The 42,494-nt window shown below is 39.8% G+C and carries 40 protein-coding genes and 4 pseudogenes; 12 read left to right on the top strand and 32 right to left on the bottom strand.

All coding sequences use genetic code 11. The features are described 5' to 3' along the window. Positions 1 to 296: transposase (locus FGQ53_RS04130; protein WP_138336001.1), on the top strand; the 296-nt coding region annotated here is incomplete at its 5' end. On the opposite strand, the gene FGQ53_RS04125 is transcribed toward FGQ53_RS04130, so the two are convergent. Continuing rightward, positions 259 to 2,247 carry an ABC transporter permease gene (locus FGQ53_RS04125; protein WP_138335999.1) on the bottom strand — a complete coding sequence of 663 codons (1,989 nt, stop codon included), beginning with the start codon at positions 2,245 to 2,247 and terminating at the stop codon, positions 259 to 261. The genes FGQ53_RS04130 and FGQ53_RS04125 overlap by 38 nt on opposite strands. A 1-nt stretch (position 2,248) precedes the next feature. After that, the gene (locus FGQ53_RS04120) at positions 2,249 to 3,007 is read right to left on the bottom strand and encodes an ABC transporter ATP-binding protein (protein WP_138335997.1); all 759 of its coding nucleotides are present in this window, start codon (positions 3,005 to 3,007) and stop codon (positions 2,249 to 2,251) included. A gap of 527 nt (positions 3,008 to 3,534) precedes the next feature. On the opposite strand from FGQ53_RS04120, the gene FGQ53_RS04115 reads away from it, so the two are divergent. Next, positions 3,535 to 4,095: a hypothetical protein gene (locus FGQ53_RS04115; RefSeq protein WP_138335995.1), complete on the top strand. Its 561-nt coding sequence runs from the start codon at positions 3,535 to 3,537 to the stop codon at positions 4,093 to 4,095. Continuing rightward, positions 4,095 to 4,292, top strand: a complete 198-nt coding sequence (locus tag FGQ53_RS04110) for a hypothetical protein (RefSeq protein WP_138335993.1) — start codon at positions 4,095 to 4,097, stop codon at positions 4,290 to 4,292. The genes FGQ53_RS04115 and FGQ53_RS04110 overlap by 1 nt, the downstream gene beginning before the upstream one ends. Positions 4,293 to 4,429: 137 nt before the next feature. Here the strand turns inward: FGQ53_RS04110 and FGQ53_RS04105 are convergent, their stop codons facing one another. The 5 genes and pseudogenes from FGQ53_RS04105 to FGQ53_RS04090 form a co-directional block, all read right to left on the bottom strand. Next, positions 4,430 to 4,702: a PspC domain-containing protein gene (locus FGQ53_RS04105; protein ID WP_001085048.1), complete on the bottom strand. Its 273-nt coding sequence runs from the start codon at positions 4,700 to 4,702 to the stop codon at positions 4,430 to 4,432. Between the two features lie 58 nt (positions 4,703 to 4,760). Next, a complete protein-coding gene (locus FGQ53_RS04100; RefSeq protein WP_138335991.1) occupies positions 4,761 to 5,210 on the bottom strand; it encodes a SprT family protein in 450 nt (149 codons plus the stop codon). Beyond that, positions 5,197 to 7,326 carry a Tex family protein gene (locus FGQ53_RS04095; protein WP_138335989.1) on the bottom strand — a complete coding sequence of 710 codons (2,130 nt, stop codon included), beginning with the start codon at positions 7,324 to 7,326 and terminating at the stop codon, positions 5,197 to 5,199. The genes FGQ53_RS04100 and FGQ53_RS04095 overlap by 14 nt, the downstream gene beginning before the upstream one ends. 75 nt (positions 7,327 to 7,401) lie before the next feature. Continuing rightward, positions 7,402 to 7,554, bottom strand: a pseudogene (locus FGQ53_RS11955) (acetyl transferase); the annotation flags it as partial. Positions 7,555 to 7,771: 217 nt separating this feature from the next. Continuing rightward, on the bottom strand, positions 7,772 to 8,152 hold the full coding sequence (locus tag FGQ53_RS04090; RefSeq protein ID WP_138335987.1) for a hypothetical protein: 381 nt from the start codon (positions 8,150 to 8,152) through the stop codon (positions 7,772 to 7,774). A gap of 155 nt (positions 8,153 to 8,307) precedes the next feature. On the opposite strand from FGQ53_RS04090, the gene FGQ53_RS12130 reads away from it, so the two are divergent. The 5 genes from FGQ53_RS12130 (at position 8,308) to FGQ53_RS04065 (ending at position 11,678) form a co-directional block, all read left to right on the top strand. After that, positions 8,308 to 8,439, top strand: coding sequence for an SPJ_0845 family protein (locus FGQ53_RS12130; protein ID WP_138335985.1), 132 nt, complete (start codon positions 8,308 to 8,310; stop codon positions 8,437 to 8,439). After that, positions 8,440 to 9,345 carry a permease gene (locus FGQ53_RS04080; protein WP_138335983.1) on the top strand — a complete coding sequence of 302 codons (906 nt, stop codon included), beginning with the start codon at positions 8,440 to 8,442 and terminating at the stop codon, positions 9,343 to 9,345. Next, positions 9,342 to 10,157 (top strand): TIGR03943 family putative permease subunit, encoded by an 816-nt coding sequence (locus tag FGQ53_RS04075; protein ID WP_138335981.1) that lies wholly within the window; start codon positions 9,342 to 9,344, stop codon positions 10,155 to 10,157. Before FGQ53_RS04080 ends, FGQ53_RS04075 begins: the two co-directional genes overlap by 4 nt. Positions 10,158 to 10,519: 362 nt before the next feature. Beyond that, complete coding sequence (locus FGQ53_RS04070; protein ID WP_195450363.1) at positions 10,520 to 11,272, top strand: IS110 family transposase; 753 nt, start codon at positions 10,520 to 10,522, stop codon at positions 11,270 to 11,272. Continuing rightward, positions 11,235 to 11,678 carry a transposase gene (locus FGQ53_RS04065; RefSeq protein WP_138335977.1) on the top strand — a complete coding sequence of 148 codons (444 nt, stop codon included), beginning with the start codon at positions 11,235 to 11,237 and terminating at the stop codon, positions 11,676 to 11,678. Before FGQ53_RS04070 ends, FGQ53_RS04065 begins: the two co-directional genes overlap by 38 nt. A 181-nt stretch (positions 11,679 to 11,859) precedes the next feature. Here the strand turns inward: FGQ53_RS04065 and FGQ53_RS04060 are convergent. Next, positions 11,860 to 12,114 (bottom strand): annotated as a pseudogene (locus FGQ53_RS04060) (helix-turn-helix domain-containing protein); the annotation flags it as partial. 103 nt (positions 12,115 to 12,217) lie between these two features. Here FGQ53_RS04060 and FGQ53_RS04055 point away from each other — a divergent pair. After that, a pseudogene (locus FGQ53_RS04055) lies at positions 12,218 to 13,524 on the top strand (ISL3 family transposase). Between the two features lie 130 nt (positions 13,525 to 13,654). Here the strand turns inward: FGQ53_RS04055 and FGQ53_RS04050 are convergent. The 13 genes from FGQ53_RS04050 to mutY form a co-directional block, all read right to left on the bottom strand. Then, the gene (locus tag FGQ53_RS04050) at positions 13,655 to 13,912 is read right to left on the bottom strand and encodes a DUF896 family protein (protein ID WP_000371280.1); all 258 of its coding nucleotides are present in this window, start codon (positions 13,910 to 13,912) and stop codon (positions 13,655 to 13,657) included. 41 nt (positions 13,913 to 13,953) lie between these two features. Continuing rightward, positions 13,954 to 15,990 (bottom strand): glycine--tRNA ligase subunit beta, encoded by a 2,037-nt coding sequence (glyS, locus tag FGQ53_RS04045; RefSeq protein ID WP_138335975.1) that lies wholly within the window; start codon positions 15,988 to 15,990, stop codon positions 13,954 to 13,956. 211 nt (positions 15,991 to 16,201) lie between these two features. Continuing rightward, the gene (gene glyQ, locus FGQ53_RS04040) at positions 16,202 to 17,119 is read right to left on the bottom strand and encodes a glycine--tRNA ligase subunit alpha (RefSeq protein WP_138335973.1); all 918 of its coding nucleotides are present in this window, start codon (positions 17,117 to 17,119) and stop codon (positions 16,202 to 16,204) included. Positions 17,120 to 17,323: 204 nt separating this feature from the next. After that, positions 17,324 to 17,701 carry a GFA family protein gene (locus FGQ53_RS04035; protein WP_138335971.1) on the bottom strand — a complete coding sequence of 126 codons (378 nt, stop codon included), beginning with the start codon at positions 17,699 to 17,701 and terminating at the stop codon, positions 17,324 to 17,326. A gap of 269 nt (positions 17,702 to 17,970) precedes the next feature. Further along, positions 17,971 to 18,813, bottom strand: a complete 843-nt coding sequence (locus FGQ53_RS04030; protein WP_138335969.1) for an aldo/keto reductase — start codon at positions 18,811 to 18,813, stop codon at positions 17,971 to 17,973. A 76-nt stretch (positions 18,814 to 18,889) separates the two neighbouring features. Continuing rightward, the gene (gene pgdA / locus FGQ53_RS04025) at positions 18,890 to 20,281 is read right to left on the bottom strand and encodes a peptidoglycan-N-acetylglucosamine deacetylase PgdA (RefSeq protein ID WP_138335967.1); all 1,392 of its coding nucleotides are present in this window, start codon (positions 20,279 to 20,281) and stop codon (positions 18,890 to 18,892) included. 172 nt (positions 20,282 to 20,453) lie between these two features. After that, on the bottom strand, positions 20,454 to 22,004 hold the full coding sequence (locus FGQ53_RS04020) for a ClC family H(+)/Cl(-) exchange transporter (RefSeq protein ID WP_138335965.1): 1,551 nt from the start codon (positions 22,002 to 22,004) through the stop codon (positions 20,454 to 20,456). Positions 22,005 to 22,020: 16 nt separating this feature from the next. After that, a complete protein-coding gene (locus tag FGQ53_RS04015) occupies positions 22,021 to 22,800 on the bottom strand; it encodes a ribonuclease HII (protein ID WP_138335955.1) in 780 nt (259 codons plus the stop codon). Further along, the gene (gene ylqF / locus FGQ53_RS04010; protein WP_138335953.1) at positions 22,787 to 23,638 is read right to left on the bottom strand and encodes a ribosome biogenesis GTPase YlqF; all 852 of its coding nucleotides are present in this window, start codon (positions 23,636 to 23,638) and stop codon (positions 22,787 to 22,789) included. Before ylqF ends, FGQ53_RS04015 begins: the two co-directional genes overlap by 14 nt. 277 nt (positions 23,639 to 23,915) lie before the next feature. After that, the gene (locus tag FGQ53_RS04000; RefSeq protein ID WP_000004961.1) at positions 23,916 to 24,725 is read right to left on the bottom strand and encodes an MBL fold metallo-hydrolase; all 810 of its coding nucleotides are present in this window, start codon (positions 24,723 to 24,725) and stop codon (positions 23,916 to 23,918) included. A 1-nt stretch (position 24,726) separates the two neighbouring features. Beyond that, complete coding sequence (gene vicK / locus FGQ53_RS03995) at positions 24,727 to 26,076, bottom strand: cell wall metabolism sensor histidine kinase VicK (RefSeq protein ID WP_138335949.1); 1,350 nt, start codon at positions 26,074 to 26,076, stop codon at positions 24,727 to 24,729. Continuing rightward, entirely contained in the window at positions 26,069 to 26,776 is a 708-nt protein-coding gene (gene yycF / locus FGQ53_RS03990) for a response regulator YycF (protein ID WP_138335947.1), read from the bottom strand. Before yycF ends, vicK begins: the two co-directional genes overlap by 8 nt. Positions 26,777 to 26,831: 55 nt before the next feature. Continuing rightward, on the bottom strand, positions 26,832 to 28,007 hold the full coding sequence (gene mutY, locus FGQ53_RS03985; protein ID WP_138335945.1) for an A/G-specific adenine glycosylase: 1,176 nt from the start codon (positions 28,005 to 28,007) through the stop codon (positions 26,832 to 26,834). 96 nt (positions 28,008 to 28,103) lie between these two features. On the opposite strand from mutY, the gene FGQ53_RS11730 reads away from it, so the two are divergent. Next, complete coding sequence (locus FGQ53_RS11730; RefSeq protein ID WP_171019073.1) at positions 28,104 to 28,241, top strand: hypothetical protein; 138 nt, start codon at positions 28,104 to 28,106, stop codon at positions 28,239 to 28,241. A 105-nt stretch (positions 28,242 to 28,346) separates the two neighbouring features. Here FGQ53_RS11730 and FGQ53_RS03980 read toward each other — a convergent pair whose 3' ends face one another. Together FGQ53_RS03980 and FGQ53_RS03975 are read right to left on the bottom strand one after the other, a co-directional pair. Continuing rightward, positions 28,347 to 28,622, bottom strand: coding sequence for an HU family DNA-binding protein (locus FGQ53_RS03980; RefSeq protein WP_001284637.1), 276 nt, complete (start codon positions 28,620 to 28,622; stop codon positions 28,347 to 28,349). Between the two features lie 107 nt (positions 28,623 to 28,729). Further along, entirely contained in the window at positions 28,730 to 29,569 is an 840-nt protein-coding gene (locus FGQ53_RS03975; RefSeq protein WP_138335943.1) for a DegV family protein, read from the bottom strand. 141 nt (positions 29,570 to 29,710) lie between these two features. On the opposite strand from FGQ53_RS03975, the gene FGQ53_RS03970 reads away from it, so the two are divergent. After that, positions 29,711 to 30,559 carry a YitT family protein gene (locus FGQ53_RS03970; protein ID WP_138335941.1) on the top strand — a complete coding sequence of 283 codons (849 nt, stop codon included), beginning with the start codon at positions 29,711 to 29,713 and terminating at the stop codon, positions 30,557 to 30,559. An 86-nt stretch (positions 30,560 to 30,645) separates the two neighbouring features. Here FGQ53_RS03970 and FGQ53_RS03965 read toward each other — a convergent pair whose 3' ends face one another. The 9 genes and pseudogenes from FGQ53_RS03965 to FGQ53_RS03925 all read right to left on the bottom strand — a co-directional run bounded on the left by FGQ53_RS03965 (position 30,646) and on the right by FGQ53_RS03925 (position 41,716). After that, on the bottom strand, positions 30,646 to 31,563 hold the full coding sequence (locus FGQ53_RS03965; RefSeq protein WP_138335939.1) for a bifunctional riboflavin kinase/FAD synthetase: 918 nt from the start codon (positions 31,561 to 31,563) through the stop codon (positions 30,646 to 30,648). 487 nt (positions 31,564 to 32,050) lie between these two features. Further along, positions 32,051 to 33,385, bottom strand: coding sequence for an Nramp family divalent metal transporter (locus FGQ53_RS03960; protein ID WP_138335937.1), 1,335 nt, complete (start codon positions 33,383 to 33,385; stop codon positions 32,051 to 32,053). A gap of 295 nt (positions 33,386 to 33,680) precedes the next feature. Beyond that, positions 33,681 to 33,953: pseudogene (locus tag FGQ53_RS03955) on the bottom strand (transposase); the annotation flags it as partial. 164 nt (positions 33,954 to 34,117) lie between these two features. Continuing rightward, the gene (carB, locus tag FGQ53_RS03950) at positions 34,118 to 37,294 is read right to left on the bottom strand and encodes a carbamoyl-phosphate synthase large subunit (RefSeq protein WP_138335935.1); all 3,177 of its coding nucleotides are present in this window, start codon (positions 37,292 to 37,294) and stop codon (positions 34,118 to 34,120) included. 447 nt (positions 37,295 to 37,741) lie between these two features. Then, positions 37,742 to 38,821, bottom strand: a complete 1,080-nt coding sequence (locus FGQ53_RS03945; protein ID WP_000166853.1) for a carbamoyl phosphate synthase small subunit — start codon at positions 38,819 to 38,821, stop codon at positions 37,742 to 37,744. A gap of 49 nt (positions 38,822 to 38,870) precedes the next feature. After that, positions 38,871 to 39,794, bottom strand: a complete 924-nt coding sequence (locus tag FGQ53_RS03940) for an aspartate carbamoyltransferase catalytic subunit (protein ID WP_138335933.1) — start codon at positions 39,792 to 39,794, stop codon at positions 38,871 to 38,873. An 18-nt stretch (positions 39,795 to 39,812) separates the two neighbouring features. Next, positions 39,813 to 40,334, bottom strand: a complete 522-nt coding sequence (gene pyrR / locus FGQ53_RS03935; RefSeq protein ID WP_033688918.1) for a bifunctional pyr operon transcriptional regulator/uracil phosphoribosyltransferase PyrR — start codon at positions 40,332 to 40,334, stop codon at positions 39,813 to 39,815. 210 nt (positions 40,335 to 40,544) lie between these two features. Beyond that, on the bottom strand, positions 40,545 to 41,174 hold the full coding sequence (nth, locus tag FGQ53_RS03930) for an endonuclease III (protein ID WP_138335931.1): 630 nt from the start codon (positions 41,172 to 41,174) through the stop codon (positions 40,545 to 40,547). Next, positions 41,174 to 41,716 carry a YceD family protein gene (locus tag FGQ53_RS03925; RefSeq protein WP_138335929.1) on the bottom strand — a complete coding sequence of 181 codons (543 nt, stop codon included), beginning with the start codon at positions 41,714 to 41,716 and terminating at the stop codon, positions 41,174 to 41,176. The genes nth and FGQ53_RS03925 overlap by 1 nt, the downstream gene beginning before the upstream one ends. Positions 41,717 to 41,878: 162 nt before the next feature. On the opposite strand from FGQ53_RS03925, the gene FGQ53_RS03920 reads away from it, so the two are divergent. Beyond that, entirely contained in the window at positions 41,879 to 42,208 is a 330-nt protein-coding gene (locus FGQ53_RS03920; protein ID WP_138335928.1) for a helicase BlpT, read from the top strand. Positions 42,209 to 42,494: the final 286 nt, after the last annotated feature.

Below are 42,494 nucleotides of genomic sequence, written 5' to 3'. Positions count from 1 at the left end.
ATGTTGAACCCGTTTTTGGTAGATTGAAGAGTGTTTTTGGCGTGCGAAGAGTGCATGTCAGAGGTAAACAAGCTGTCTCAACAGAAATAGGATTCATCTTTATGAGCATGAATCTCACCAAGTTGGCCAAGAATCTAGCCTCTAAAACATCAACTATTCAAAAACCACACAGTGTTTCTTTCAGCTTGATTATATTCAAGACTGGAATCACTGTGTGGTTTTATTTAGAAGCTAGTTTTTGCCCAACCTCATCTTTTTTTACATTTGTACAATCTTGCGATAACTTCTTGAAGTAACCATGAAAATCAGCACATAGGCGATGAGGAAGATAGCGCAGATAGACAAGGTCACGATTAACATCATAGTCGTATCTATTACACCAATCACTTTTAGAATCAGGCTAAGCATATGGTAGGCAAAGGCGAGATGTATGAAGGCAAAGAGCAAAGGAAGGAAGAAAACAGTTAAAACCTGTTTGTTGATGGTTTGCTTGATTTGCTTTTGATCTAAACCGACTTTCTGCAAGATAATAAAGCGTTCACGGTCTTCATAGCCTTCAGAAATTTGTTTGTAGTAGATGACCAGAACAGTTCCTACCATAAAGATAATGGATAGGAAAATACCGATAAAGAAGACACCACCAAAGAGGGCACTCATCTGAGAACTAGCGTCTGCTAGAGTGCTACCATAAACATAGCTACCTTCCGTGTTTAATTGAGCATTAAATTGATCGAGGTATTTATCATACTCGTCAGCGACCTTGAGTTGTTCTTCTTCGCTGGCATTTACATTTATACCACCGTAAAACTGATTATAGATAGCCGAATCTGGGAATTGATCCAAAAAGGCTTGTAAATTAGGTACAACAAGGTAATTGTAATCAGCAGTCAAAATATTAAACTGATTTGGAACATGGTTTACAATGAAATCATTATTAAATTCTTCTTTGACAGAAAATTGATGATCATTTAGAGTTAGAGCTTTCTGTCCTTTAACTCCCTCATTCTTTGCAAAGAGTCCGACCTCATTTCCTGATAGAGACAGTTTTTGACCAGTCATATTTTCATAATCTTTTTGGTCAAATACCATGAAAACTGTTTTTGGTTGGACACGGTTTTGTCCTTTTTCAAAAATAGTTAACTTGGTTCCTTCTTGATTCGCAACAGCAAAGTAAGTGTAACGAAGCACTTCTTTCTCTTTAATCTTATAACCTTTGTCACTTGCAAACTGGCTCAAGAGTTTGTCCAAGTCATCTTTTTCAACATTTTGCCCTGAAACCCCAAAATCATGAGGATTTAGAACTTTTTTAAAGGATTCTGAGGAATTGAAAATGCTTGTCGCTGCTGACATGGTTACTAAAACCATTGTTGACAAGATAGCGATGGTGGCTAGTCCAACCGCATTTTTCTTCATACGGAAAATCAAGTTGGAAACAGAGATGAGGTTATTAGGTTGGTAATAGTATTTCTTGTTTTTCTTTAAGATTTGTAGGAAAACGGTAATCCCTGCATTGAACAAAAGATAAGTACCAAAGATAACCAACAAAACAGCTAGGAAGAAGGTTGTTAAGGCTGTAAGAGGATCTTTTACCGTAAGGGCAAGATAATAGCCAATCCCTAAACTAATCGAACCAAGAATAGTTTGGAGAGGTAAGAAGCGACCTTTTTTCTCACCGCTAGCTTTCTCACGTGAGAGCTGGAGGGCATTCATACGGGCGATTCGAAGGGCATTCAGGAACATGAGGCCTAGGAAAATCAAACCGAAGACAACAAGTACTGCTATGACAACATTCATCTGAAAGGTAGCGACCAGCTCAACCTTCAATTTCATCAGTTTGAGTAAGAAAGCGAAAATCAACTTGTCAAACAAGGCTCCAATACCGATACCTGCTCCAACAGTTAGAATTCCAAATAGCACCAACTCCTTAAAGGTCATACTAATCAGATGGCGCTTCTCCAAGCCCAACATGCCATAAATCCCCAGTTCCTTGGAACGGTTTTTCATGACAAAACTATTGGCATAGAGGACGATAATGGCTGACGCAAGGGTGACGACAAACATACCAAATCCAAGAGTAGCTTGAATGGTTGTCCCTCCACGTATTTCAGAAATTTTGGGATTGAAGGTTAGAGAGTAAAAGAGATAGGTGACGGTGACTGCCAAGAGAACAGCCAGCGCAAAAGGATAGTAGAGTTTGCAGTTTTTAATCAAGTTCGATACCGCTAACTTATTGGTTAATCGAAACATACTAATTCACCTCGCTTGCCATGACAGTCAAGGTATCAGAGATTTCTTGGAACATCTGACGCTCTGTCTTCTCTCCACGGTAGATTTGATTGTAAAGAATGCCGTCCTTGATAAAGAGCACACGCTTGGCCCTGCTGGCTGCAGCAGTTGAGTGAGTTACCATGAGAATGGTTTGGCCACGCTCATTGATTTCATCAAATACATCAAGTAAGGCTGCAGATGATTTGGAATCAAGAGCTCCTGTCGGTTCGTCTGCAAGAAGAATTTCAGGTTCTGTAATGATAGCGCGTGCTACTGCTACACGCTGTTTTTGCCCACCTGAAATTTCATATGGGTACTTCTCTTGCAATTGGTTGATGCCTAGATTCTCAGCAGTCACCACCAATTTATTCATCATCTCCGTAATGGGTCTTCTTGACAAGACAAGCGGAAGCAAGATATTGTCCTTAACAGACAAGGTATCTAGCAAGTTAAAGTCTTGGAATACGAAGCCCAACTTTTCACGACGGAAGCTAGAAGCTTGTGAATTTTTAATGGTTGCTGTGTCAGTTCCATTCAGGTAAACCTGACCACGTGTTGGTTTATCCAGCATAGCTAGGATATTGAGAAGAGTGGATTTACCAGAACCAGACTCACCCATGATGGCAACATAGTCACCCTTTTCTACGGTAAAGTGAATGTCCTTGAGGGCTTCTACTTGGTTGCCCTGAAAACGAGTTTTATAAATTTTTTGAACGTGTTTTACATCTAAAAGTGTCATGAGAATCTCCTTTCTTAATATCCCATCAAATGAAATGTTGCTTGCATCATAGCGCATCCCAGCTGAACGCGCTCGATTTCTTTGTGGCTTGGTTTTCTTGTTTTCTTATGTAAGATTTGTTTCATGATGTTACTCCTTTGTTCTTTATGAGTCTAGTTTACATCAAAAAAAGACCGCTTGCCATAACCTAACCTTACAAAAGAGACTTTAATCTTACATTTTTGTAAGATTGGGGGAAATGTAAGCAGATTTAATCTAGAGAAGTACACTGTAGCTTCTAAAATATTGTTAGAAATTGGTTTGAATTTCCCAATCAATTATTGAGTTTTTATTTCATTTCACTATGCAATAAATCACTTGACTTTTTACTATAAAAATTATATAATGTAATTATGAAAGGGCTTACTTTAGAAAGGGGAAAAAATCGGAAACTATAATTTGAGTAAGCTTATTTTAACTATCACTTTATTACCAAAATATTTCGACTAAAAATTTATTTTAGCTCTTTTCCAGAAAGTGTGGATATTATGAAAAAAATCTTGATTACTTTTTTTGCTATCCTTTCACTATTTTTCTATTCATCTGTTTTTGCAGATGATACTAATACAATAGTGAGCGAAACTATGACAGCTCAACAACTTGTGAATCAATACGCGACTGATTATGATATCACATTGGAACAAGCATCAGATTTACTTGGTATAAATTTATACGAACGCTCTTCACAGACATATAGAACAATTTCTACTCAAATAACTGTTACAAACTCCTATAAACCATCTATTTCTTTCTACTGCGAAACAAGCGAATATGGAACTTATCATGGTATTATAAGAATATTAAGAACAGAAATAAATAGAAATTATAATGGAATGTCAAAACAGTTTTCTGGTTCATTGTATGTCAATTTAGAACAGGCTGATAGAATATTCTATATAATTAATGGAGATTTCTTTGATAACGGTACTACAACTTTAAGCGGAGGACTGAATATTGGAATAGGAGAAAGCGCTAGCGTAAATTTGGGAGGTTCCTACGTTGATAATCACTATAAATATGTATATCATGAAGGGAGAGTTCATTTTTAATGAAACACAAAGAACATATACTCATCGGACTTCTCTATCTCCTCTCTCCATTCATCGGTCAGCTCTTAGTTGAAAAAACATACTTTATCGGTACAAGAATTACAGCTACTGCTTATGCTATTTGCTGGCTATCAGTTGTTATCAGCATCCATCATTTTTCAAAAAACGTATTGTCTCAGCAAGAAAAATCAGATTAGAAATCTAAGTTCAAAATATTATTTTTAATTTGTATATAAAGCTGGAAAAATCTTATTAAAAGTAAAAAAGCTTTAAATCAAGCAGTTTAGACTATTGATTTAAAGCTTTTTGCTTATTCCAAATCTTCTGTAGAACCTCACCAAAACCAACCTTCATTATCGTCAATTGCTTGGGCTTCTTTGCGTTTGCGTGGTCCTGTTCCGTACATTTCTGCTTCGATTTCTTCCTTAGTCGGCATGACAGAAGCTAGGATGATATAGATAATCACGCCAAGACCAAAGTTTGCGACTGTAAAAATGGCAAACAAGAAACGAACAAGGGTAACATCAAAGTTCCACTTGTCTGACAAACCTGCCAGAACTCCTGAAATCATGCGATTTCGTCTCATTTTATAAAATTTACTATTCATGATATTTCCTCTTTCTACTAGGTTAGACATAGTATATCACGGGTAGGCTCGACTTTCATCAGTCCTCAGGCTGATTTATCAGTAGCAATTTACCTCGACAAACTCCACAGCGATAGCGTTTGGTATCAATCCTACGCTTGCGCTGATAAGTTTGTTGGCAGGATTGGCAACGATAGAGCTTGATTGGCTTGGAGTTGCTATTGGGCAAGGTCGGCACAAAGCGTAATCCATCCACTGCTTTCAAAAGTTCCTTAAAATCCCGATCCTTGTGTTGATAGCCCTTCCCTTGAAAATAGAGGTGATAATGACAGAGTTCATGGCGGACAATTTTCCTAAAAACATCCAAACCCAGTTCCTGATACACCTTGGGGTTGAAATCCAAATGCCCATCCTTAGGGAAAAATCGCCCACCTGTCGAACGTAGACGAGAATTCCACTGGGCTTGATGGATAAAAGGTCTTCCGAAGTCTTCTAGTGAAACCTGATTGACGTAATCAGTCAGTTTCATTTGGAGCAAGGAGCGACAGATTGACTTTTTCCCGTTCAGTATCAATTTTCTTAACCCAAACCGTTACCAAATCTCCGACGGACACCACTTGGCTAGGATGTTTGATAAATTTGCGACTCATATGGGAAATGTGAATCAAACCGTCCTCATGAATTCCGATATCAACAAAAGCACCGAAGTCAACGACATTACGCACTACTCCTTCTAACTTCTGCCCAACCACTAAGTCTTTAATATCTAGTACATCTTGGCGAAGCACAGGTGCATCAAAGGAATCACGGAAATCTCGACCTGGTTTGAGAAGGTCTGAAATGATATCTTTAAGAGTTTCGGGACCAAGGTCTAGCTCTTGCGCCATTTCCTTAACTGAAAGCGACTTGAGTTTGCTTTGGGCCTCTTCATTCAAGTCTTTGATATCCAAGCGTTTGAAAAGTTTCTTGACAGCAGCGTAATTTTCTGGGTGAACCCCTGTATTATCAAGGATATTGCTACTTTCTGGGATACGGAGGAAACCAGCGGCCTGTTCAAAAGCCTTGGCTCCCAGACGAGGAACCTTCTTGATTTGAGCGCGTGAAGTGATTTTTCCTTCTTCCTCACGGTATTTGACAATATTTTCAGAAATGGTTTTATTAAGTCCAGCAACATGGGAAAGGAGGGCTGGGCTGGCTGTATTGATATTGACACCGACTTGGTTGACCACGGTATCCACGACAAAGTCCAGACTTTCAGACAGTTTCTTCTGACTGACATCGTGCTGGTATTGACCGACACCAATTGACTTAGGATCAATTTTGACCAATTCGGCAAGAGGATCTTGCAAACGACGGGCGATAGAGATAGCAGAGCGTTTTTCAACGGTTAATTCTGGAAACTCCTGACGAGCAAGTTCACTAGCAGAATAGACCGAAGCACCACTTTCATTGACGATAACATAGCTGACTTCTGGAAAATCCTTCAGAACTTCTGCCACGAAGGCTTCACTTTCACGACTGGCCGTTCCATTCCCGATGGCAATGATTTCCACGCCGTATTGTCCAATCAAGTCTGACAAATCTTTCTTGGCTTCTTCGATTTGACGAGCAGATGCTGGTTTGACAGGATAGATGACTTGGGTTGTCAACATTTTCCCTGTCGCATCAACGACAGCCAGCTTGGCACCTGTACGAAAGGCGGGGTCAAATCCAAGAACCACGCGCCCTTTCAGCGGAGCAACCAAGAGGAGATTGCGCAAATTGTAAGAAAAGAGTTGAATAGCTCCTTCTTCCGCTTTCTCAGTTAATTCTGTCCGAATGCGACGCTCAATAGCTGGCAAGACTTTTTTCTTAACAGATTGCTGAACAACTTCATCAATATAGGCATTTTTTACCTTGAAACGGGCAGCAAAGAAAGCTAGAATACGGTCCGTCGCATGTTCAAAACCGACCTTCAAGATACCAAGTTTCTCCCCACGATTGAGCGCCAAGGTACGATAGCCTTGCATATTTCCAACTGTTTCAGAAAAATCATAGTAAATCTGAAAAACCTGCTTTTCATCCAGATTTTCATCTTTAACTTGGGAAGTGAGTTTAGAGTGTCTCAGCACCTCCTGATAAGTCATAGCACGCAAATTGACATCTTCCGATAAGGCTTCGACCAAGATATCAACCGCGCCAGCCAAAGCTTCCTTCCCAGTCGCAAATCCTTCACAGATGAACTTTTCAGCTTCTTTCTCTAAGTCAGTTACATTCTGCAAAATCAAGCGAGCAAGTGGGAAGAGTCCGGCTTCACGGGCAATGGTTGCCTTGGTCCGACGCTTTTCCTTGTAAGGAAGATAGAGTTCTTCAACGTCTGCTAATTTTTCGGCAGCTAAGATAGCTTCTTCCAACTCCTTGGTCAACTTGCCTTGTTCTTGAATCTTAGCCAAGACAGCTTCCTTACGGTCGTTGAGATTTGTCAGACTTTTATCCAAGTCGATAATGGCCTTAATTGCAACCTCGTCCAAACTACCAGTCATGTCCTTGCGATAACGCGCGATAAAGGGGATTGTCGCCCCTTCAGCTGTCAAACTTAGAACGGTATCAATTTGCTTTAACGTCACTCCCAAATCCTGGGAGATTTTTTCATATTTTTTATCCATAAATCTATTATACCACAAGCTAAACGTTTCAAATTAGCTCTTACAGTATTTAAAAACAATATGTGGGGAATAGTTTTATATTCTATAGTGCAATAACTTGTACTTAGAGAGCATTGCTTCCTTTTTTAACCACCCCATGACATCAAAAGTATTTAATGGATCTGGCATAATAGCCAGTTCTGGGAGATGTTCCTGACCTGGAATAACACATTGACTTTTTAAATTTTTATCGAAATAAAAAAGGCGAAATAAAAAAACCGCAAGTCTGAGCCTGCGGTGGGTGTAATCTATTTTGAAATTTTAAATAAAAAAGGAGCATTTAAGCCCCTCCTTTGAAATAACGGACACTTGGCTGGTCGGTGTACCCAGCATCTCAGATACCTTTTTCCAGGTGCGGCAGGAACCTTTCTGCCCTCAAATGCCTTTCGTTAATGTTATTCTAACACTATCTACTTTTTTTGTCAAGCTTTCTCAATCTACCAGACTTAATACGACTTTGTAACTTGAAATCTTGCAAGCGATACATGGTCGGAACATAAAAGAAATCGCCACTCTTATGTAACTTGATGGCAACAAGAACATTATCATCAAATCTTTTAACATATTCAAAACTAGCATCTTTCTCTCGTGGATTGACCCCAACGAAATCTGGATTACTTAGTATAAGTTCCAGATCTTCGATATGATGAATCACATCATTATGATGCCGTTTCAACATATGGCTTCTTAAACCTTCTTTGTTAACCTTGATATCACTAGCTTCAAGAACAATATTAAAAATTTCTTTTACTTCGTCGGTCACCTGACTGATCTTTTCATGTTCCATCATTTCCTCCGTTATTCCACAACTATTATATCACAATCATAGTGTATATTAGGATATATCAAGCTCTATTATTCGTTAGATACTCAATTTTAACTTTTCCCTTTTCCTCAAAATAATAGTATAATAGAGGTAGAATTTAGAATCGAGGTATCCCTATGGCTATAAAATTTACAAAACGAGACGACTTGGACAAGATGTTTGAAGAGTTTGCTAAACTCCCTGATTTGAAGCAAGTCACTTTCCCTGATGACAAAGAGAAAAAAGCCAAAGCAGAAAAGAAAAACTAGATGACTGCTTTCCAACAACTCCCATCTAGTGTGCTTCAGACTGGAGCCATTTTTCTCTCCATTATCATTGAAGCTCTCCCCTTCGTGCTGATAGGAAGCATTGTATCAGGGCTGATTGAGGTTTATATCACACCTGACAAAGTTTATCATTTTCTCCCTCGAAATCGATGGGGGAGAATCTTTTTTGGCACCTTCGTTGGGATACTTTTTCCCTCTTGTGAATGTGGAATCGTCCCCATTATTAATCGTTTTCTGGAAAAGAAGGTTCCCAGTTACACGGCTGTTCCCTTTCTTGTGACAGCACCTGTTATCAATCCCATTGTTCTTTTTGCAACCTATTCTGCCTTTGGCAATTCCTTTCACATCGCCCTGTTACGAGCTCTGGGGTCCATCGTTGTGGCTGTAATTCTAGGGATTTTTTTAGGATTTTTCTGGCAAGAACCGATTCAAAAAGAAAATCGTTTTGCCTGTCATGAGCACGATTTTTCGCACTTAAGCCCAGCAAAAAAGGTTTTTCAGGTCTTTGTGCAAGCAATTGATGAATTTTTTGATACGGGACGTTACTTGGTATTTGGCTGTCTCTTTGCCTCTATAATACAGGTCTACGTTCCGACACGTATTTTGACTTCTATCAGTGCGACCCCTCTTTTTGCCATCCTGCTCTTGATGCTTTTGGCCTTTCTTCTTTCACTTTGTAGTGAGGCGGATGCCTTTATCGGCGCTTCTCTTCTCTCGAGTTTCGGTTTGGCACCAGTTCTGGCCTTTCTTATTATTGGCCCAATGCTGGATATTAAAAATATTCTCATGATGAAAAATTACTTGAAAGCACGATTCATCAGTCACTTCATTACGATTGTAACTCTGGTCGTTTTAGTCTATTCTCTCTTGATTGGAGTCATACTATGATTCGATTTTTAGTTTTAGCTGGCTATTTTGAACTGACCATTTATCTCCATCTGTCGGGCAAATTAAACCAGTACATCAACATGCACTATTCCTATCTGGCCTATATTTCCATGGTGCTTTCCTTTATATTGGCAGTCGTTCAATTGTATATCTGGATGAAGCAAGTCAAAACCCACAGTCATCTGAACAGTCGATTGGCCAAGGTGACGAGTCTTGCTCTTCTGACCATTCCACTTGTCGTCGGTTTAACTTTTCCAACTGTTAGCTTGGATTCTCAGACCGTTTCTGCCAAAGGCTATCATTTCCCCCTATCAGAAGGCACGGATCAAGCCATTCAGACAAGTGAAGGGACGACAAGCCAATATTTGAAACCAGATACCAGTTCTTATTTTTCAAAATCAGCTTATGAAAAGGAAATGCGAACTGCGGCGGATAAATACTTGTCCCAAGATAGTATTCAGATCACTAATGAAAACTATATGGAAGTCATGGAGGCTATCTACGACTATCCAGATGAGTTTGAGGGTAAGACAGTCCAGTTCACAGGCTTTGTCTATAACGACCCCAGTCATGCCAATAGTCAATTTCTATTCCGCTTTGGTATTATTCACTGTATCGCAGATTCGGGTGTGTATGGATTGCTGACCAAGGGAAATACCCGACAGTATGAAAATAACACCTGGATTACAGCCAAAGGAAAACTGGTCAATCACTACCATAAAGAACTCAAACAAAATCTCCCAACCTTAGAAATCGACAGCTTTACCAAGGTTGATAAACCAGAAAATCCCTATGTGTATCGAGTGTTTTAAAAAGCAAACCAAGTTCATAAAAAACTCTAAGCAGGCAGAGCCTGCTAACTCATGACAGAAAAAGAAGTTTAGCTTATAATGAAGATGAACAATACCAATCCGTGGTGTTTAATAGGGCTTTTCCTAGCCTGTTAAAAAAACTGGATGAACAAGAGTCATGAGATAACTCGAATATGCCTTGAGCATGAAAATATCTTACTAGTAGCCTCTTGTTCTATTGTTCAAATAGTTAACAGGAGGTTTTTATAGTAGATTGAGTCTAGAATAGTACGTTATGGCTGTTAAAATATTTCTAGAAATTAATTTGACTTTCCTAATCGATTTGTTCACATCTTGTTTCAATCTACTATATAATGGAAGTCATGATTGAAACGTGTTGTGGTATTGATGTCCACCAAAAATCCATTGTTTGTTGTATTCTAGATGGTCCACTAGATACCAATAAGCCAAAGAAAATTCAGAAGAAATTTGGGACAACTACTGTAGCTCTTCACAATGCCTTAGATTGGTTGGTGGAAAACCATGTCATACATGTCTTTTTTGAAAGTACTGGGCAATATTGGCTCCCTCTCTTTAATATCTTTTCAGATTCTAATCTCGTCTTGGTACTTGCCAATCCTCAACATATCAAGAATGTGCCTGGTCGAAAAACAGATATGAAAGATGCCGAATGGATTGCTCAACTCGGACGTTGCGGACTAATTGAACCTTCCTATATTCCAGCACCTGAAGTGGTACAGCTTCGTTTACTGACACGTCGCATGCGTTCTTACAAGCAGCGTCAAACTCAAGTCAAAAATGAAATTCACAATCTCTTACAACGGGCCAATATCAAGCTAACAAGTTATCTTTCTGATATTTTTTCTAAGACAGGGCGATCACTTTTAAAATTATTTATTAACGGAGAAACCATTAATGTAGAATCTGTTATCCCTTGTATCCAAAAGCGAGTGAAAGCAAGTCCAGAAGAACTTGTTGAAGCGATGGAAGGAAAGTTGTCACTAGAAGACCGCTTCCTCTTAGACCAGAGCTTAGAGGAATATCAGATGTATCAGGAACTCATTGAAAAATTGACCGATGAGATTCAACGCTACATCGAAAAGGAGTTTCCCTGAGGAAAATAGGATACTTCAAACCATTCCTGGTGTGAATGAAAACTGTGCTGCCACTATTCTAGCTGAGATTGGACCAACTGTTACAGCTTTTCCATCCGATGCACACTTAGCATCATGGGCTGGACTCTGTCCAGGGTCTTATGAAAGTGCTGGCATTAAAAAATCCTCACACATTACGCAAGGAAATCGCTATATCAAACAGTCTCTGACCATGTCGGGATTAATTGTAGCACATTCTAAGGATCCAGCTTTTTCTTCTTTTTACAATCGAATTTCCCAAAGAGGAAGCAAGATGAAGGCGATTATTGCTTGTGCTCATAAGATTCTCAGAATCATTTATAAACTACTCTCCACCAAGCAGACTTATCAAAAAGAAAAGGCGCTAGGACTGAGGAAACAGTTCTAACGTCCAAACTAAAAAAATTTCAATTACAGTATAGCACAGGAAGTGATTTTTTGCGCTTTTTTACTGTTTTTTTTCAAATAAAAACACCTCAAAAGTTAGATTTTCTGGCTCTATAATATTTGTAGTGGGTAAATACCCTATGGATATTATGGAGCCTATTTTGTTAGACTCCCTGCGAAATCCGACGGATTAAGTTGCTTTCGTGAATGCCAAAATCAGCCGCAATTTGTTCATAAGTACGGTATTCTCGCATGTATTGAAGAGTAGCCATGAGGAGATCTTCTAAGCTTAACTTAGGGGTTCGTCCACCTTTTGCGTGTTTATGTTGATAAGCTGTTTTTAACACAGCTAACATCTCTTCAAAAGTAGTGCGCTGAACACCAGCAAGGCGCTTAAATCGTACATCAGTTAATTGTTTGCTTGCTTCATAATTCATAGAATTATTGTACCATATTTTGTTTCGCAGGAAGTCTGTTGTAGAAAAAAGTCCCATAAGACCTATAATGAAAAGTGACCAAACCATCATTAGAAAGAATCATATGGAACAATTACATTTTATCACAAAATTACTAGACATTAAAGGCCCAAATATCCAAATTATGGATGTCATTAATAGGGATACACACAAGGAAATCATCGCTAAACTGGACTACTACGCTCCATCTTGTCCTGAGTGTGGAAGTCAAATGAAGAAATATGACTTCCAAAAACCGTCGAAAATTCCTTACCTTGAAAAAACTGGTATGCCTACTAGAATTCTCCTTAAAAAGCGACGTTTCAAGTGCTATCAGTGCTCGAAAATGATGGTCGCTGAGACTTCTCTCGTCAAGAAGAATCATCAAAGCCCTCGTATGATCAACCAAAAGATTGCTCAGAAGCTGATTGAGAAGGCTTCTATGACCGACATTGCCCGCCAGCTTGCCATTTCAACTTCAACCGTCATTCGAAAGCTCAATGACTTCCGTTTTAAACATGATATTTCTCGTCTTCCCGAGATTATGTCTTGGGATGAGTATGCCTTCACTAAGGGAAAGATGAGTTTCATTGCGCAAGATTTTGACAATCTCAATATCATCACTGTTCTTGAGGGGAGAACACAAGCTATCATCCAAAATCACTTTCTTAAATATGATAGAGCCGTTCGCTGTCAGGTGAAAATCATTACGATGGATATGTTTAGTCCTTACTATGCCTTAGCTAAACAGCTTCGCTTTCGAAATTCTAGGCTCAGGCTGAAACAGTCTCCCAGACTGTTTCACTCCCATGTGCTAAAATCGTTCTAGATTGTTTTCACATTGTTCAACATCTTAGCCGTGCTATGAGTCGTGTCCGTGTTCAAATCATGAATCAATTCGATCGAAAATCCCATGAATACAAGGCCATCAAACGCTACTGGAAGCTTATACAGCAGGATACTCGTAAACTGAGCGATAAGCGATTTTATCGTCCTACTTTTCGTATGCATCTAACCAACAAAGAGATTCTAGACAAGCTTTTGAGCTATTCAGAAGACTTGAGACACCACTATAATATCTATCAGCTCTTGCTTTTTCACTTTCAGAATAAGGAACCAGACAAATTTTTCGGACTCATTAAGGACAAGCTTAAGCTGGTTCATCCTCTTTTTCAGACTGTCTTTAAAACCTTCCTCAAGGATAAAGAGAAAATCGTCAACGCCCTTCAACTACCCTATTCCAACGCAAAATTGGAAGCCACTAATAATCTCATCAAACTTATCAAGCGCAATGCATTTGGTTTTCGGAACTTTGAAAACTTCAAAAAACGAATTTTTATCGCCCTAAATATCAAAAAAGAAAGGACGAAATTTGTCCTTTCTCGATCTTAGCTTTTCTTCAACCCACTACAGTTGACAAAGAGCTGATTTTCTAGCTCTAACTTTTGAGGTGCAGCTCATTTATGTATGATAGTCTTTTGATTATTATTTCACCTATCTTTGTTAAAAGAAAGAATACTTATTATGAATTTGGATCATCGAGACTACGGCCGTGTAACCCTTTTTCACGTTGTACTTGGCGTAGTTTTTCTGGTGTAACATCGTTTCCTTCTTCGTCCACGATTTTAATTCCTTCAATATGGTGACGAACAGCGCGACGGTACCCTTCGATGTACTCCTCACGTAGTTTGGCTTGTTCCACTTTTTCTTCTGGTGTCAAGCCTTCTGCTTTTTTCTTTTTAGCTAGCTCGTTGATACGAGCAATTTTTTTCGGATCCATTTCTTCTCCTTTGTGATAAGATAAAGTCCGTTTATCAAACTTTATTTAGTGTTAATTTGGTTAAAACGAGCAAGTTTGGATGCTTTTTGAGTTAAATGAGACAAGATAGCCAAACGATTTTGACGGACTGCCTCGTCTTCAGCCATAACCATAGTATTCTCAAAGAATGAATCAATGACTGGGCTAAGAGAAAAGAGTTGGTTCAATTGTTGATTTGCAGTACCTGATAAAACAAGTGACTCTACAGCTTCTGCCAAGGCTTTCTCTTCTTCATTTTCAAAGAGAGCTGGATCAACCGTGTCAGATCCTTCTGCTTTCTCAGCCAAATTGAAAGCACGTGAGAGGGATTCGACAGACGATTTAAAATCTTCTTTCTTGCTTGCTTCTACGAGAGCACTTGCTACTTCCAACATCTCTGCCACAACAAAGTTTGAACCTGCAAGAACTGCTTCCTTGATATCTTTTGGAGTAGAGCCCATCATCTTATCAACACGAGCCTTGATAAAGTCCATAACCTCTGCTTTATTTTCATAAGTCAAGCTGTCAAATGTCAAAGCATAAAGGCTATCAATCAGCTCATCCATAGCAATATGCCAACCAAAGGCATCCAAGATACGAACTACACCTTGGGTCGCACGACGAAGGGCATAAGGGTCATTAGAACCTGATGGAATCAAACCTACTGAGAAGAAACTCAAAATCGTATCCAATTTGTCTGCAATAGCTAGAACTGCGCCAACCTTGCTCTCTGGAAGTTCTCCTTCAGCTGATGTAGGCATGTAGTGTTCACGAATAGCAGCTGCCACCACTGGAGTTTCACCAGCAAGAAGGGCATATTTTTCACCCATAATTCCTTGGAGCTCGTCAAATTCACCAACCATACCTGTCAACAAGTCAAACTTGTAAATGGCTGCTGCACGGGCTAAATCAATCGTTTCATCCGCTGACAAACCAGCTTTTTCTGCCAAGAGAATAGCAATCTGGCCTGTACGAATCATGTGTTCACGAAGGGAACCAATTTTCTCATGGAAAGTCACATTGTTTAATTTTTCAACAAGATCTGAAATGACCAATTTTTGGTCTTCACGCCAGAAGAATTCTCCATCTTCCAAGCGAGCTACCAAGACTTTTTCATTTCCTTTGATGACATTTTCCAAATGCTCTGCGTTTCCGTTACGAACAGAAATAAAGTTTGGCAAAAGTTTACCATCTTGATCACGGACAACAAAGTACCGTTGGTGTTCCTTCATCGAAGTCACCAAAACTTCTTCTGGAACGTCAAGGTATTTGGCATCAAAACTTCCCATAAAGGCAGTTGGGTATTCAACCAAGTTCAAGACTTCATTAAGCAAATCAGCATCAATTTCGATACGTACACTGTATTCAGCTTCGATTGCCTTAATTTGGTCAACAATCATTTGCTCACGTTCACGTGGATCCGCGATTACAAACTGCTTACGAAGGTCTTCTTCATAGCTCAATGCTGACTGAATCTTAGTTTCTTGTCCCAAGAAACGATGGCCACGGCTCACACGCCCTCCCTTAATATCAAGGAAATTCAAATCAAACTCTTCTTCATCTAAAAGAACAGTTAAAGTGTGAACAGGACGAATGTATTCAAAGCTATTTCCAGCCCAGTGCATGCTGACAGGGAAAGTCAATGACTTCAAGACATCTACAACACCAGGAACAATGGCTTCAACTGCTTGACCAACTTCTTCCTTAGTGACATAGACATATTCTTCACCCTTAATTTCACGGAATTCGATATCTTCAACAGTCAATCCTTTTCCACGGACAAATCCTTGAGCTGCTTTTGTGAAGTTTCCATCACTATCCAAGGCAATTTTCTTTGCTGGACCCTTGAAATCTTCTGTCAAATCAGCCTGGTTGTCTGATAAGCCAGTCACACGAACAGCCAAACGACGTGGTGTTGAGAAGGTTTGAATGGCTTCAAAAGACAGGCGATTTTCCTTGAGGAAGGCTGCCATTTTTTCGCCTAGTTGTTTTTCACTTGGTGTGACAACATAGGCTGGTAATTCTTCAAGACCGAGTTCTACTAATAAGTTTTTTGTCATGTTTTTCCTCCGAAAAATATCTTTTTATTTTCCAGTTTGCCTTATGTGATTGGCACGCAAGCAACCAACTTCGTTGTTTCATTGCTAAAATTGGAGCCAAAAGTCTCCAATTTTTCCTAGTATCCTTAGCTTCACTAAGGATACCTTCATCACTGTGGCAACTGATTCAGGGCTCACTCTGTTCGCCCATTTTCGTAATTTGTCACTCTCTTTATTCTGCGTCTTCTGCTAAGAGTTTAGCTCGTGTTGCTTCATCCAAAAGTGGGTAACCTAGGCGTTTGCGTTCTGCGACAAAGGTTTTGGCTACGACACGGGCCAAGTTACGGATACGAGCGATATAGCCTGCGCGCTCTGTTACAGATACGGCACCACGCGCATCCAGCAGATTAAAGGTGTGTGAACATTTGAGAACATAGTCATAGGCAGGGTGAACCAAGCCTTTTTCCAGAGCACGACCAGCTTCTTTTTCAAACTTATCAAAGTTTTCCAGCAACATTTCTTGGTCCGAAATTTCAAATGAATATTTTGAATGCTCGTACTCAGGCTGGTTAAAGATTTCTCCGTATTTTACACCATCAGCCCACTCGATATCATAGACAGAGTCTACTTCTTGAATGTAAGAAGCCAAACGCTCCAAACCATAGGTAACTTCCGCAGTCACAGGGCCAGTTGCCAATCCACCAACTTGTTGGAAATAAGTAAACTGAGTGATTTCCATCCCATCAAGCCAAACTTCCCATCCAAGACCAGCTGAACCAGTTGATGGGTTTTCCCAGTTGTCCTCAACGAAACGAATATCATGTTCCAATGGATTGATACCCAATTTTTCCAAAGACTCGAGGTAAAGCTCTTGAATGTTTGATGGAGAAGGCTTCATAACCACTTGGAATTGGTGGTGTTGGTAAAGGCGGTTAGGGTTTTCCCCGTAACGACCATCAGCAGGACGACGGGATGGCTCTACATAAGCCGCATTCCATGGCTCAGGCCCGATAGCACGAAGGAAAGTGTAAGGACTCATTGTCCCCGCACCTTTTTCATTATCATAAGCCTGCATAAGCATACAACCTTGGTCATTCCAAAATTGTTGCAAAGTCAAAATAATTTCTTGAAATGTTAATTTCTTAGACATTGAATACTCCTTAATAAAAAATAATTTCTTGCGACACGAGTCTGCCTCGTCGATTATACGAGGCAAGACGAGTTAGTACTGCGTCTAGCTCAGCACTAGGGTGCTGAGCGTGGGGCAGTCCGACTGTAAGGAGGTCTCTGCCACTGACGCAGTGAAAAGTCAATTTTTTAGACATTATTTACTCCTTTAATTTATGTTATCTTTTTAGATGGATTTATCAAGCAACCAAGAAAAGGCTGGATCCTGAAAAATATGACGTTTGGGAACAGTTTGTAAATTCTGATCGCATTCATCTATTGTACCTAATTTCAAAGCACAGACTTCTGGTATATTTTCTTGAACAGTGAAAATTTGACTATGACAGTTCTGGCAGTAATAACGCTGTTTTCCTGGAGAAGAACTATAAGTAACAAGCCTTTCTTTTCCATGCAATACTAGCTTTTTACTGCTAACTTTGGCATTAACTGTACAGGCAGACGCAGTTGCTTTCCGACAGAATGAGCAATGGCAAAACACTAATTCAGATAATTCCTCATCTAGAGTGTAGGTTGCTGCTTTACATAAACAAGATCCTTTAAGCATTAAGCTCCTTTCTACTTAGGCATTAGACGAAATTCAAAAAGAACCGAATTCCAACACCCAAGCCTTGCGACTAGGGGCGTTTGAAACGCGGTTCCACCCTAATTTATTACTTCATTGTTTTTGAAAATACTACAGAAAGTGCCAGCTCTTTATTTTGTCCTACTTGGCTCCCACTATCCCAAGCTCGCTTGAAGAACGCCATAAGACTTTCTTTCCTGTTGACTATTATATCAAAAATTAGAACAATGTACAATTCTTTTTATGATTTTCTAGAAATCCATATCATCAACTCTTGGAGCACCAGACTGAACAGCAATCGTTTTTAAGGTTTCACGCTCCTCGTGACTCAGCTCAATTCCGAAACAATCAAGATTAGCCTGAATACGAGATGCTGTAACAGATTTCGGAAGTGGTAAAAATCCTTCTGCCAAGCTCCAAGCCAAGGCTATCTGAGCAACAGATTTTCCGTGATTTGCCGCAATTTCTTGCACTTCCTTGCTATCAAATAGTTCTCCCTGACCAAAAGGTCCCCAGCCTTCCAATAAAATTCCTTTTTCTCTACAGTAATCTACGACTTCCTCTTGATAAACACCTGGCGACAAGCGAACTTGATTGACCGCAGGAACAATAGTTGCAGTTTCAAGCAAGGCATCCAAATGATGGGGAAGAAAATTACTAACACCGATAGCACGGATTTTGCCTTCTTGATAGAGGCCCTCCATCGCTCTCCAGACTTCCGCATTTCGGATTTTCCATTGATCATTTTCTCTGAGCGGTTTTGGATTTGGCCAATGAATCAAATACAAATCCAAATATTCCAAACCCAGCTTCTCTAAAGACTCTTCAAAAGCCTGACGAGCTTGCTCATAGGTGTGATTTGTATTCCAGAGTTTACTGGTTACAAAAATTTCCTCACGCGGAACGCCACTATCTTGAATAGCACGACCAACGCTTTCTTCATTTTTATAGATAGCTGCCGTATCGATATGGCGATAGCCTGCCTTTAAAGCCTCTAGGACAGCTTGGTAGGCAATCTCCCCATTTTCAGCTTTCCAGGTTCCAAATCCTAGAACTGGAATTGGAACGTCATTATTTAAAGTATAAGATTTCATTATTTTTCCTTTCTATGAGAAGAAAATCCAAAGAAACAAATTCTCAATGAAAACTTATCTCTTTAGATTTTTTGAATTATTGGTCACGGTCGAAGTAGATCTGGTGAGTTTTAAGACGAGAATCTAACAAATCTGGTACGGTTACAAAGTCATAACCTTGCCCCTTCAAATAGTCAATAACCTTGGGCAAAGCATTTACTGTCTCAGCATGGATATCATGCATGAGAATAATAGAACCATTCTTGACTTCACGCTGAATTTCTGTCAAAATAGCTGCTTCATTTTTACTCTTCCAGTCCAGACTATCCACATCCCACATAATAAAACTCAAATCGAGGCTATTGCGAATATCGTCTGTAACGGCTCCATAAGGCGGACGCATAAGTTTAGAACTAGAGCCCAGCACCTTAGTTAGTGCATCCTCAGTATCAGTAATTTGTTTTTTAGCGTCATCAAGAGAAAGTTTTGATAGCACTGGATGGCTCCAACTATGGTTTCCAATGACATGGCCATCTGCTTTCATACGTTTCAAAACCTCTTCATTGCCAGAAACGTTTTTTCCCAAAACAAAGAAAGTTGCCTTGATACCATACTTAGAAAGAGTATCTAATGCTTGATTTGTCGTTGTAGGATTTGGTCCATCATCAAAAGTCAAGGCTACTACTTTACGATTTTTCTTTTCATAATAAGCCTTATATAGTTCTGCATCCTTATCTAATAAATATGAGGACTGAATAACGTCAAAGAAACTAGATACCGGCAAGGCAATCTCGTCTAGATTTTCAACCGCCTGACTTGGATAAAGAATAATCTGACTATCCTTATAATCAAAATTCCATGCAGACAAGTCTTGGTCAGAGAATCCTTTAACAGTCTGATCAATCTTTTCTTGTTCTAATTTCTTATCCTGTAAGAAAGAAGTCAGTTCTTTTAACAGCTTCTCTTTAGCCTTACTAGCATCTGAAAATAGTTGATCAAGTGTAAAAGGTTTACCATCTTCTGTCAAATGCACTTTCGCTAGACTAGTTTTTTCAGTCTCTTCAACTTTTGACGAAGTTAAATCATAGACTTGTTTCATCACACTTCGGTTGACAATCCCTTTTAAAGTCGAATCCTGTTTCTCCGTATAATAAAAAACCAGATTTTCCTTGTCTTCCAGATTTTCCTTAATATCATGTGTCATGATTTCTTTTACAGACGAAATCACTTGCTCCCCTTGGAGAGGATAATAGGCAATCACTTCGGCTTGTCCCTTACGAAAATGATCTTTCTGATTTCCCTCACTCAATTGATCATCTTTCTCTTTTTTGAGCGATTCAATCTTTTGCTCAAAACTTTGCTTTGTATAGACTTTATAACCAATAATTGATCCAAGGACACAAATACTTACTGAAAAGATAGCAACTAGGGCTATTAAACTCATTCTTATCTTATCGTGATTCTCACGCTTTGTTCTACTTTTATCCATAAGACCATCATATCAAATTCAAGCTATAATTTCAATGATTTGGGAGGGAATAGTATATTAAAAAAGAGGGGGCTTAAAAAATAACCGATCTCATTTCTGAGAATCGGTTTTCTAGTTTATTTAATTAAGAAATATAATTTATTTTACATAATATAAATTATGCAAAAAGCACCTACAGCAACAAATCCTTGACTTTCCCAATTTCACTTTTTGGAATAACTAGGTGAATCATATCACCGAGATACATTCTGGTTGAACCATTAACTGTTTGGCTTTTGCCATTATGGACTTGGGTTGTAATGAGGATGTTATGTGGTAAGTTGAGCTCGTGTACTTGTTTTCCGGCGATTTTGTCAGATACAGGGATTTCAATGAGTGTGACTTCTCCTTCATCTGTCGCTTCTTCTGGCAACATTTTTTCCAACATAGCCTCATAGACTGGTGCACCCTTGAGCAGATCCATGATGATGTAGGCAACCAAGGTGACTAATCCAAGTGGCATGAGGTTGCGAATATCTCCTACCATCTCAGTTACAAGTATCATAGCAGTTAAGGGAGCCTTGGATATTGCTCCAAAATAGCCACTCATTCCCAGAATGACAAATATAGGGAATTGCTCCTGACTGACAAGTCCAAGATTGACACAAATAACACCAACTAGGGCACCGAGTAAGGAACCAAGCGCCAAAATTGGTAGGAAAATTCCTCCTGGAAGACCACTTCCATAACTAATCATGCTCCAAACAAAGCGAATCAAAAAGTAAGCTAATAGAACTTGGAAACTAAAATCTTGCTCAGTTAAGGAAAGAACCAGCTGATTTCCACCTCCAAGAATCTGGGGTAAGAAGATGCCGACTGGTAGGATGAGAATAAAAGCAAGAATTGGATAATATGCTCTATCTAAACGGATTTTTTGACCAATCCAGTCATAAATTCTACCGACATTGAGTACAGCCTTCTCATAGAGAAAACCAGAAAGTCCAAGAAAAACTCCCATAAGGAGGTAAATCCAATACTGATTTAGAGTCATGAGTGGGATATTGTCTGGCATATCCAGTACGGGTGTTAGGCCAAATATGAGCAGAGAAACAAAGTTTGCTACGAGACTGGCCGCTAGAGTTGAGACCCAGAAAAAGCGCGAAAAATGGTGATAGACTTCTTCTACAACAAAGAGAAGTCCTGCAATCGGTGCATTAAATGCAGCGGCTAATCCTGCTGCAGCTCCACTCGCAATCAAGGATCGTTCCTCTACTGGACTGGATTTAAGCCATTTGGCAATTCCTTTACCACCAACCGCTCCGAGTTGAATGCTTGGTCCTTCACGCCCTAGCATAAGGCCACTAGCAATAGCCAAAATTCCTAGAATATATTTTTTCCAAAGTACGCCCCACCAGTTGAGGGTCATCAGTCCCTTTAATTCGGCTTCGACTTGAGGAATTCCTGAGCCTTTGATATCTTTTTCTGATCGAGTTAATTTCGCACTGAGCCAACAAACTATTAAATAAAATAGACCAATGATAAAAAGATTGCGCACTAGGTGCGCTTGATCTTGATAAAGTCCTTGTATCAGGTGGAAGCCTTTTTCGATTAAGAAACGAAAGGATCCGACGATGAGCCCGACAACGAGCCCGACAATGATTCCTCGTCCAACTTGGGATAATATGGTGCTTGAGGCAAAGGCAAATTCTTTCTTGGAACTGAGTGTTTCTGACTGTTCCTTCATAATCATTCCTTCTAACTTAACTTTCTTTTTTGCCTGAAACCAGTGATTTAACGGGTTCAAAGCTGGTTCGGTGAATTGGGGTAACTCCTAGTTTTGTGAGGCCTTCCAGGTGTTTAGCTGTTCCATATCCTGCATTAGCAGTAAAATCATAGCCAGGGAACTGCTGATCGTATTCCTTCATCAATTCATCACGTGTCACCTTGGCTACTATAGAGGCTGCTGCAATTGAAAGGGAATTAGCATCACCTTTGATGATGGAAGTTTGTGAAATGGGCAAATCCAGTTTCATGGCATCTATCAAAAGGTGCTCAGGTTGAAGACTGAGCTGGGAGATTGCTTCCCGCATGGCTAGTTTGGTTGCTTCATAGATATTGACTTGGTCAATGACCTGATTATCCATGATACCAATGCCGATTGACAGGGCTTGGTTTTGAACGGCTTGGAAAATTTCCAGATGTTTCTTTTTAGGAATTTTCTTACTGTCGTTGAGATTTTTAATCTTACAATTTTTAGGTAAAATAACGGCTGCAGCGACTACAGGTCCAGCCAGAGGACCACGGCCGACCTCATCAACACCTGCTATTAAGGCCAATCCTTGCTTATAAAGTTCTTTTTCATAGGAAAGCATAGATTCCAAGCGCAAATTTTCATCTAATTCAGCTTGGATGGCTTTCTTACGCTTGCTGATTTCCTTTTGAACTCCAGAGCGAGTATCCTTTTCGAGTTCTAAAAAAACAGGGCTTTCTAAATCCTTGACTGTTGCAAGGAGTTCTTTGATTTCTTTAATCGTCGCCATCGAGGTCTTCTAATGTATCTAAGGTATAGTTACCGAGTTTGCCATCACGGACTTCCTTCACGAAGAGACTGTAAAAACGGTCATAGTCGTCTCGGAAACCGAGGGCACGTGTCATATCCATAATAATAACTGGCGCTTCTTCTTCTATCTTCATTTGTTTAAAACGTTCAGCTAGCTTATCTGGATAATGTTTTTTAAAATAATTGAGACCAAAAATGGTCACCTCATCCATAGGAAGCAACTGGTCTTTGATAGCTCCAGTCAAGGCTAGTTTCAGTGCAACAGTTTCATCCTCAAACTTAGGCCAGAGAATCCCCGGTGTATCCAAGATTTCCAGGTCTTTATTGGTTTTGAGCCATTGTTGCCCCTTGGTAACACCTGGTTTATTGCCGACAACGGCAATTTTTTTACCAGCCAAACGGTTCATGAGAGTAGATTTACCAGCGTTTGGAATCCCAATAATCATAGTACGCAAGGTTTCAATCTGAATCCCACGTTCTTTCTGACGAGCAATCTTATCAGCCATGAGCTTTTTGGCTGCATCTGTTACAATTTTTACAGTTACTTGCTCTTTGGAGTTAATAGCCAGAGTCTGGATTCCTTGTGATTCAAAATACTGACGCCATTCTTTGGTTATTGCTGGATCGGCCAAGTCTGCCTTGTTTAAAATCAAGAGTTTTGGTTTGCCACCAACAATCTTGGTCAACATAGGATTTTGACTAGATAGAGGTAAGCGTGCATCCACCAAAATCGTCACAAAATCAACAAATTTTAAATTTTCCTGAACCTGTCGACGCGCTTTAGACATGTGTCCAGGAAACCATTGAATAGTTGCCATTGAGCTTTTTCCCTTTCGTAGCAAGGGTTTAGAGACCCTATTTTATTTTACTATCGTTTGAACATAAAATGAATGATGTTCAAACAGTTCTTGTTTAATTACATAGAAATCTACTTTATATTATATCATGACTTTCTTATTTTGTCCGATGATAGCCCTTTAAGCTCCCTGAATAGAAAAAGAAAGGACGAAATTTATCCTTTCTCGATCTTAGCTGACTTCAACCCACTACAGTTGACAAAGAGCCTTTAATTTTAAAGACTTTTTCCAGCCTCTTTTATATATCTGTCAATGGTGTTGCGGTATCTGGTGAAGTATCATAAACCTTAAAGTCTACTCCAACTCCCAGATCAGCTTGTGCTAGCTGGTTGACCATGGTCATGTGAGCTAGCTCCTTGATATTGTTCTCCTTGGACAAGTGACCAAGATAGATTTTCTTAGTGCGATTTCCTAGCGTCCGAATCATAGCTTCAGCACCATCTTCATTAGAAAGGTGACCGAGATCCGATAGGATTCGTTGTTTGAGCCGCCAAGCGTAAGAACCTGCTCGCAAAATCTCTACATCGTGGTTGGACTCGATAAGATAGCCATCCGCATTTTCGACAATTCCTGCCATACGGTCACTGACATAACCTGTATCTGTCAAAAGGACAAAACTTTTATCATCTTTCATAAAGCGATAGAACTGCGGTGCGACTGCATCATGGCTTACACCAAAACTCTCGATGTCGATATCTCCAAAAGTTTTGGTTTTGCCCATTTCAAAGATATGCTTCTGAGAAGAATCCACCTTGCCAAGATACTTACTATTTTCCATAGCTTGCCAAGTTTTTTCATTGGCATAAAGATCCATACCATACTTGCGAGCCAAAACTCCCACACCGTGGATATGATCTGAATGCTCATGGGTAATCAAGATGGCGTCCAAGTCTTCTGGTTTGCGATTAATTTCAGCAAGTAGGCTAGTAATCTTTTTACCAGACAAGCCTGCATCCACTAAAAGCTTCTTTTTTGGTGTTTCCAGATAAAAGGAATTTCCACTGGAACCCGACGCTAAAATACTGTATTTAAAGCCTGTTTCACTCATTCTAGTCTTCTACTTCATCCTCCCATACTTCTTCTTTCACTGCATCCTTATCATAAGGGAGCACAATTGTGAAAGTTGATCCCTTACCGTATTCACTCTTGGCCCAAATAAAGCCATTATGTTGTTTGATAATTTCTTTGGCAATAGACAGTCCCAGACCTGTCCCACCCTGGGCACGACTTCTAGCACGATCCACACGATAAAAACGGTCAAAGATGCGTGGTAAATCCTGCTTAGGAATACCCAAACCTTGGTCTGAGATGGATAAAATCATCTGATCATCAGTTGTTTTCATGGTCACTGTAATTTTCCCACCATCTGGAGAATACTTAATGGCATTGTTAAGAATATTATCAATCACCTGTGTCATCTTATCTGTATCTATCTCTATCCAGACTGAGGTAATTGGGTAATCTCTCACCAGTTCGTATTTCTTCTCTTCATCCTGCCCTCTTATCTGATCAAAACGGTTGAGGATAAAAGTAATAAAGGCAGTAAAGTTAATCAGTTCCACATCCAGATGACTGGTCGCATTGTCAATCCGAGAGAGATGAAGGAGGTCAGTTACCATGCGCATCATACGATTGGTTTCGTCTAGAGATACCTTAATAAAGTCTGGTGCTACGGTTTCACACAAAGCTCCCTCATCCAAAGCTTCAAGATAAGATTTAACACTGGTTAAGGGTGTCCGTAACTCATGGCTAACATTGGAAACAAAGAGTCTCCGCTCGCGTTCTTCCTTCTCCTGCTCAGTCGTATCATGCAAAACAGCAACCAGACCCGAAATAAAGCCAGACTCTCGACGAATCAAAGCAAAGCGAACACGAAGGCTCAGATACTCACCGTTAGCATCCTGGGAATCAATGATGAGCTCAGGAATTTGGGTAATCAAATCACGAAGTTCATACTCATCTTCAATCTTAAGCAATTCTAGAATACTTTTGTTGAGAACATCTTCTTTCTGAACACCTAACTGTTTCTTAGCCATGTCATTAATCATGGTAATCTTCCCACGACGATTGGTCGCAAGGACTCCATCCGTCATGTAAGAGAGGATACTGTGTAATCTTTTACTCTCTTGTTCCAGATTTTCTTGAGTCAACCGAATTACTTCTGATAAATCATTGAGATTATTGGTAATATTAGTGATTTCAGAGCTTCCCTGCATATCCAATACCTGAGAATAATCTCCTGCAATCAAGTCTTTTACCTTTTGATTGATTTGCTTCAACCGAATATTATCCCGACGATTTTCTAGCAAGATCAAGGTCACGACTAAAATAAAGCCAAGTAGAATGAGGATAAAGATAAAATCACTGGTTAAAACTGTGTCTTTAATTAGTTTAATCATTATTTCTCATATAATAACCAACACCGCGACGTGTTAGGATATACTCCGGACGACTTGGTGTGTCTTCAATCTTCTCACGCAAACGTCTGATAGTTACATCAACTGTTCGAACATCTCCAAAATAATCATAACCCCAGACAGTTTCAAGCAAGTGTTCACGCGTAATCACTTGACCAATATGAGACGCCAAGTGGTACAAAAGCTCAAATTCACGGTGAGTTAAGTCTAGTTCTTCACCGTATTTCTTAGCTACATAAGCATCTGGCACAATCTCCAAGTCCCCAATTTGTAAAGGCTGAGTTTTCTTTTCATCAGACTCCTGATTATCTACAGAAGTCAAATCTGTACGACGGAGAAGAGCTTTGACACGCGCCTGCAACTCACGATTTGAGAAGGGTTTGGTCACATAGTCATCCGCCCCAAGCTCTAAACCAATGACCTTATCAAATTCGCTGTCTTTAGCTGACAGCATGATAATAGGTACACTACTGGTCTTGCGAATAGTCTTAGCAACTTCTAAACCATCAATTTCTGGAAGCATCAAATCCAGAATAATAATATCTGGCTGCTCTGCTTCAAATTGTTCTAGCGCTTCACGGCCATTAAAAGCAGTTACAACCTCGTAACCTTCCTTGGTCATATTAAACTTGATAATATCCAAGATTGGTTTTTCATCATCTACAATTAATATTTTTTTCATTTGTTCACCTTTTTCTCTACTATTATACCAAAAAAATGACAAGAAGACACAATAGCTAGTCTTTGCTCTTGTCTAAGTTGTCTTGTGCATAAGCCTGCCAGATTTTTTGTTGGGGTTTGGCAAGTGGGTAATTCTGGAACTCTTCTGGTGAAAGCCAGCGAACCTCCCTATCTGAAAAATCATGGAAATCAGTCACCTGACCTGCTACAATTTGAACATGCCATTTACGATGGCTAAAGACATGCTTGACAGTCTCAAAATAAACATCAAGCCAATCAACATCTAGGTCATAGTCCTGCTGGAAACTCTCTTCTGGACTGGGTCCAAAATTCACACTTTCTTCTGCAACCTGATGAAAGAGGTCAAACTGCTCCTCTTGCAAAAACTCATCTACTTCTATCAAGGGAAAATGCCAAAATCCAGCTAACAACTTTTCACTTTCATTTTTTTCAAGTAAAAATTGCCCCTGAGCATTTTTCACAACTAGTGCTTTTAGATAAATGGGAACTGGCTTTTTCTTTGGAGCCTTAATTGGATAACGGTCCATGCTTCCATTGTGATATGCCGCACTAAAGTCCTTCACTGGACTCTCTTCTGGCCTAGGATTTACAGGAGCCTCAATATCTGAGCCTAAGTCCATCAAAGCTTGGTTAAAGTCGCCAGGACGATCCGGATCAATCAAGATTTCCATCATCGCCTGAAAAATTTTGCGATTACTTGGAATCCCAATATCATGGTTGACTTCGAACAGACGGGCCAAAACACGCATAACATTACCATCTACAGCTGGCTCAGGCAAGTTAAAAGCAATACTGGAAATCGCTCCTGCAGTGTAAGGGCCAATCCCTTTCAAACTGGAAATTCCTTCATAGGTATTTGGAAATTGACCACCAAAGTCAGTCATAATCTGCTGGGCTGCAGCCTGCATATTGCGTACTCGAGAATAATAACCCAAACCTTCCCAAGCCTTCAATAAACGCTCTTCAGGAGCCGTTGCCAAACTTTCCACTGTTGGAAACCAATCCAAGAATCGTTCATAATATGGAATAACTGTATCCACTCTGGTCTGCTGGAGCATGATTTCAGATACCCAGATATGATAAGGATTTTTACTTCTACGCCAGGGTAAATCTCGTTTATTTTCATCATACCAAACGAGAAGTTTCTCACGGAAAGAAATGATCTTCTCCTCAGGCCACATGACGATACCGTATTCTTTCAAATCTAACATATCTCTAGTATAACACAGAAGATTTCACCTGTCTTTGTATCTGATTTATAATATTTTCAATAGATAGTATATAACTTTTCTATCTACTTATACTCAATGAAAATCAAAGAGCAAACTAGGAAGCTAGCCGCAGCTGTACTTGAGTACGGCAAGGTGAAGCTAACGTGGTTTAAAAAGATTTTAGAAGAGTATAAAAACTCAGCACTATTAGAAAATAACGAAAATGCTGGTTGACATCATCCTAAAACAAGTGAAAAAAAATAGTGTTTGCCCCAAAGCAACAAAAAAGCCTATCACACAAGCTCAAATGCTTGATATGATAGGCTTTTCAAAGGCTGATTATTTAACAGCGTCTTTAAGAGCTTTACCAGCTTTGAATGCTGGAACTTTAGAAGCTGCAATTGTGATTTCTTTACCAGTTTGTGGGTTGCGACCTTTACGTGCAGCACGCTCACGAACTTCAAAGTTACCAAAACCGATCAATTGAACTTTTTCACCAGCTGCAAGGTAATCAGCTACTGCTGCGAATACAGCTTCAACTGCTGCTGCTGAGTCTTTCTTAGTCAATTCTGTAGCTTCTGCTACTTTAGCGATCAAATCTTGTTTGTTTGCCATGTTAATGATTCCTCCAAATTAATTTCTAATTAACAAATATAATCATATCCTAAAATCCCTTATAGGTCAAGTTAAAAACGCTGTTTATTCGCATTTTCTTTATTTTTTTAGGAATGGTAACGTACCAAAATAGCCCACGCATTCTCGCCTGTATGAGTCTGAATAATAGAACCGGTTTCTAAAACAGAAATTGGTTTTTCAACATAGACTTGTAAACTTTCTTTCATTTCTCTCGCCAAGTCATCACTACCTGAATATGAAATTCCAATCTCTGCTACAGCACGTTCAGAGAGCGATATTATCAACTCATCCAACCATTTTTTAAAGGTTTTAGCACCGCGACCTTTAACCATTGGCTGCAATTCATGGTCTTTCATTTGCATGACAACACGGATATTGAGAAGTGAGCTCAACAATCCAGTTACACGGCCAATTCGTCCACCTTTTACTAGATTTTCTAGAGTAGAAACACCAATATAGAGCTCCGTATGTTTTTTTACATCTTCTACATGAGCTAAAATCGTCTCCATATCTTTGCCTTCTTGTGCTAATTTCGCAGCCTCAACAACTTGGAATTTCAAGGCTTGGTCAGTGAAGGAGCTATCAATAACTGTCACGTCGGCAGTAGATAGACTGGCACCTTGGCGCGCTGCTTCTACAGTACCAGAAAGAGCATGGGACATATGAATAGCAAGAATCTGGCTACCATCCTTGCATAGGTCTTCAAAAACTTCAGCGAAGACACCTACAGGCGGTTGACTTGTCTTAGGAAGGTTCTTACTTGCTTGCATCAACTGAAGAAATTTACCTTCTTCTTTCAAATCAGCATCAGAATAAACAACATTATCAATCATTACAGATAATGGAACAATTGTAATATCTAATTGTTTTACGAGTTCTGGTTCAATAGTAACAGATGAATCGGTTACAATCTTAATTTTTGTCATAGTATCAATCTTTCTATTTTAGGATTCAGATTGTTTTTCTCACTTCTAATTATATCAAAAAAAGATTAAAAATCCTAATGGAGTCAATCAAATTTTCCGTAAAAATTTGATATAATCAACTTATAAGAAAAGAGGTGTCCTATGATTAAAAAAATTTACCCCATTTTTACCATTTTACTAGGTGCTGCTATTTATGCTTTTGGACTGACTTATTTTGTAGTTCCCCATCATCTCTTTGAAGGAGGGGCGACAGGTATTACCCTCATCACCTTTTATCTTTTTAAAATCCCTGTTTCACTCATGAACCTGCTGATTAATATTCCCCTTTTCATCCTAGCTTGGAAAATATTTGGAGCAAAATCTCTCTATTCTAGTTTGCTTGGAACCTTAGCTTTGTCCGCCTGGTTGGCTTTTTTTGAGCGTGTTCCCCTTCATATTGATCTTCAAGGTGATTTACTAATCACAGCTCTTATAGCGGGAATTCTATTGGGAATTGGCCTCGGAATTATCTTTAATGCTGGAGGTACAACTGGCGGAACTGATATTCTAGCTCGTATTCTCAATAAATACACTCATATATCCATGGGGAAACTGCTCTTTATCTTAGATTTTTGTATTCTCATGCTTATTCTCCTAATCTTTAAGGACTTGAGATTGGTTTCCTACACGCTCTTATTTGATTTTATCGTTTCTCGTGTCATCGATTTGATTGGCGAAGGCGGCTACGCAGGTAAAGGATTTATGATTATCACAAAACGTCCCGACCAACTTGCTAAAGCGATTAATGATGACCTTGGGAGAGGAGTTACTTTCATCTCAGGTCAAGGCTACTATAGTCAAAAAGATTTGAAGATTATCTACTGTATTGTCGGAAGAAATGAGATTGTGAAAATGAAGGAAATGATTCATCGAATCGATCCTCAAGCTTTTATAACTATTACAGAAGCTCATGAAATCCTCGGAGAAGGCTTCACCTTTGAAAAAGAATAAAAGAGGTAGTGTAGTGACCTCAAAAGTTAGACTAATTCATCTACCTTTTGGGTTACAAACAACCTCTTTTTTAATTATCCAAACTCTTAAGACCAATTCCGAGCTACTTCTTCATCTGCCTTTAACTGATCCACTAATTGCTCAACTGAGTCAAATTTGGTCATGTCTCGAATGCGGTCAAGCCAATAAACCATGACGGTTTCCCCATAAATATCTTGATTAAAATCAAAAATATTGACTTCAAAACGGGCTTCTTCTCCATCAAAGGTCACATTTTTCCCAACACTAGCCATAGCACGATACTTCTGTCTTTGAATCTCAACATCAACGACATAAACGCCATCTGCTGGCATATAAGTACGATCTAAAAGCACCAAATTAGCTGTTGGATAACCAATCGTACGACCACGAGCATTGCCATGAACCACCATACCTCTTGATGGAAGCGGTGCCCCCAAAAGTTCTCCTGCTTCTTTCACATTTCCATCTAAAATAGCTTGACGGATACGAGTTGAACTAATCTTTCCTTTCTCATCTTCTACAGGTGGAACGATAATGACTTCTCCATCAAAGTAATCCTTTAAGTCTTCTGCCGTTTTTTGGTCAGAACCAAATGTATAATCAAAACCTGCAACAATAATTTTAGCATTCATAGCCTTGATATAAGTTGCAAAAAATTCTTCTGCCGTAAGACTAGCGAATTGACTACTAAAATCAAGGAGATATAATTCTTCTACACCTTCTCGTTTTAATTTTCTTTCACGTTCAGCAGGATTCAAAATATGTAAAAACAAATCAGGATTATAAGGCTCTAAAGCGATTTTTGGAGATTCATTAAAGGTCATAACGACGATAGGCAATAAATCCTTTCTCGCAGCCTTATTGGCAACACGAAATAATTCTTGATGCCCCTTGTGTATACCATCAAAATAGCCGAGAACAACGACTGAATCAGATGGTGTGCCAATATCTTTTTGGTTTTTTATAGGAATAGTAATAATCATAAAATAATTATATCATAGTGATAGCTATTTCTGGAACAGAAAATCTGAAATGTCGTTTTTTTAACCTGAAGTGTACCATTTTTACAAAAGGAAGTATCCTGCAACAAAAATGAGTGATTGACATTCTAAATTTTTCCCAATTTAGAATCATTTTTGAGGAAAAATTAATAGTTATAGTGAAATAAAATCTGAACAAATGAATTATGAAATTAAAATTAATTTCTAACATTTTTTAGAAATCAAAGCGTGTTATTCCAACTTCAATCCACTATAAACGAGGCTGGGAAAAAGTCTTTAAAATCAAAAAACGCATAATATCAGGTATTGAAAACTTGATACTATGCGTTTTATTGTAGGAAGATTTATTTCATTTATTACTGAGAGTTTTTTCCCCAACCTCTTTTTTTACTTCCTTTCATGAACCAACCACTACTACTTTCTCTTTATCAAGCTTCAAGCTAATACTTAAGACCTAATTTGAACAAGTTTAAAAAATATCAAAAAGAAGTTTGATATTGAGAATGGTCAAGATGATTGAAACTGCGTAACCTAGGATTGTGTTCCACTTGGCATTGGTGAATTCTCCCATCAGTGACTTCTTAGAGGTCAGATAAATCAAGGGGAAAATTGAAAACGGAAGAGCGATTGAAAGAAAGACCTGCGAATAGACCAATAACTGATCCAAGGTTTTTTCTTGATGTCCAAATAAGACGGCAACTATAATCACAGGGAGCAAGGCAAAAATCCGTGTACCGATACGGATAAGCCACTGAGGCAATCTTAGATGTAAGAAACCTTCCATGACAATCTGTCCTGTCAAAGTGCCTGTAATGGTCGAATTTTGACCACTTGCTAAGAGGGCTAGAGCAAATAAAGTTGACAGAGTTGAGCTGGCTATCACTCCTGCTATTGTCGAATCCTGTAAAGCATTGTACATTTGGGAGAATGCCGAAATTTCAGATGCATGACCAAAAAAGAGAGAAGCACCTAAAATAAGAAGCAAGGAATTGACAATAAAGGCTAAGGACAACTGAAGATTTGAATCCCAGGTCATAAAGCGCACTGCTTTTCGGACGTCCTTCTTATCTTTGTGATTGATTTTCCTTGTTTGCGATAGGGATGAATGAAGATAGAGGTTATGGGGCATGACTGTCGCTCCTACAATCCCTAAAGCCAAGGTCAATTGACTCTCATGTCCCGGCAGGGGACTTTCAAATAAAGTCGAAGTCGGTAAATAACCACCAAAGATTCCCTGAACACTTGGATTGGATAAAGCAACCAGATAAGAAAAAATACCTAATATAGTTAAGATAAGAGTCGTAACAATAGCTTCAATCTTCTTGAATCCAAACTTCATCAACAAAAGCAAAAGAAATACATCTAAAACGGTTAAGAGGATAGCGACCATAATCGGTATTTTAAACAAAAGATTTAAGGCAATCGCTGACCCTAAAACTTCAGCCAAGTCTGTCGCCATTAAAGCTAATTCTAAAATCACCCACAGACTATAGCGAAGCCATTTGGGAGCATGATGTGCAGTTGCCTGTGCTAGGTCCATCTTAGTTACGATACCGAGCTTTCCAGCCATCTGTTGTAGCTGCATGGCAATGATGGAGGAAATCAAAATAACAAATAAGAGACTATACTTGTAAGAAGCGCCACCAACTACACTGGTAATCCAGTTCCCAGGATCCATATAACCAACTGCTACAAGAGCGCCAGGTCCTAAAAATGCTTTTAGATTTTTCCAAAAATGATTGTTATTTGGAGTCTCAATAGATTGATTGATCTCAGAAAGAGAGACTTTTTTATAAGAAGACATAGGAATTTTACACTTTCTAATCTGTATTTACTTTTTTTAATGGATTTTTTGAAAAAATGATGAAAATAGTTTTCTATTCCTAATCCATTCTTATTATATCACATTTTAGAATGATTCTCAAGGAAAGCATGATAGTTGAAATAAGCAACACCAATCATGACCACCCGTCTAACGGGTGGTTTGAACCAGGGCTATAAGCCTAAATTACCAGCCAGCGCCTAAAGACGCTGGCTTTCACGTTGTTCAAGCCTTATTGCTCTTGACTCGTCACTTGCCTCTTAAAGAGGCTTTAGTATTACTTACCACTATCCCTAAAGGGATCCTCATATTCTTTTACACTCAATTTATCTAGTGCTATATCATGCTTTACTCGTTTTCAAATTTTCATACTCGTGAAGAAATCATCCACTGGATAATTTCTTTAATCTTGAATATACTTCTTAATTGTGGCTTCATTAAGCCCTACTGTGCTTACATAATAAGCTTCCGCCCAGAAATGCTGATTCCCAAACTTGTACTTGAGGTTGGCGTGTTTGTCAAACATCATGAGTGCACTTTTACCTTTTATAGTAGATTGAATCTACAATAGTACGCCATGGTTGCTAAAATATTTCTATACATTAATTTGACTTTCCTAATCAATTTGTTCACATCTTATTTCAATCTACTATAATATTGTAAAAGCCAGCGTTTTCTGACGCTGGCTTTAAAACTGTGAAAATTCTTTCTCAACTAGATCGCTTCTGTGACAAAACTACGGCTTTCTAGCACCTTGAGCATGGCATCTGCCGTGTCTAGGGCTGTAAAGAGTGGTACACCGTGTTCAATGGCTGAACGACGGATTTGCTCACCATCTTCGTCAGCAGTTCGTTTGGTTCCGACAGTATTGATGATCGCTTGGATTTTTCCCTTACGGACATAGCTTGGGATATCCTGTTCATCGTCACCAATCTTACCAACAGGTTGAGCTTCGAGTCCATGACTGGCAAAGAAGGTTGCTGTCCCTTCTGTCGCGAGGATTCCATAGCCAATATTTTGGAAACGACGAGCCAAATCCAAGGCTTCTTCTTTTGCATCATCAGCGATAGTAAATACAACGTTACCAAAGGTTGGCAAGTGTAAGTAAGAAGCTTCAAAAGCTTTATAGAGAGCTTTTTCCAAAGTCGTATCAGAACCCATAACTTCACCTGTTGACTTCATTTCAGGACCAAGTAAGCTGTCTACCTTAGCTAGTTTGGTGAAGGAGAAGACAGGTGCCTTAATATGAACGCGGGTGCTTTCAGGGTAAAGTCCATCTTGGTAGCCAAGTTCTTCAAGTTTTTGACCAAGAATGAGCTTGGTTGCTACTTGAGCCATAGGGATATTGGTCACTTTAGAAAGAAATGGAACCGTACGGCTAGCACGTGGATTGACCTCAATAACATAGACTTTTTCATCCTTGATGACAAACTGGATGTTCATCATACCAAGGCAGTTAAGACCGATTGCTAGGCGTTTAGTATAGTCTGCGATTGTTTCTTGCACCTTTTGCGATAAGGTTTGTGGAGGGTATACGGCCATTGAGTCACCTGAGTGGACACCTGCACGTTCGATATGCTCCATGATACCAGGAATGAGGACATTTTCTCCGTCTGAAATGGCATCAACTTCACACTCTTGCCCAACGATGTAAGAGTCAACAAGAACTGGGTGGTCTGGACTGGCCTTAACAGCGGTACGCATGTAAGAACGAAGGTCTTCCTCATTTTCAACGATTTCCATGGCGCGTCCACCCAAGACATAGGATGGGCGAACGAGGACTGGGAAACCAATCTTGCGAGCTGCAAGCACTGCTTCTTCTTCATTGGTAGCCGTTTGTCCTGGTGGCTGAGGAATATCTAAGTCTTTAAGAGCTTGCTCAAAGAGGTCACGGTCTTCGGCACGGTCTAGATCAGCAACCTGTGTACCAAGGATGGGCACACCTGCTTTTGCCAATGGCTCCGCAAGGTTGATGGCTGTTTGACCACCGAACTGAACGATAACACCCTTTGGTTGCTCCAACTCAATGACGTTCATAACATCTTCGAATGTCAATGGTTCAAAGTAGAGCTTGTCAGATACAGAGAAATCTGTAGAAACGGTCTCTGGGTTTGAGTTCATGATGATAGCTTCGTAGCCAGCCGCCTGAATAGCCTTAACAGAGTGAACAGTGGCGTAGTCAAACTCAACCCCTTGACCGATACGGATTGGACCAGAACCCAGAACTAGAACGGATTCCTTATCAGACTTGATAGACTCATTTTCCCAACCATAGGTTGAATAGAAATATGGTGTTTCAGAGTCAAACTCTGCCGCACAGGTATCAACCATCTTGTAGACTGGGACAATCTTATTTTCCAAACGAAGTTGACGAACTTGGTCAGCTGTCGTTTCCCAGAGTTCAGCAATCTTACGGTCTGAAAATCCATTAAGTTTGGCAGTTTTCAAAACTTCAAGATCTTGTGGATGGGCACCCAACTCCTGCTCAATTTCAAAGATGTGCAAGAGTTTATCAAGATAGAAGATATCAATCTTGGTCAATTCAGCAATCTCTTCAGGTGTATAACCACGGCGAATGGCTTCTGACACATAGAAGAGACGGTCATCTTGGGCTTTGACAACTTTTTCAATCAAGGCATCATCAGAAACTGCTGCAAGTTCTGGCATTTCATTGTGGTGCACCCCAATTTCAAGGGAGCGGCAAGCCTTAAGGAGAGATTCCTCGATGTTACGACCAATCGCCATGACTTCTCCAGTCGCTTTCATTTGGGTACCAAGACGACGTTCTCCCTTTTCAAACTTATCAAATGGGAAACGTGGAATCTTGGCAACCACATAGTCGAGGGCTGGCTCAAACATGGCATAGGTTGAACCTGTAACTGGATTGATCACCTCATCCAAGGTCAAGCCAACCGCAATCTTGGCAGCTAACTTGGCAATCGGATATCCTGTCGCCTTAGAGGCAAGGGCTGACGAACGCGATACACGAGGGTTTACTTCGATAACATAATACTTAAAGCTATGTGGATCAAGTGCCAGCTGAACATTACATCCACCTTCAATCTTGAGGGCACGAATGATGCTCAAGCTCGCGTCACGTAGCATTTGGTTTTCATAGTCTGACATGGTTTGCGCAGGGGCAAATACAATGGAATCCCCTGTGTGAATCCCAACTGGGTCAAAGTTTTCCATGTTACAAACAACTAAGGCATTGTCAGCTGAGTCACGCATCACTTCGTATTCGATTTCCTTGAAGCCAGCAATCGAACGCTCAATCAAACATTGGGTAACAGGTGACAATTTCAACCCATTTTCAGCGATTTCACGCAATTCTTCCTCATTGGCACACATACCACCACCAGTACCACCAAGGGTAAAGGCTGGACGGACGATGACTGGGTAGCCAATTGTTGCTGCAAAGGCAACTGCTTCTTCGACTGTGTTGACAATTTCAGATTCAGGAACTGGTTGGTTGAGCTCCTCCATCAATTGTTTAAAGAGATCACGGTCCTCCGCTTGGTCAATAGCAGATAATTTAGTTCCCAGAAGCTCAACTCCAAGCTCATCTAGGATACCATTTTTAGACAATTCCATGGCCATATTGAGCCCTGTCTGACCACCAAGGGTTGGAAGCAAGGCATCTGGGCGCTCCTTACGAAGAATACGTGTCACAAACTCAAGTGTAATCGGTTCGATGTAAACCTTATCCGCAATCTCCTTGTCCGTCATGATAGTTGCAGGGTTTGAGTTAACCAAAACAACTTCATAACCTTCCTCTTTCAAAGACAAGCAAGCCTGGGTCCCAGCGTAGTCAAACTCAGCAGCCTGACCAATAATAATCGGACCAGAACCAATCACCATAATTTTTTGAATATCAGTACGTTTAGGCATAGTTTATGATACAAAGCCCGTAAAGAACACAGTGAAAATAGGAAACTCGGTGCAGACGCCTTCAGCGTCAAGACGATGTTTATCTTTTTCACACAGTTCTTAGGGCGTGTTCACTTCCGCGAACAATGTATCTTCTCCTTTCTATTCGGCAACTCTCGGATTGCCATTAAATAAATTCTCCGACGATTTTTTAGCGAAACGATACTTTTCGGTAAAAAATCTAGTGCAGGGAGTTTTTAGTTCGCCTGATAGCGACTAAAAGAAACGACCTGCCTTTCTATTTGGCAACTCTCAGGTTGTCATTAAATAAGATACAAAGGACGAATAGAAAGCGATTGAATTTTAGGAAACCAAGGAAGGATTGACAATCCAAATTGGTTTCTCTAAATTCCGAGCTTTCCGTCCGTGTTCAGTTACATAAATTCTCCGACGAGCTTTTACTCGTTCCTAGTTTGATTGTTTAAAAGCTTCCATCATCTCGATAAACTCATCAAATAGGTAGCTTGCGTCATGTGGACCAGGGGCTGCATCTGGGTGATATTGAACAGAGAAAGCAGGTTGGTATCTGTGACGTACACCTTCAACTGACTTGTCATTGATTTCTTCATGGGTAATGATCAAGTGCTCTGGCAAATCCTCACGGCTAACTGCATAACCATGGTTTTGACTTGTAAAATCCACACGTCCTGTAGCAATTTCACGTACTGCGTGGTTGAATCCACGATGACCAAACTTCATCTTATAGGTCTTAGCCCCGTTTGCCATTGCAAAGAGTTGATGCCCCATACAGATACCAAAGATTGGAATTTTTCCTTGCACACCACGAATCATGTCGAGTGCTTGTGGAACATCTTCTGGGTTACCTGGACCGTTTGACAACATAACTCCGTCAGGATTGAGATGGAGAATTTCTTCTGCCGTTGTCGAATAAGGAACAACCGTCACGTTACAGTTACGCTTAGAAAGCTCACGTAAGATTGAGTGTTTGAGACCAAAGTCCACTAGCACCACGCTCAAACCAACTCCTGGAGCTGGATAGGATGTTTTAGTAGAAACCTGCTTAATATTGTCTGTCGGCAATACTGTTGCTTGGAGCTGGTCAGTCACATGATCCATGCTGTCCCCAACATGGGTCAAGGTTGCACGCATGGTACCATGCTTACGAATAATCTTGGTAAGAGCACGTGTATCAATCCCTGAAATACCAGGTATTTTCTTGGCTTTCAAAAATTCATCTAGCGTCATTTGGTTGCGCCAGTTGCTTGCTCTACGTGCTTCTTCAAAAACAACGACTCCCTTACAAGTTGGAATGATAGATTCGTAATCATCACGGTTAATTCCATAATTTCCCACCAAAGGATAAGTAAAGGTCAAGATTTGTCCATTATAAGACTGGTCTGTAATGGATTCTTGGTAACCAGTCATGCCTGTATTAAAAACAATTTCACCAGTTACATCAATATCTGCTCCGAAGGCCTTGCCTTCAAAAACTGTGCCATCTTCTAATACTAGAAGTCTTTTTGTCATATTTTCACCTCTCGTGGACGCTCACTGGCGTCTTTTAACGTCTTGTGTTTTAGTTGGCGTTTCTACTCGCCAGTACGGATTCTAAGATTGCCATTCGAATAAAGACACCATTGGTCATTTGTTGGACAATCCGTGATTTTGGTGCTTCAACCAAGTGGTCTGCGATTTCTACATCACGATTGACTGGAGCTGGATGCATAAGGATTGCTGTTTCTTTCAAACGGTCATAACGTTCTTGAGTCAAGCCATGTTGGGCATGGTAGTCTTCTTTTGAAAAGACAGCTCCACTATCATGGCGTTCATGTTGCACACGGAGAAACATCATGACATCCACCTGATCAATGATTTCATCAATAGTTACAAACTGTCCATAGTCTGCAAACTCTTGACTTCTCCATTCCTCAGGTCCAGCAAAGTAAAGTTCAGCTCCCAAGCGTTTCAAAATCTGCATATTAGATTTGGCAACGCGTGAGTGGTCCAAGTCACCTGCAATCGCAACCTTGAGACCCTCAAAGTGACCAAATTCCTCATAAATAGTCATCAAATCAAGTAAGCTCTGGCTAGGATGTTGACCTGAACCATCTCCACCATTGATGATGGAAGTCGTGATCGTCGGACTAGCAATCAACTCTCTATAGTAGTCAACCTCTGGGTGGCGAATCACACAGACGTCAACTCCTAAAGCAGACAAAGTCAGGATGGTATCATAAAGTGTCTCCCCTTTATTAACTGAACTAGTCTTCACATCAAAGTCAAGTCGTTCCAGCCCCAGTTTAATCTCTGCCACTTCAAAGGACTTATGCGTCCGTGTAGAATCCTCAAAGAAAAGATTGGAAACAATCGGATGGTCTTCATAAGGAAGCTGAGCTCCGTTTTTAAACTCAATTCCTCGCTTGATCAATTTCATGACTTGATCGACAGTGAGGTCTTCCATGGACACCACATGGTTCAATGCTTGTTGATTTTCTGACATGGCTACTCCTTTAGCTTTCTAAGCTTCTTCAGTAATCAGAACTCTGTCTTGGCCATCAAGTTCTGTCATCTCTACGATGATTTCTTCAGAACGACTGGTTGGGATATTTTTTCCAACGTAATCTGGACGGATTGGCAATTCTCTATGTCCACGATCGACTAAAACTGCTAAACTCACGCGCGCAGGACGACCATGACCTACAATATTATCAATAGCAGCACGGATAGTGCGACCTGTATAAAGCACATCATCCACCAAGATAACTTCACGACCTGTTACATCAACAGAAATCAAAGAAGTATCTTCTCCACTTTTAACATCATCACGGAAAGGTTTGGTATCCAATTCCACAACTGGAACTGAAAGATTCTCTAGTTGCTCCAAACGTTCTTGGATTCGGTGGGCGATAAAGACACCACGAGTTTTAATACCAGCCAAGACGATTTTATTCAAATCTTTGTTACGTTCGATAATCTCATAAGTAATACGCGTAATCGCTCGTTTGACGGTTAATTCGTCTACAACTTCTTTTGTCTTCATGACAAACCTCCAAAAAGAAAAGTCTCCTTCTACAAGGAGACTTGAAATGTATAGCCAAGCGAGCCCTACTGCAAACAGTATAGACTTCGCCCTTCTACTTTATCACGCTCCTTGCCTGCCTCACGGGACAGGTTTAAAGGAATATTTAGTTATCAATTACTATAGCACAAAGCGGGCCTAAAATCAAGCAAAAACTTTTGAGGCCCCATCTTATAAATTGCTAAAATCATATAACTGTGGGTACTGGTCACACTCTGGATTTTTAGGATGGCAAATGGCTCTTCCAAAATAAATCATGGCCTGATGAGCTGCTAACCACTGCTCAGGCGGCAAGATATCCATAACCCTCTTTTCCACCTCAAGCGGTGTCGCTGATTTTTTGACGATATCATGGTGTTTGCAAATACGCTCCACATGAGTGTCTACTGCAAAGGCTGGAATCCCAAATCCTACACTCATGACAACATTGGCTGTCTTGCGACCAACACCTGCCAAACTCTCTAATTCCTGACGTGTTTGAGGGACTTGACCATCGAAATCATCTAGTAACTGTTGGGCACATTTTTTTAGGAATTTAGCCTTATTTCGATACAGTCCCAGGCGAGAAATGTGTGAAGCAATCTCACTCTCTGTTGCAACAGACATGGCTTGTGGCGTTGGAAAGGCAGCAAAGAGACCTGGTGTGGCCTTATTTACAGCTGCATCCGTTGTCTGAGCTGACAACATGACCGCAACCAAGAGTTCAAAATGATTGGTGAAATCAAGACTGGGCTTGGCATCTGGAAAAAGAGCAATGATTTCTTCTAACACCTTTCGTGCTCGTTTTTTTGACAAGACCATTATTCGTCTCCATCAAATAGTCCCTGTAAGCCAGCAAAAGGACTGTTTTCTTCTTTCTTAACTGCTTGTTGAGCCTGGTATTCTTCTTCTGTCATGATTTGCCAGTCATTTCCTGAAACAAATCCTTGACCCGCCTCTTCTTCAGCCGTCAAAACCTTGATAGGAATGTTTAATAGGATATTGTCTGACACGCTCTCAGCAAGATCAAGTTCTCCATTTTCGATAGGCAAGACCAAATCATCGTCTAAAACTTCCTGATCTAGTTGGTTAGTTGCTCCTTCCATGAAAACTTCCGTTACTGGATAAGATTCAACTAACTCAACTGGCTCCATACTGCGACTTGAAGCAAGAACAATGGTATAAGATAGTTGATAATCTAAAAAATACATACGGTCTTCGTACTGTACTTTCCCAACTGCAAGGATATCTTTTACATCTAAAATTTCTTTATTGCGTGCACGCAGGTCTGCGGCTAGGTCTAACGTTTGTTCAAAATGCAAGCCTTCAGACTGCTTACGAATTTCTTGAATATTTAATTTCATACTTCCTCCATAAAGATTTATTCTCTTGATTATACCATGAAAAGCCTACAAATCAGCCCACCAAACTTTGTAATTAACATTCGAGTTTTTAATATATTTATCACTATATTTTTTGGTGCTATACTATAGGAAAGAATACATGATAGCAAGGAGGATGCTCATATGGAAGACAAAGCACTGATTAACGAAGCTTACCAACTACTTTCTGAGTTAAATAAAAGCTACCAAAGTTGCAAACAAGGAACATCCGATGATCTTCGACTGCAAGAGCTGCTGAACACTACTCTTAAGGAACTAAAAAAAGCAGAAAAGCTGGACAACAGTATCTTAATCGACCTTGAGAAATTTTACCAACGTACCAGTCTTCTGATTGGACTTGGTAGCCTAAAACTAAACGATCAAGCTCGTGCTGCTTGGCGCAACTATGACAAGTTCCACTACGAACATGTCAAACACGTACTGACTCTCTATGGACCTGTTTTTGGATTTTAGGTAAATTCCCAGACTAACTTCCACCGCTAATCCAAGTGGAAGTTAGTCTGATAAAAATCGTAAAAACCAGTGGAAATCCGTGTCAGGGTAAGTTCCGCTGGTTTTATAGTAGATTGAAACAAGATGTGAATAAATCGATTAGGAAAGTAAAATTAATTTCTAGAAATATTTTAACAGTTATAACGTACTATTCCAGATTCAATCTACTATACTAATGCTTGATTTCATCGCTTTTGTAGCCAAAATGAATCGAAAAAAAGAGCGCACAAAATCCCCTCATCTGAAA

The organism is Streptococcus mitis (assembly GCF_005844455.1).
GTDB classification, from domain to species: domain Bacteria; phylum Bacillota; class Bacilli; order Lactobacillales; family Streptococcaceae; genus Streptococcus; species Streptococcus mitis_BF.
This window is presented reverse-complemented; position numbering and strand designations above follow the sequence as displayed.

Coding starts and splice junctions, on each gene's coding strand:
- FGQ53_RS04095 (WP_138335989.1), bottom strand. CDS start 7,326: ATGGATAAAAAATATGAAAAAATCTCCCAGGATTTGGGAGTGACGTTA.
- FGQ53_RS04020 (WP_138335965.1), bottom strand. CDS start 22,004: ATGAAGGAACAGTCAGAAACACTCAGTTCCAAGAAAGAATTTGCCTTT.
- FGQ53_RS04090 (WP_138335987.1), bottom strand. CDS start 8,152: ATGGAACATGAAAAGATCAGTCAGGTGACCGACGAAGTAAAAGAAATT.
- FGQ53_RS03980 (WP_001284637.1), bottom strand. CDS start 28,622: ATGGCAAACAAACAAGATTTGATCGCTAAAGTAGCAGAAGCTACAGAA.
- mutY (WP_138335945.1), bottom strand. CDS start 28,007: ATGTTAGATTTGAAAGAATACGGTATCGTCATGTGGCCTGAGGAGAAG.
- FGQ53_RS04000 (WP_000004961.1), bottom strand. CDS start 24,725: ATGAGTGAAACAGGCTTTAAATACAGTATTTTAGCGTCGGGTTCCAGT.
- FGQ53_RS04075 (WP_138335981.1), top strand. CDS start 9,342: ATGATTCGATTTTTAGTTTTAGCTGGCTATTTTGAACTGACCATTTAT.
- FGQ53_RS04110 (WP_138335993.1), top strand. CDS start 4,095: ATGAAACACAAAGAACATATACTCATCGGACTTCTCTATCTCCTCTCT.
- FGQ53_RS04120 (WP_138335997.1), bottom strand. CDS start 3,007: ATGACACTTTTAGATGTAAAACACGTTCAAAAAATTTATAAAACTCGT.
- FGQ53_RS04015 (WP_138335955.1), bottom strand. CDS start 22,800: ATGGCGACGATTAAAGAAATCAAAGAACTCCTTGCAACAGTCAAGGAT.
- FGQ53_RS03960 (WP_138335937.1), bottom strand. CDS start 33,385: ATGTCTTCTTATAAAAAAGTCTCTCTTTCTGAGATCAATCAATCTATT.
- FGQ53_RS03975 (WP_138335943.1), bottom strand. CDS start 29,569: ATGACAAAAATTAAGATTGTAACCGATTCATCTGTTACTATTGAACCA.
- yycF (WP_138335947.1), bottom strand. CDS start 26,776: ATGAAAAAAATATTAATTGTAGATGATGAAAAACCAATCTTGGATATT.
- FGQ53_RS11730 (WP_171019073.1), top strand. CDS start 28,104: ATGAAAATCAAAGAGCAAACTAGGAAGCTAGCCGCAGCTGTACTTGAG.
- vicK (WP_138335949.1), bottom strand. CDS start 26,076: ATGATTAAACTAATTAAAGACACAGTTTTAACCAGTGATTTTATCTTT.
- FGQ53_RS04070 (WP_195450363.1), top strand. CDS start 10,520: ATGATTGAAACGTGTTGTGGTATTGATGTCCACCAAAAATCCATTGTT.
- FGQ53_RS04115 (WP_138335995.1), top strand. CDS start 3,535: ATGAAAAAAATCTTGATTACTTTTTTTGCTATCCTTTCACTATTTTTC.
- FGQ53_RS04125 (WP_138335999.1), bottom strand. CDS start 2,247: ATGTTTCGATTAACCAATAAGTTAGCGGTATCGAACTTGATTAAAAAC.
- FGQ53_RS04100 (WP_138335991.1), bottom strand. CDS start 5,210: ATGAAACTGACTGATTACGTCAATCAGGTTTCACTAGAAGACTTCGGA.
- FGQ53_RS04065 (WP_138335977.1), top strand. CDS start 11,235: ATGAGATTCAACGCTACATCGAAAAGGAGTTTCCCTGAGGAAAATAGG.
- FGQ53_RS04080 (WP_138335983.1), top strand. CDS start 8,440: ATGACTGCTTTCCAACAACTCCCATCTAGTGTGCTTCAGACTGGAGCC.
- glyQ (WP_138335973.1), bottom strand. CDS start 17,119: ATGTCTAAGAAATTAACATTTCAAGAAATTATTTTGACTTTGCAACAA.
- FGQ53_RS03945 (WP_000166853.1), bottom strand. CDS start 38,821: ATGACAAAAAGACTTCTAGTATTAGAAGATGGCACAGTTTTTGAAGGC.
- FGQ53_RS04105 (WP_001085048.1), bottom strand. CDS start 4,702: ATGAATAGTAAATTTTATAAAATGAGACGAAATCGCATGATTTCAGGA.
- carB (WP_138335935.1), bottom strand. CDS start 37,294: ATGCCTAAACGTACTGATATTCAAAAAATTATGGTGATTGGTTCTGGT.
- FGQ53_RS03925 (WP_138335929.1), bottom strand. CDS start 41,716: ATGAAATTAAATATTCAAGAAATTCGTAAGCAGTCTGAAGGCTTGCAT.
- ylqF (WP_138335953.1), bottom strand. CDS start 23,638: ATGGCAACTATTCAATGGTTTCCTGGACACATGTCTAAAGCGCGTCGA.
- FGQ53_RS04030 (WP_138335969.1), bottom strand. CDS start 18,813: ATGAAATCTTATACTTTAAATAATGACGTTCCAATTCCAGTTCTAGGA.
- FGQ53_RS12130 (WP_138335985.1), top strand. CDS start 8,308: ATGGCTATAAAATTTACAAAACGAGACGACTTGGACAAGATGTTTGAA.
- nth (WP_138335931.1), bottom strand. CDS start 41,174: ATGGTCTTGTCAAAAAAACGAGCACGAAAGGTGTTAGAAGAAATCATT.
- pyrR (WP_033688918.1), bottom strand. CDS start 40,334: ATGAAGACAAAAGAAGTTGTAGACGAATTAACCGTCAAACGAGCGATT.
- FGQ53_RS03965 (WP_138335939.1), bottom strand. CDS start 31,563: ATGATTATTACTATTCCTATAAAAAACCAAAAAGATATTGGCACACCA.
- pgdA (WP_138335967.1), bottom strand. CDS start 20,281: ATGGATAAAAGTAGAACAAAGCGTGAGAATCACGATAAGATAAGAATG.
- FGQ53_RS03920 (WP_138335928.1), top strand. CDS start 41,879: ATGGAAGACAAAGCACTGATTAACGAAGCTTACCAACTACTTTCTGAG.
- FGQ53_RS04035 (WP_138335971.1), bottom strand. CDS start 17,701: ATGCTTAAAGGATCTTGTTTATGTAAAGCAGCAACCTACACTCTAGAT.
- FGQ53_RS03970 (WP_138335941.1), top strand. CDS start 29,711: ATGATTAAAAAAATTTACCCCATTTTTACCATTTTACTAGGTGCTGCT.
- FGQ53_RS04050 (WP_000371280.1), bottom strand. CDS start 13,912: ATGGATCCGAAAAAAATTGCTCGTATCAACGAGCTAGCTAAAAAGAAA.
- glyS (WP_138335975.1), bottom strand. CDS start 15,990: ATGACAAAAAACTTATTAGTAGAACTCGGTCTTGAAGAATTACCAGCC.
- FGQ53_RS03940 (WP_138335933.1), bottom strand. CDS start 39,794: ATGTCAGAAAATCAACAAGCATTGAACCATGTGGTGTCCATGGAAGAC.